We start from the raw sequence: 57671 nt of genomic DNA, 5'->3' as shown, positions 1-57671 counted from the left end.
GTCACGTAGTCGTAGCTCAGCGGCACGGGGCGTGGGGCATCGACGACCAAGTCGCAAGCAGCGCCGGTGTGCTCCTCGAGTGAGGCGGCGATGGCAGTGACATCGCCGAGCGTGGCGCTCATGAGCATAAACTGCGTGTGGGGCAAGGTGAGCAGCGGCACCTGCCAGGCCCAGCCGCGGTCGGGGTCGGCAAAGTAGTGGAACTCGTCCATGGCTACGCAGCCCACATCGGCGTCCTCGCCCTCGCGCAGCGCATCGTTGGCAAGGATTTCGGCCGTGCAGCAGATAACGGGCGCTTTGGTGTTGATATGCGTATCGCCGGTGATCATGCCGACGTTATCGCGGCCGAGCACCTGCACCAAATCAAAAAACTTCTCGCTGACCAGGGCCTTGATGGGAGCAGTGTAATAGCAACGCTTGCCTTGCGCCATGCCCATAAAGAGCATGCCCAGCGCGACAAGCGACTTACCCGAGCCGGTCGGCGTGCCCAAAATGACATGATCGCCGGCTGCTAGGTCCATGAGGGCCTCTTCTTGGTGGTCCCACAGCTCGATGCCGCGCTCGCCCGTCCATTCAAAGAAGCGCTCGAAGGCCTGGTCGGGCGTGAGCCACGGTTCGGGCTCGCTGCCGTCCTCGGGCTCCCACCAGGTGGGGGAGAGCGCACCGAGTGAGCCGAATTCGGCTTCGGTTCCCGTGCCGCCCGAGAATGAGCTGGCGGCTCCGGCACCGGAGACGGTGCTGGCGGCGATATCTGTCGTGGTCTGTGCCATGTGTTTGCTTTCTCTCGCGATTGTCCGCCAACTATTATGGCGTAGCGTCGCATCGATGCGTTCGCAGGCAAGAAAATGCAGGAAATGGGCGTTCTGCCCAGCCGTTTAGTGTAGTCGCTAGCCAAGTGAGTAGACTTTTTGCGATATTGCGAGCACATGACTTTTGCGCAAGGGTTCTACCTGCGGTTTTATGTTTCGCTATGCGGGCTGTGCCTGGCTATTGCAAAAAAGTCTACTCACTTAGGTTTGAGGGCCGTTCGCTGGCGCCAATTTGCGCTTGTTTGCCGACGCCGCGACCATCAGAAGCCCCTAGGACTCTTGCGGCAGGCGCTTCTTGCCTTTGCGGGCGCGGTTTCTAAAGTTCTCGACGGCTTCTTCCATGCCGAGGGGCACGTAGGTGAGCTCATCGAGATCGTCGGGCAGATAGCAGGCGAGGCTCTGCTCCTGCGCCCGGCCTGCCGCGAGCTGCTCTTCGGTGGGCTCCGCACCGGGTGTGGCGCAGATGCCATAGACGACAGCGCCCATCTCGCGCGTTCGGCACTCGTACTCGGTCTCGGGGTGCTCGGGATGGTCGCGGCGGACGTCGTCGCTTACCCAAAGTGTGTCGTAGCCTGCCGCGGCAAACTGCCCCAGGGCGTAGTCGCGCAATGGCTTGCTGTCGGTGCGCAGCGTGACGGTGGCGCCGGCTGCAAAGAGCGGGCGGTAGAGCATCAAGTGGTCGACATGGACGAGTCGTTTTTTGGCGTACTTGGCCTTGGGCTGCGGCGTGGGAAAGTTGATGGTGATGGCATCGAGCTCGCCTGTGGCAAACAGCTGCGGTAGCGATGCAGCGCCTCGGGGCAGGACGAGTGCGTTGGTCAGTTCCTGCTCGCAGATTTTCTGTGCGGCATAGGCGATGCAGATGGGCTCCTGGTCCATACCGATAAAGAGGGTGTTTGGCTCGTGGGCCGCGCGTTCTGCAAGGTACGTTCCCTTGCCGCAGCCAAGATCCAGGTGAAGGTGTTCGAATGGCTTGCTGCCTGCGGGTGCACAGGCTTCACGCCAATCTCCGGCATAGGCCTCGGGGTTCGTCTCAATCGCATCGGCGTAGCGCTCCAGGCGCTCCTCGAGCACAAAGTTCTTAGGCGTGCGAACGTGGACGGCTCCCATGAGGCTCCTTGGTCATAAGTATGGAACGCATGGCTGCGCGTTCCGGCGATGGGTTGAAAAGCTGGGCGCAGTTTGCCCTAAAGTTGCGGTGCGGCTCGGCGGTGAGTCGTCGATGACTACAGACGCTTGAGAATCACATAGCGGTTGAGCTCTCCGCTGCGACCGTCGGCATGGAAGCGCTCAAGCTCGCGCACGGGAACCTCGCCGCTCTTGTAGAACGTACGGACGCCGCGCACCAGGTCGGTGATCTGCTGATCGTCAAAGTGATGGCAATAGCGGTAAGCATGACGGTCGTTTTGCCAGCCAATGAGGTGGTCGCCGGCTTCAAACTGCGCGGAGTCGTAGCCCTCAAACGGCGGGGTGAGCTCGGCGCGGGCTTCGGCGCGAACGGCCTTGCGCGCCATGCGCTCGTCGTTCATAAACTCCCAAAAGCTGATGGCGATGATGCCGCCCGGGCGCGTCTGCCGCACCAGGGCGTCGAGCACGCGTACGCGGTACTCGCACGACGGTACGTGGTGCATAAAGCCAAAACAGACCGAGATGTCGGCGAGCGGGGCGTCGAAAAGCACGTCGGGTGTCTCGGCGGGGTTGAGCTTCATGAGGGCATCGAGCACGTCGAGCTCCTGGAAGTGCAGGTTGGGAATGCGCAGGGCGTGGCCATGTGCATCGATGGCCAGGTCTTGGCACGAGTCGACACCATAGAACTCAAACGGACAGCTGGCATCTGCCGAGGGGTTTGCTCCGTCGACGCCCTTGGCGGCAAGTGCGCCGCCGGCGGCAAAGTTCTCGAACCGCATATTGCCGCAGGCAAGATCGAAGACGCGGACGGGATGCTCGATCGTGGCGACGTCGAGCTGCCCGAGCGCGATATCCATGGTGCGCACCCAGCCGGGCCACGGGGCCTGGCGCGTATCGGAGAAGGAGGCGGAGTGCTCGCGATAGAACGTGTTGTTGAGCTGGATGAGCGATGAGGCGAAATCGCGGTTCACGGCGCGGAACTCCCTCCGTTGGCGGTGCGGAATAAACAGTACGACCATACTACCGTTAACGCCGCAACGGGGACAACCAAGCTACGGGTCATTGCTTTGTTTGGACACATTTCCGCAGCTCATATGCACCCGCAACCGCCGGTTGTCAAAAATCTCACTAGAATAGGTGGCATGCTTTTGGCGGTGGCGGATAGATTTTTAACTGTGCAAGGCGCCTTAAGAACAAAAACGGTCCGGCGGCACGGCTGGCATCACATAGGAGGAACCATGAATGTAGAAACTGCGCAGCGGCTCGCCGACCTTCGTCGCAGCAAGGGTTTTAGCCAAGAAGGGCTGGCGCGAAAGCTGGGGCTGTCGCGCCAGGCAGTCAGTAAATGGGAGCGCGCGGAGAGCTCGCCCGATACCGAGAATCTGATCTCGCTTGCCAAGCTCTATGGCGTGAGTCTGGACGAGCTGCTCAATCCGAGCGACGAGATTGAGGATGATATCGAGTTTGAGAACGAGGATCGCGCTCGCCAGCGCGAGGCCGAGGCGGCAGAGCGTGCCCGCACCCACGAGGCGGCAGCGCGAGCTACCGAGGCGGCAACCCAGGCAAGTGATGCCGCGGCCAAGGCGGCGCAGGCGGCAAGCTGGAGCGCTCAGGCTGCCAATGCCGCAACGGCTCAGGTAACGGCCGGCGGTGCGGCCAATCCGGCTCCGGTGAAGGGCCCGTTCCAGTCGTTCCCGTATTGGGCCGTGTGCTGGCTGCTGTTCTTTTTACTGATGTTTCTGGTTGGTGCCAGCCCCTTTCCTGCACTGATCTTCTTTACGATTCCCATCTATCACTGGGTGGCACGTGCGCTCGATGGCGATTGGGCGCGCGGGGATATCCAGGTTGGTCAGGCGCCGGCGGTCGCTAGGACTAAGGGGGAGGACGTTTTCACAGCGGTTGACGCTGACATGGCTGCCGCGACCACCGCTGAGTCGAGTGCCAAAGAAGGTGATGAATGATGAAGCTCTCGCATGAGTCTAAGAGGCGCTTGGGCATTGGCATCGGAGCGTTTGTGCTCATCATCGGGCTTGTCTTTGGCACTTCGCGGACTTTGATTCATTTTGATGGACCGTGGGATCTCAACGATGTTGTATCCGGCTTGTCTGGTATGGACGATGCGTTTGACGAGGACGATTCCTTGAATAGCGGTAACTATTCCGCTCGGCCTCAACAGCTTTCGAGCGAAACGTTTGATGCCGACGCGTTCACATCGCTTGACTTGGACGTGACGTCGGGCACGGTCGAGGTCAAACACGTCTCCGGCGGGCCAGTGCGCGTGATTGAAAGCGGTCGCGTGGCAACGGGGACCGTTGCCTTCGATGCGGCAACCCAGAACCTGGCCGAAATCAAGGGCTCTACGCTCAAGATTCGCCAGTTCGATTGCGATGACGAGCGCGCCATTGACCGCACGGTTACCGTCGAACTGCCGCGCAAAGTTGCCGATAACATGGTGGGCATTACAGCGAATGTAGGATCGGGTGATCTGACGGTCGCGGGCATTGCGTGTCATGACCTCAACCTGACTCTGGACTCGGGAGACGTTGAGTTTACGGGCACCGTGACCGATACCCTGAATGCCGAGGTCGGTTCGGGCGATGTGACGTTCGAGCTTTACCCGGCCCCCACGAAGTCGATGGACGTGAGTGTGGGCTCGGGCGATGTGGAGATGACGGTTCCGAACTCGACGGGCTTTAAGGCGAGCCTCACCTTGGGCAGCGGCGACTTCGAGAGCGATTTCCTTCCGCTTGGCTACGACGGCGAGACCATTTTGAATCTTGAATTCGATAACGGTGACAAGTCTGCCACGTATCGTTTTGAGGTCGGTTCGGGCGACATGTCGTTTGATTCGGAGTATTGAGGCAGACGAAAGCCTAGGCGAAGATATAGACGCGCTGTTTGATGAAGGCGCCGAAGCCGAGATCGGCTCCGGCGCCTTTGCCTTTACAATGGGGGCATGGAACAGATTATTTTGAACATACTCGAGGCTCTGCGTCGCGGTGAGACCGTGGACGACAAGGCGCTCGTCAAACTGATACATGCCGAGGCGCGCCGTGAGGGTGCCGACAAACGAGATCTGGCCAAGCGCCGTCTGCTGCCGTTCTACCAGCGGGTTAAACGTGAGAAGCCGGCTCGTTGGGCTGGATGGAATGTCGATGCCGAGCTGGAGCGTCAGCTGCTGCAGGTGCTGCGCATGAAGCCGCGCCGCACGGCTTCGGGCGTGGCGACCATTACCGTCATCACCAAGCCGTGGCCCTGTTCGGGCGATTGCCTGTTTTGCCCCAACGATCTGCGCATGCCCAAAAGCTATCTGCATGCCGAGCCGGCATGCGCCCGTGCGGAGCAAAACTGCTTTGACCCGTATTTGCAGGTGAGCGCTCGCCTGACCGCACTTTCGCAGATGGGGCATGCGACCGACAAGATCGAGCTTATCGTGCTCGGTGGCACCTGGAGCGACTATCCGCAAGGGTATCAGACGTGGTTTATGTCCGAGCTTTTCCGTGCGCTCAATGACGATGCCGTCGCCGGCGTGGCGGCAAACCCCATGTTGGCGCGTCCGGGCATCAGCCGTGCCGAGGCGGGGCGCCTGCTCGATGACGCTCCCGCCGATGCCCTGCCGCCGGTGGTAACAGAGCGCCGCGAGCGCTATCGGGCTGCCGGCATTGCGGCTGACGAGGCCAAGCTCGCTGCCGGCGTTGCCGACGAGCAGGGGCGTGTGGATGCTGCCGTGGGCGGCTATAACCGTGCGGTGCGTCGTCTGTACGGCCCCGGTACGCCGTGGGGCGAGGTCACCGAGTGGCAGACGGCAACGATGGAGGAACTCGAGCGTCAGCAGCGCATTAACGAGACGGCGAAGCATCGCGTGGTGGGACTCGTTATCGAGACGCGCCCCGATGCCGTAACGCCGCAGGCGCTCACGCTCATCCGCCGCCTGGGCTGCACCAAGATACAGATGGGCATCCAAAGCCTTGACCAGCATCTACTCGATATCAACGAGCGCCGCATTTCGGTGACACAGATCGAGCGGGCGTTTTCGCTCGCGCGCCTGTTTGGCTTTAAGATCCACGCTCATTTTATGCTCAACTTGTTGGGCGCCACACCCGAGGGGGACAAGCGCGACTACGAGCGCTTTATGACCGAGGGGGCCTTTATGCCCGACGAGGTCAAAGTCTACCCGTGTGCGCTCATCGAGGGCTCGCGCCTGGTGGGCTGCTGCGAGCGCGGCGAGTGGCGCCCCTATACCGAGGAAGAACTGCTCGATGTGCTGGCCGATGACATCGTGGTGACGCCGGCGTTCTGCCGCATCAGCCGCATGATTCGCGACTTTAGTTCCGATGACATCATGGTGGGCAACAAGAAGCCCAACCTGCGTCAGCTCGTCGAGAACCGCCTGGCTGCTCGGGGTGACGGTGCGACGGTGCGTGAGATTCGCTATCGCGAGATCAGCACGGCGGGTGCCGACTTGGATGAGCTATCTCTTGATGAGGAAGTAGCGTACGAGACGCCGGTGACTTACGAGCGCTTTTTGCAGTGGGTGACGCCGCGGGGCAAGATCGCGGGCTTTTTGCGGTTGTCGCTGCCCGACCATTCGTTTGTTGCCGCACATGCGGACGAGTTGCCGACGACGCCGGACGAGGCGATGATTCGCGAGGTGCACGTGTATGGCATGGCGGCGCGCGTGGGCGACCAGGGCCAGGCGGCGCAGCATCACGGGTTGGGGCGTTTGCTCGTAGAGCGTGCGTGCGAGATTGCCCGGGATGCGGGTTATGCGCGTATCAACGTGATTAGCGCGATTGGCACACGCGAGTACTATCGCCATCTTGGATTTTATGACCATGGCCTTTATCTGCAAAAGGAGCTCTAGATGAACAAGCCGAGTGTTTCTGCCGGCGTCGTTGCCGGCGTTGCTCTGGGAGCCGCGGCGCTTGGTGCGGCCGCTGTCGCTGTTCGTGCTGCCTGTCTGCAGGTTGCGCGAACCCGCAATGGGTTGGCGCGTGTGAAACGCGTGCACGACGAGGGCGGCGACGAAGTCCGCGTATTGGTGCAAGGCGGCGTCTACCAAAGCGCGAGTTACGTTGGCGAGCGCTGGGCGGAGCCCGTCTTTGCGTACTATCGCGCGTTTGACGACGTGTTTGAGGCCGAGGATGCGATGCGCGACGCTTATGGTCACGGTATCGACCGCATGCTTATGCTGGGCGGCGGCGGGTTTGCCTATCCTAAATTCGCCCTGATGTCGCACGAGGGCTTGCGCATGGACGTCATCGAGTATGACGGAGAGATAACGCGCTTGGCGCGCCGTTGGTTCTATCTGGATGAACTGGAGCACGCGGTGGGCGATCGCCTGCGGGTGATTACCGCTGAGGCTCGCTCGTATCTGGGTGTGACGAGCGTGGGCCATCGTCGCTACGACGTCGTTGTGAGCGATTGCTTTGGCGGTGCCGAGCCCGTACGCGAGTTGGCGACGGTTGAGGCGTTGCGTTTAGTGCGGGGCAGCCTAAATGTTGGTGGTGTCTACGTCGCCAATATCGTGAGCGCAAACGAGGGGAGCGACGTGACGTTCCTGCGCGACTGCGCTGCCACGGCACTCGAGGTATTCGCCCATGCCTGGGTGGTCCCGTGCGGCGATGCGAAGTTCGGCGGCGAGGAGAACTACCTGCTCATCGCCAGCGACGGCGACTATGCCTTTGCCGAAGCCGTGCCCTTCGACACCGACTTCCTCGGCACCGTCCTTCACGACAAATAAGTCTCCCCGTCCCAAAAAGACTGGTCTTAGGTGTGGTCGCGCCAGCCGAGAACGCGCTGCTTCATGCCTTCGATGTCGAGCACGCCTTCGGCAAAGCCTTTGCGCACGAGCTCTTCTGGAACGAATTCGTCGTACCGATCAAAGTAAGGCACCTCGCCGGGATAGACGAGGTCGATGGGGTCGAAGTCTTTCTCGGCTTCGGCGGCGAGCACTTCAAAGAACGTCTCCTCGTCGGCCTTCATCTTGAACTGCATAAAGTACGGACGTGACGGGTCGAGTCCGCGAAGGCCCAGCTCCGCGGCACACTTAATCTTGAGCACGCGCTCGAGTGCTAGGAAGGCGTAGCTGCCCAACCAGGGGAAGAGCACCCAGGTGTCGCCACCCAGGTTGATGAGCGGCTTAGTTCCCGCCCCCGAAATCTCGGCCGTATGACGAGCCTGCGCCAAGCGAGCCCGTGCGTTACCCATGAGGTACGGATATGTCGCGTGCTCGTTGAGCGCCTGGCGCATGCGCTCGAGTACGTGTGTGTTGATGTCACCGGGGCAGTCGCCAAAGTAGGCCGGCACACGACCCTTGACCTGCGTGGCAAAGACGGTGTGGCGCTTCCAGTCCACTTCCTCGACAATCCAGCAGTGTCCGGCGATGGCGATGCGCTCACCGGGCGGTGGCGGGTTGACGATCGTGCCCAATTCGGCCGACTCGCTACGAACGGTGAACTCCTCGTTTTCCTGGAATACGGCGTAGAACTTAAAGTTGTTGATGATGCGCTCGCCCGCGAGACCCACGATGAGTCCGCCGCCCTCGGTGACCTGGATATGGTCGATCTTAATGAGGTGACGCAGCAATACGCGATAGTCATCGGCCGAGATGCGATGGAAATAGCTGAGTGTGAGCACGCGCTGGGCAAGCTCTGCTGGCGTGAGCTCGCCGGTGCTGGCAAGCGTCGACATAGTCTGGTGGTAGAGTAGACTGTAGGGGAGTCGATCGAGCTCGGGCGGCTCGACCCACTTTTCCTCGCGATAGAGTTGTACGAGCGCAATGCCCTGCAGGAGCTTCCACGGAATGGTCTCGGGCATCATCGTGCGCGGCTCGGGCTCTTCCTCGCGCATGACAAACCACATTTCGGGTGGAAGGTCGCGGCGTCCCGTGCGGCCCATTCGCTGCAAAAAGGAGCTAACGGTAAACGGCGCGTCGATCTGGAAGGCACGCTCCAGACGGCCGATATCGATACCGAGCTCAAGCGTAGAGGTGGTGACGGTCGTCTGTGCCTGCTCCTCATCGCGCATGAGTTCCTCGGCCGTCTCGCGCAACGATGCCGAAAGATTGCCGTGATGAATGAGGAAACGGTCGGGCTCGTGCCGGTTCTCGCAGTAGCTACGCAGCATGGAGCACACGGCCTCTGCCTCCTCGCGCGAGTTGGCAAAGACCAGGCACTTGCGGCCGCGCGTATGCTCAAAGATATAGCCCATACCGGGGTCGGCGTTGTCGGGCGCCGTGTCGGTGGGGTTGAGAAGCGCCTGCTCGGTCGCTCGTGGGATGTCGACTTCGCCCTCGGGGGCCGAGGAAGTGCGACGGTCTTTGGGAGCGGCTTTGCCTCGTGCCCGCTCACGACGTTGACGGCGCTCCTCTTGTGTGAGCTGTCCGCTGTGACGCATGTCTTGGGCGCCGGCGGGCAGTGCCGCGGATGCCGCCTCGATGCGCTCGCACGCAAGCACTTCGGCCTCTTGAGGACCCGTGCTCTCGAATCCCCGCTGCTGTGCCTGGGGACCCGAGTTGTAGAAGTGCTCCATGGAGATGCGCCACACGCGACGCGGTTCCTCAAAACGGGGGATAACGCAGTCGCGTCCCGTTCCCTGCGAGAGAAAGGCACCCGTGCGCTCGGGGTCGCCGATGGTGGCCGAAAGGCCAATGCGGCGGGGCTGCACGCCTGCCATGCGCGAGAGGCGCTCGATAAGACAGAGCGTCTGCCCGCCGCGGTCGCCACGCATGAGCGAATGAACCTCGTCGATGACGACGTAGCGCAGGTCGCAAAACATGCGCGGGATCGCCATGTGCTTATGGATCAGGAGCGCCTCGAGCGATTCGGGCGTAATCTGAAGGATGCCGCCCGGCTTTTTGATGAGTTTGGCCTTGTGTGACTGCGAGACATCGCCATGCCAGTGCCAGACGGGGATATCGGCTTCTTCGCATAGGTCGTTGAGGCGGACGAATTGGTCGTTGATGAGCGCCTTGAGGGGGCCGATGTAGAGGGCGCCCACGCTTGCGGGCGGGTTCTCCCAAAACTCGGTCAGGATGGGAAAGAAGGCTGCCTCGGTTTTGCCGGAAGCCGTGGATGCCGTCAGGAGCACATTGTCCTGCGTATTAAAGATGGCATCAGCTGCTGCAACCTGGATAGAGCGTAGGCTCTCCCAATCGTGGGAGTAGATGAAGTCTTGGATAAACGGGGCGTAGCGGTCAAAGGCGTTCACGGGGCCTCCTTTCAACATCGAATCTCTCAACGCGGCTGGCAACGGCTTGCTGCATTACTGCTTCAACGTTTGCCCAGATAAAACCTGCCAAAATAAACCTGTCCCTTTTTGGTAGGTTAGATGGTGAACTCGGCGAAGTTGCGGTCGCCGCCTGCGGTGCCGGTGTCGCCTGTTGCGGCTGCCGGCGCCAGCGCGTCGCCGCCGACGCTTTGCAGCAGCTCGGCCACATTTGCATCGGGGTTCTGACACAGGATATCGAGCAGCTCGATAAAGTCACGGATAACCTCACGCGGCGTCAAGTGCGTATCGGCTCCCACGCGGCCGAACTCAATCTTGAGAAAGTCCACCAAGTCGTTTTCGGCAAGCGTGGGCGTCCAGCCAAAGTAGCCGGCATGGATCTGCATGAGTTTTTCGATGAGCACCAGTAGCTCCTCGTAGGTGAGTGGCTGCAGGCGGATGATGGGCGCGAGCATGTCCTTAAGGTCCTCGCGCGCAAAGCGACCCTGAGCGAGTCGGCTGCGCAGAGCCTCGTAGGAGAACACGCCGCGGCGGCGGTCTTCGATGGAGGTTGGCGTGCCGCCCATGATCATGCCCAGGTACTGTGCCTTGCCCTGAAGTGTGTCGTTGTACATGGTCAGGATCTTCTCGTAGTTGTACTGGCGCGTGATGGCATTGGGAATCTTATACAGATTCACGAGCTCGTCGATGAGCACCAGCATGCCCTTGTAGCCACTGCAAACCAAAAAACGCGCGATGAGTTTGACGTAGTCGTACCAGTCGTCATCGCTGATGATGGTCGAGGAGCCCAGCTCGGCGCGAGCCTCGCTCTTGGTGCGGTACTCGCCGCGAATCCATTTGGTCACACGGCTCATAGCTTCTTCGTCGCCCTCGGATACGGCCGCACGGTAGCGGCGGAGCATACGGGTGAAGTCGAAGCCGTGGACCATCTCCTCGAGCGGGGCCAGTTGGGCATTGACGACCGACTCGTCGACGTCGGCACACGAGGCGACCCAGCGATCCAGAATAAGGTTGAGCGCACCGCCCTCGGGGCGCGTCTTGGTCGATATATTGCGGATGAGCTCGCGGTAGGTGGCAAGGCCCTGTCCCTGACCGCCCTGCAGGCGGCGCTCGGGCGACAGGTCGGCATCAGCGACGACGAATCCCTCGCCCATGGCGTGCGTGCGGATAGTCTGGAGCAAAAAGCTCTTGCCGGCGCCGTAACGACCGACCAGAAAGCGGAAGCTCGCGCCACCGTCGGCGATGAGACTCAGATCGGTGAGCAGGGCGCGGATCTCGACCTCGCGTCCTACGGTGATGTAAGGAAGGCCGATGCGCGGGACCACGCCGCCCTTGAGCGAGTTGAGAATGACGGCAGCGACGCGCTTGGGCACGCGAGGTGCTGCGGATGCGGTATCACTCATGGTCTAGGTATCCTCTCACGTCTGCTTCATAGTCCTCGATAATCTGCGGCCCTGCCGCGCTAAATTCAATTACGGTGTCGCCCACCAGGTCAAAGAGCGCCTCGTTGATGGTATCGACGAGCATGTCCTCGCTCTGCTCCGATTGCACTACCGCCGATTCCGCCTGCGCCGCGTTTTGCTCGAGCAGCGCGCGAAGATAATCTTCTGCGGCGGGGGCGAGTGCGGACGTGATGTCGGCGGGCGCGGCCGTCGCGGGTGTTGGTGCTGGTGCGAGGAGCGGGGCTACGACGCCAAATTGCTCGGTGGAGATGGTCGGCTCGTCATCCTCGTCCTGTTCCATGGGCGCCGCGACCGGCTCGACAATCGCCTCGGTCATGGGCCTGGCTTCTGGCTTCCCAGGGCCTGCCGCCTCGGCATCCTCAAGCGCGTCGTCCTCGCGTTCCTCGTCGATCAAAAGCGCCTCGCGCGTCTGTGCAGCGGCGCTTCGGATGTGTCCCAGCTGGCTCAGGTCGATATCGATCTTGACGGGCTGGTGTGCGGCATCCCACGAAAGCCATGCCACGATCTCATCGTCGATGATCTTGGCCAGATATTTGGGGACCTTTTCTTCCTTAAGGGGATGGGCGGGATCTAGCGCCAAGCGCAAGCGCTGATCACAGGCACGCATCATCTCGCCGAGCTTGCTGCTCTTTTGCCTGCTGCCGTGAATGCGCATGCACTCCCAAAAGCCGTTTTGGCAACGATAGATATGGATGGGGTCCAAGCGATATTCGCAGTCCTCGTGGCGCTCGGGCGCAAAGAACACGGCCGAGGCAAACATGGTGTAGGGCATGGCCGTCTCCTCCCCAAACAAGCTCGCTACGATGCCGGTCTTTCGATGCGTGTCATAGTAGCGCGCCATGCGGACATATACGGCGCATGCCACGTGGCGAAGGTCGCGATGGTGGGAACGGTCGAGCCTTGAGTTATTGAGGTTATACGTGGAGAGTGCATTGATGGCGGCCATGAGTCGCTCCTCGCGCGCCTCGTTGGGCGGAAGGGGGATCGTGGGCTCGGAAGTTTTGCGACGCTTGGGGGCCTGGTCCGACGGCGCCGACGCGGGTACAAGGTCTCGCACTGCATGGCGCAGCTCGATGAGGGCGTTGTCGAATGCAACGGTTTTAGAGTCGTGTAGCAGCTTGGGGTCGAGCCCGTGGAATACAGCGTAATCCTGCAACCACACGCGTGCGAACCGGTCGATGCCGGGCTCAAAGGCGCGATAGGCATCCCAAAAGGCCTTGATCTTGTCAAAGCCGTCGAGCGGATCATCTACGCCAATGCCGCAGATCAATTCGTAGAGATACAGAAAAGCAAATGAGGTTGATGTCTCCTCGATATTGCCACGGCGCACTTGGGCGCGCCAGGTAAAGTAGCCGCGCAGCTGCCGGTCGCTCATGGCGTTGTAGGTAGGAAAGTACGACTTAAAGGTGCCGTTGTAGGGGCAATCGTCCTCGAAGTCGGCCATCAGCAGGCCCTGACGGTAAAAGAGCTCCGCCTCCGATAACCAACGCCCCGCGCCGCCCTTGGGATCATCCTGCCAGCGCGATATCTCGCGCATCTTGCGGTACTGGTCGGGGAGGAAGTTCTGCATCTGACGGCCGGTCTTGAGAATCGGCTCGTCAGCATAGATTTTGTTTGAGAAGCGGGCGGACTGATGGGTCCGGGCCTCGGCCATAATGCGCTCGATGAGCATCTTGACGTCTTGGTCGGCCACCGCCCTCTCCTCTCCCTATACGGTGTCGGTGACCTCATATCATAGCACAGCATCAAACAGATGTTCGAGATACTGCTATGTAGATAGACTTAGAACAGGAGGGCGTAGATGACGGCTATGACGACGGCGGGGAGCATGTTGGCCGTGTGGAAGGTCTGAGGTCGGATAAGGTTGACGCCGACGCAGAAGATGAGCATGGACCCCACGAGTGAGAGGCTGTCGAGGGCCGCAGCGGTCATGATGGGGGAGAGCGCACCGGCAAACAGCGTGATCGTTCCCTGGAACACGGCGACAGGCAGGGCCGAGAAGATGCAGCCGCGGCCGAGCGAGGCCGTCATGGTGCAGACGATGATGCAGTCCAGTGCACCCTTCAGGGCGAGCGTGGACCAATCGCCGAGCAGGCCGTCCTGAATCGATCCCACAATGGCCATGGCGCCGATGCACACGGTGAGCGATGCAGAGACAAAGGCGTTGGTGAACTCGTTGTCTCCCTCGCTGCCGGTTTTGCGCTTGAGCCATTCGCCAAGGTTTTCGATGGCGGCCTCCAGGTTGATGGCCTCGCCGATAAGCGAGCCGAGCGCAAATGAGACGATCAACATGGTGGTGCCGGTGGTCGACAGGGCGCCGCCGTCGATGACGAGCATCTTTTGCATGGTGCCGCCCAGGCCGATAAACAGGACGCACAGCCCCGATGCTTTCATGAGCGTGTCTTGGATGCGCGGTGTGATAAAGCGACCGCCCGCTAATCCCAAAAGACCGCCCGCAATCAAAAGCACAACGTTGATGATTGTTCCCAAGCCCGGCATGAGCCCTCCCGTATTGATGCCAACGTGGCAATCGTAGCAGAACGGAATGCGAGGCACATCGCGACTCATCTAATACGTTATATAAGTGGTATTAGAAACGACGCGCAGCATTTAAGCCTCAGGTAGTTGTCGGGACATAGGGATAGTAGTCAAAGCGCAGTGTCATAAGTCGCTGCGGGGATTCAATAGCCGCGGCGATGATATTGGCATCGCGGGCTCGATCAAACCCTTCGAGTTCGATCTGATACGAGACGTCTTGCATAATGTCCAGACGCCGCCAGGCCAGGAGCGTGTCGCCATCGAATTCCAGGGTCTTGCTTCCGTCTGGGGCAACGGCGTATAGACGCAGCTTGGCGGTAGTTGCAGGGTCGACAACCGTGATCTTTTTAATTTCGTTTCGAGTATTCTTAGCACCCAGCAAGGTGAGCAGTGTCGGGGCCACAACCTCGCCCGATGGCAAAAAGACGACCTCGACGGACTCGGGAAATGCGATGATGGCCGACTTGCGGACGGGCTGATTGGCGGCGGCAACTTCGATGTTCGCGGCATCGATAATCTCTGTGTGGTCGAGCGCGGCAAGCACGCAGCAGTTGCCCTCATCAATCTCTTGGGGATCGGCAAGCCCTAGGCTGTCCGCGAGCTCGGAATCGTTTGGATTGGCAACGGTTTCGTCCGGTGTTTCGAAAGAAGCCGGGACGCTGTTTGTCAGCGCCAGCGTGTCGCCTGCACCCGCTTCTTTGTCTGCGCCTTCTTCTTTTATGGCTGCGTTGCTGGGTCCTTCGTTTGAGGGAAGCGTCTTGGCTCCAAGCGCGGAGGGGACAATCCCGACGGCCCCAGATCCGTTCCACTCCATTTCAAGAAGCGCCGGGTCGGCGAGAATGCATTGCCTGCCTAGCGCGTGGGCATCAATCTCAATGGGGCCTGCTTTCGTCCCTCGCGTAAGGCTGAGTGCCCCGGCTGACTTCTCGAAATGAATGTCTGTGTCTTCGGTGCTGACGGCGTAGAACAGCAGGGACGCTTCTCCCGCCGCGATGGCATCGGTGCCGGCCTTGGTCAGCCGCAACGATGCCGTGAATGAGAGGGTGGGCTGCGCATCGTCTGCATTCGCGGCGGCGCAGCCCAGACATATGCCGCCTCCTTTCTCGAAAAACGTGCTGTCGAAGGCGACCTTCGCTCCGTTCGCCGAGTCATCGATCGAAGCGATGTCGATGCGCAGCTCCAAATCGCATGGATCGTCATCTGCATCAAGCACAACCGAATGCCATGTGCAGACGGCACAACCTGCCTGGGATTCGTTTTCCTTATTCGAGCGCTCGATATCCACGACTATCGAGGCGTCCGTATTCCGGCGAAGGCATCCCGAGGTCAGGATCGTGGCCTGCTTGAGCGAAAATCGCTTGCACATGATGGTGCTCGACGGGTCTGGTGCGGGGCTTAGGGCTACCGGCAAGGAGTCCGCCATGACGGGGGTCGCCCAAGCGGCGACAGGCATTCCGGTTGCGAGCGCGCCGCAGAGTGCGACGACGGGCAAAAGGTTTTTCGATGCCATGGGGTCTCCTTACCTAATTATGTGTGACCTGTCTGTGTCTGGTTACTGGCTGCGTTTAATGTGCAGGCCGAGTCCGGCGGCCCCCGCGCCTGCCACAGCGACGCTTGCTGCCAAGAGCTGCTTTTCGTCGCCCGTTTGCGCCAATGGTTCCTGGTGGTCACCGCGGTCGAGCCCCGAGAGGTCGACCGTCACTTGCGTGGCGGCCTGCGCCTGCTCTTGTTGGGCAAAGGCTGCTGCCGGCGCGAGCGCCAAGATGCCGACGATGGCGACAAATGCGATCGCCTTATGCCGTGTGCGCACCGGGCTCGACCGTCCAGGTGATCGTTGCAACCTGATCGCCTTCGCCGGTTGCGTGGAAGATATCGCGTGTGACACGGGCGACGTTTCCGCTCGTCTTGAGCTTGATCTTGTCCGAACCGCCGGCAATACCCTGGTAGCCCATGTCAAAGGTTGCGTTCTTGGAAAGATCGATTCCAGTTCCCTGCATTGCGGCGCTGGCGTCTTGGAGCGCGCCATCGGGACCGACCTTAAAGTCAATGGAGTTCTGAGCGGTCCCGGCCTTGGCATCGGCGGCAATGGTCCAGGTGTTCATGGCGTCGATCTTCATGTTGGTGACATGGATGCCGTAGGCCGAAAGGTTGTCGATGGTGGTCGCGTCTTCTGAGGGGCCCTGAAGCGTGCCGTCGGCCTTGGCGACGAACGGAATAACCGTCGGAACTTTGAAATTAACGTTGTCGATCTCGGTTCTGACCATTACCTTCGTGGTTCCAACGCGCCCGGCTGCCATGGCTGGCGTCGGGGAGGCGCCCATTGCAAGCGCGAGCGCCAGTCCTGCGCCCACGACGAGTGCTCTGGCTCCGTTCATGTTCCTGGTGATGTCCATGGTCGTTCCTTTCTATTCGCCGCGGGCCGTCCCCGCGATGATTGGACGAGTGTTGGTGGCCGCGCGCAATGACGCAGCGGGCGTTAGGGGTTAGTTCTCAGCCTGTTCCACCCGGACCTTGACGCGCGTCGGATTGCCGTGGTTGTCATGGGTCTTGGTGTCGAGTGCCTGGATTTCGATATACGCTTCACCTTCCTCGATGTCGCCGGCGGGACACGTCTCGACCGTCTTGCCGGTTTCGACGATGCCGGACTCATAAATGGTCTCGTCGTTTTGAATGACGCGGAATCGCTGGGGGAACTTGTTGTCCTGGACGTTTTGCACGTTGACGCGCAACTTGCCGCCTTCCTGCAGCTGGGCGACCGGCGCGACCGAGATCGTCATCATGTTGTCGCGGACAATGGCGTCGAGCTCATCTTGAATTTCTTGGCGCGATTTGCCCTCGGCCGTCGTGACCGAGGCGCCCGCTTCGGGTACGGGCTGCGACTGCCAGGCGTACAAGCCTACGGCGACGAGGGCGCAGACGATAGCCAAACAGATAGCGATGAGTTTCTTGCGATGTCCCTGACTCGCGAGTTGGGGCAACTTCTTCGTGCTCATGCGGCGTCCTTGGCGGTGTAGACGCGTGCGAACGTGGACGGGTCCGCTCCAAAGAGCATGTGAAGCATCAGGCGGCGCGAGTAGACAAGCTCATCGAAGTCGGGAGGGAGCTCGATGTCGTGGATGCGTGCGATGTGGTGGGCGAGTGCCGAGAACGACTCGGGGTCGCAGATCACATCGGTAGTGACGTGGTAGACCGTCGTGTCGGGGAATGCCTCTTCTTCGAAAGGCAGGAGATGGGGATCGTCGTCGACTTCGATGGCGACGCCGTACTGGGGCCAGTAATATGCCATGGGAACCTCCCTGCTTCTGGGGCCAAAACTTCCATTGGTTTTGGCTGTCGATGCCGACCGTATCAGCCGCTACTTGACCAAAAGCTGACCAAATGCTTGACGGATTTGCATCGCCGCAGGTAGCAGGTGGTAAAAAATACTTCAACATTTTTCGAGTGCCAATTTCGCGATCGTTGGTGGCGAAGCGATATGTGTCAAAAACATCGCCTGCCGAGATCTAGCAGCCGCTCGCCGAATTGCACGGACGTAAAAATCCTCAATTATGGAGACGGTCTCGAACACGTCAACGAAACGATGCGGTAACATCTCCCTGCAAACACTGTAGTTAGCTAAAGGGGAGTTCTGCATGTCTGCAACCATCAAACCCTTCACCGATGAGTTCGAGGAATACGGCCGCGACGAGTCTCGCTCGTCGGGCGAGGCCTCGAGCATCTCGTTTCCAACATCGGAAGACGAGACGCGCGCCATCCTGCGGCAGCTCCATGTCGACGGTGTCCCGGTGACTGTCCAGGGCGCTCGAACGGGTCTCGCTGCCGGCGCCGTGCCCCATGGCGGCCACATCCTCAACACCTCCCGCATGAATCGCTACCTGGGCCTTCGCCGCGATGAGCAGGGACGCTTTCTGCTTCGCGTGGAGCCGGGCGTCGTGCTGTCTGAGCTGCGCAAGCAGCTGGGCAAGAAGGTACTTCCGACCGCAGGTTGGGACCAGGCTTCGCTTAAGGCTTACGAGGAATTCCAGGAAGCCCCCGAGCAGTTCTTTCCTACCGATCCCACCGAGGCATCTGCCTGCCTGGGCGGCATGGCGGCATGCAACGCTTCCGGCGCCCGTAGCTACGCTTATGGCCCCATGCGTCCGCACGTTACGGGCCTTCACGTCGCGCTGACCGACGGTGACCTGCTCGAACTTCGGCGTGGCGAAGTTTTTGCCCAGGGCCGCCACCTGTCATTCGTGACGGCGGAAGGTCGTGCGCTCGAGCTTGATCTTCCCACCTACACCATGCCCAAGACCAAAAATGCCTCAGGCTATTTCGTCGCGGACGATATGGATGCCATCGACCTCTTTATCGGTGCCTGCGGAACGCTCGGCGTCATCACCGAGCTCGAGATTACCCTGCAGCCGGCACCGGCGGTCGTATGGGGTGTGAGCTGCTTTTTCGATAGCGAAGACAAGGCCGTGTCCTTCACCGATTCCGTGCGCCCCGTCCTGTCCCACGCGGCAGCCATCGAGTATTTCGATGCTGGGGCTTTGGATATCCTGCGCCGCCAGCGCGAGCAGTCGACGGCGTTTTCTTCGCTGCCGGCGCTCGACAAAGACGCCAAGGTCTGCGTCTACGTGGAGCTCGACTGCGATGACGAGAAGCAGGCGACTGAGGAACTGTATCACCTGGGATGGGTGCTGGAGCTTGCGGGCGGCCGTGACGATGCGACATGGGTCGCGCGCACCGAGGTCGATCGCGAATGCCAGCGATTCTTCCGTCATGCAGTGCCCGAGAGCGTCAATATGCTCATCGACGAGCGCCGCCGCACCGACCCCACCATTACCAAGCTGGGCTCGGACATGTCGGTGCCCAACGCACGCCTGGCCGACGTTGTCGCGCTCTATCGCCGCACGTTGGCCGAAAGCGGGCTCGAGTCTGCCGCTTGGGGGCATATCGGCAACAACCACTTGCATGTAAACATCCTGCCGCGCGATGCGCAGGATTACCGCCGCGGCGGCGAGTTGTTTGCCCAGTGGGCCTCCGAGGTCACGGCTATGGGCGGCGCCGTCTCCGCCGAGCATGGCGTCGGCAAGATCAAGGCGGGTTTTTTGGAAACGATGTACGGCCACGAGGCCATGGTTGAATCGGCGCGGCTCAAGCTGCAACTTGATCCTGCCGGGCAACTGGGCCGTGGCAACCTGTTTTCGGAGAAGCTCTTGGATGAACTCGTCCAGAAAGGGGGCGCGTAACCATGGGCGATTTCCGTATGGTGGTGTGCGTCAAGGCGGTGCCGGGTAGCACCGAGGTCAAGATGGACCCCAAGACCAATACCATCGTTCGCGATGGCAAGCAGGCAGTCATCAATCCCTTTGACGCGAGCGCTCTGGAGTGCGCGCTGGCACTTAAAGACGACTTTATCGGCTTTGGCATGGATGCTCGCGTGACGGTGGTGTCGATGGGTATTCCCGCGACCGAATCGCTGCTGCGCGACTGCATCGCACGTGGCGCCGACGACGCGCTGCTGCTAACCGATCGCGCCTTTGCAGGTGCCGATACCCTGGCCACCACCTATGCCCTCAAATGCGGCATCGAGGCGCTTGACGAGGACTTCGATCTGCTTATCTGCGGCAAGATGGCGGTGGACGGCGATACGGCACAGATCGGCCCCGAGCTTGCCGGCGCCTTCGAGATTCCCTGCGTGACCGACGTGAGCTGCGTGCAGAGCGCGGGCTTTACGACGCGTGGCTCACTGGCGCTCGTCCACGGATGCGATGCCGGTGAAGAGACGGTCTATCTTGAGATGCCGTGTGCGATGACGACCGCCAAAGAGATCGGTCAGCTGCGCATGCCGAGCATCGCCGGTATTCGTGCGGCCGAGGAGGCGGACGTGCGCGTGGTCAGTGCTGCCGACGTGAATGCCGATCCCTCGCGTTGTGGCCTTGCCGGATCGCCGACGCAGGTCGTCCGCTCGTTTGTGCCCGACCGCGACCAAACGTGTGAGGCTGTTGAGGGAACGGCGTCCGAGCAGGCGGCAAAACTTGCAAAGATTATCGAGGGGATGGCATAGATGAGCGGACTGATTATCGATAGCGAAGCCTGTATCGGCTGCGGTCGCTGCGTTCGCGCCTGCGCCTCGAGCGGCATTGTGGTGGAGGGCGAGCGCCCCAACCGCTGTGCCCGCGTGACCGACGGCTGCGTTCTGTGCGGCGGGTGCGTCGATGCCTGTCCTGTCAACGCTATCTCGATCGAGCGTGACGAGGCCGCCGGCGCGGCGGACCTTGATGCATTTCGAGACATTTGGGTATTCGTGCAGACCGACGAGCACGATACGGTGGCTCCCGTGGCCTATGAACTCATGGGCAAGGGCCGCGAGCTTGCCGATGCCCGCGGCTGCCGTCTGGTGGCGCTGGTCGGCATGGGCCCCGAGAGCTCACTTGGGGAACTGGAGCATCTGGTCTGCGCCGGCGCGGATGAAGTTATGGTCTGTCGCGACGAGCGCCTGCGTCAAAACGACGCGGAAGTCTACGCTCGTCTGATCTGCGATTTGGTGGCCGAGCGCAAGCCCGAGGCCATTCTGTACGGCGCGACCGCTTTTGGCCGCGAACTGGCACCCGGCGTTGCCGTGCGTTTGCAGACGGGCCTTACGGCCGACTGCACCGTGCTTTCGATGGATACGGAGACGGGGCTGCTGCAACAGACGCGTCCGGCGTTTGGCGGCAACCTGATGGCCACCATCGTCTGTCCCAATCACCGTCCCCAGATGGCGACGGTGCGTCCCGGCATCTTTAAGGCGCCCGATTTTGACTATGGCCGTTCCGGCACGATCACCCAGGTGACGCTTGCAGAAGACGCCAAGGCCCGTGTCGAGATCTCAATCCCTGCCGAGGAGTGGGGACAGCAGGCCTCGATCGCCGATGCCGAGCGCCTGGTTGTGGTGGGCCGCGGCATCGGCTCCAAGAAAAACCTGCCGCTGATGAGAAAGCTTGCCGAAGCTCTGGGCGCCGAGCTTGGCTGCACGCGCCCTGTCGTGGAGGCCGGCTGGTTGGAGTACCGCCATCAGATTGGCCAGACGGGCGTATCCGTTTCGCCCAAGCTTCTCGTGAGTATCGGTGTCTCGGGCGCCATCCAGCATCTTGCCGGCATCGGTGGGGCGGAGCGCATTATCGCCATCAACGAGGACCCGGATGCCCCCATCTTTGGCGCCGCCCAGTACAAGGTTGTCGGCGACGCCGTCGAGGTCGTCGAGGAGCTGCTGGCCCAGCTTGAGCGCTAGGCACGCGCCAGCCAGTCGCGCATCTCGCCCTTTAGGCGCTCCCAGGTCGCTTGCGTGGCGGGATCGGTGAAGGGCCGCGTAATGCCAAAGGGCGCGTCGAGCAGGCGGTAGATATCGCCCTGCTCGCGCGCCAGAGCACGGCTTGCCGAATAGACGAGCTCAAACATAAAGCAGATGAGCCCTACCAGGAAGTCTGCGGGCTCGTTGCGCTCATCGCGTGCAACGCAGCGATGCTCGTCAAAGACGGCGAGTGTCGGCGCCGAGAAGTGACTGGCAAGAAACGTATCCTCATCAACTTTGAGGATGGTTTCGACGGTGCTGTCGGCGATGGTGCGCATAATGTCGATTTTATCGCCGTCGCGCACGATATCGCAGAAGCGCCGTGTGCGCTCATTGAGCTGCGCCGGCAGGCGAAAATCGCTGTGATAGGCGATGGTTGCGCGAATGAGCTCGTCTTCCACCGGACCGTCAATAAAGTCGCGGATGCTCGTTGCGGCGGGTGCATCGGCGGGATTCTCGCCAAAGAGGACCTCGACGCCCAGCGCCGCATGGCTCATGCTCTCGGCATCTTTAAAGGTGTCCCAGCGTCGCAGCTGCTCAAAGCGGCCCATATCGTGCAGCAGGCCGCAAAGCCAGGCCAGGTCAATATCCTCTGTCGACCAGTTCTGCTCGCGCGCCACGGCATCGCACGTTTCCGCCACGTGATAGGTGTGCTCGATTTTGAGTGCGATGCGCGGATTGGTGGCATCGTAGGCATCGGTATAGGTCTTGAAGGCCCCGGCTGCCCGCGTTCGATCGATAGCTGTCATAATGACTTCCTAAAAAGTTGTGTCTTTCGATCCGGTGGCAATTGTAGGTGAACTCGGTTGCCGTCGGACGATAATTCTGCCGCATCGTTACATGCGGCTCGGATGCCTTGTCGGGATAAGGAACGTTATGGTGCTCGAAATCGTTAAAACTGTCTGGCCGGTGATGCTTACCTATGTTGCGATAGGCGCGCCGTGCGGAATGATTATGGCGCAGACGGGGATGGAGCCCTGGATGGTCTTTGCCCTGAGTAGCACGTTCGTGACAGGCAGCGGGCAGTTCATGATCTGCAACCTGTGGCTGGCGGGCGTGCCGGCGGCATCGATTGTCGCAAGCGTCGCCGCCATCTCATCGCGCTTTGCGCTCTACTCGGCATCGATCGCACCGCATCTGACGGGTGCCTCGAAGCGTCAAACGCTGGCGGTTGCCGCGACGCTCACCGAGGAGGCATACGGCATCTCGTTGGCTAAGCTGGTTGAGGGGGACGACTGGGGCCCGTGTGAGTCCTTTGCGCTCAACGCGGCCCTCATCGCAACGTGGGGCGTCTCGTGCACGATGGGTGCCGTTGTCGGTGCCGTTATCGATGTCCCCACCGCTATTGCGGGTTTTGTCTGCACTTCGCTCTTTATCTGCTTGCTCTTTTCGCAGCGACTGTCGCGCGGCAATATCGTAGCCGCCGTTTTGGCTGCGGTATCCGTCGCCATATGCAAGTTTTTGGGGTGGACGAATGTCGCCGTGCCGGTGAGCGTGCTCGTCGGTGTTGCCGTGGCGCTCGCGTGCGATGCCCTTACGGATGGAAGGGGTGCCCGCGATGCCCGTTAATGAGTTTTTGGTCCTGTGGCTGTCGTCGTGGGCGGCCATCGCATTCTTTCGCATCGCGCCGGCGTTTGCCTTGCGCGGGCGGACCCTGTCGCCCCGCGTCACCGAGGCCCTGGGCTATATTCCTCCCGCTGCCTTTGCCGCGCTGGTCGCCAACGACTTGGTAAGCCCCGGGGCCTTCGATGCAGGGCTGTGGCCGGCCTTGGTTCCCTGGATTGCGGCTGCCGGCGTCGTGGCGGTGGCAATCAAGACAAAGTCGATGTTGTGGTGCTGCGTTTCGGGCATCGTGCTCTATATCGCCTTGAGTTTCGTGTAAGAGCAAGGCGCGCTTGCCGCCTTGGCCTAACGAATCGAATTTCTCATCGAGCTGGTCTGCCTCTTCTGGTACCATGGTCAGACTTTACTGTAGCAAAGCATGACGTGGGCTTTTGTTCCCCGTCAGCGGAAATGGGGGTTTCATGGCACAGGAAGTAACCGCCAACGAGCAAAAGAAATTCAAAGTCCCGCGTATCCCGGGCGACATCATGATCTATCCCATGATCGTCGGCCTTTTGCTCAACACCTTCTGCCCGCAGGTCTTTGAGATCGGCGGTTTCTTTACGGCTGCTTGCCGTGGCGGCTCCAACACCATCGTTGCCGCGATTCTGCTCTTCGTGGGCGCCGGCATCAGCTTTAAGTCCACGCCGGGCGCTATCAAGACCGGCATCGTCGTGCTGATCCCCAAGCTTGTCGTCGCGGCGGCTCTCGGCTTGGGCGTGGCGTATTTCTTTAACGACAACTTCCTGGGCCTGAGTTCCGTGTCTATCATCGGCGGCATCACGTTTTGCAACATGGCGCTCTATACGGGCATCATGGGCGAGTTCGGCGATGAGTCCGAGCAGGGCGCCGTGGGCATTCTGTTCTTTACAGCCGGTCCCGCCGTCACGATGATCATCCTCGGCGTCTCGGGTCTCGCTAACATCCCGCTGGGCACCATCGTTGGCTCTATCCTGCCGCTCGTTATCGGCATGGTTTTGGGCAACCTGTTCCCGTTCATCAAGAACCTGTTGGTTCCCGGCACCAATCCCGCAATTGCCGTCATCGGTTTTCAGCTCGGTGCGTCCATGAGCCTGTCGAGCTTCATCACCGGCGGCATCTCGGGCATCCTGCTGGGCCTCATCACGCTCTTTATCGTCGGCCCCATCACCTTTGCCTTTGAGCGCCTGTGCGGCGGCAACGGCAAGGCTGCCGTGGCTTGTTCCACCATCGCCGGTACGGCTATGACCACGCCGGTCGCGCTTGCCGAGGTTGCGCCGCGCTATACCGAGCTTGCGCCCACCGCGTACGCCCAGATCGCCACCGCCGTTATCATCACGGCGATCATGGCCCCAATCCTGACCGGCTGGGTCGACAAGAAGTTCTGCCAGGGCAAGGAAGACCTGTCGGTTGCCGGTGTCGAGGCTATCGAGGAGGCTGTCGCGACCGATATCGACGGCGAGTAGTCGTCTCTGCGAATCAATGAAACGGCGCGTGCAATTCGCGCCATCAGAGCGTCCGAACGGCATCTGTTATCCAGAGCCATTCGGACGCTCTGCTATTATTCCCTTTACCCCTACGGAGTAAGGGGTGTTTGGTGCCCGGGCATGACTCGGGCGATTCTGGCCACTTGGATATAGAGGGGATGGAACCTAGTGGTTAAGGCGCTCAAGATCGAGATATTTATGCTGTGCATGATTATTCTTATCGGACTTGCCGCACGAAGCCGTCGCTCCTTGTTCTCGAGCACTCAGCAGCTTTTGTTCAGCATGCTGGGCTACACGTCTGCCGCGTACATTTTCTTCGATATGATCTGGGTGCTCTCGGATGGAGTGGGCGGCACCGCAGGCCTCGCGGCCAACTGGATTTCCAATGCGGTCTCGTTTTCGCTGTTCGCCATCGCGTGCCTCATTTGGTTTTTCTATTCCGAGACGATGCAGGGCTCGCGATTCCTGACCACGCGCTACAGGATGGCACTCGTGGCATTGCCTACGGCGGTAGTGGTCGCCCTGGCATTCACCAGCTACTGGACACACGCTCTTTTCTATATCGATGCGCAGGGTGTATATTGTCGCGGTGCTGCTTATATGATTCAGCCTATCGTTAGCTACTGCTACGTCATATATACGTCCTTGCATGCCTTTGTTCAGGCTCGAAAAGTCGAAAGCCTGCAACAGAAGGCCATTTATCGCACGCTCGCCTTCTTTGCGGTTCCCGCTCTGGTGGGCGGTACCTTTCAGGTGGCGTTTTCGATACCGGGCCTTTGTGTCGGTATACTGCTGAGCATTCTGCTGCTCTACATCGTCTATCAGGAGCAGTTGATCTCGACCGACCCGTTGACCGGGCTCAATAATCGCAACCGTTTTGAGACCTATATGCTGTCGCTGTTCTCGGGTGCGGACCAGGCCAGAGATGTTTATTTGCTTATGATGGATGCCGATGGCTTTAAGCAGATCAACGACCACTATGGACATGTCGAGGGCGACCATGCCCTTCAGGTTGTTGCGACGGCGCTCAAGGACGTCTGCTCGGTGTCTAGTGGCTTTATCGCGCGCTACGGCGGCGATGAGTTCGTGGTGCTCCAAAAGGCGGCGACGGAGCAGGAGATCATCAGCCTGTGTACGTCGATCAACGACGAGCTTGCGCGCGCCGAGGTGCCGTATTCGTTGCGGATGTCCATCGGATACGCGCGGGTCGGCGATGGGGTCGATACCTGGCAAGATCTGCTTCGCGCCGCCGACGCGGAGCTCTACCGCGTGAAGTACGAAAAGAAGAAAGCCGGCGTTAAGATTCGCTAGAAAAGGGGGCGCACGACCGTGGCGATCGTGCGCTCCCTTCTGCGTTTGCAGGGCCTAGTAGCGGCTGTCGAAGATACGCCTCGTCTTTTTCTCGGAACGCGGCAGCTCGCTAGGCCATTTTAGGTTTGTTGACGATGATGATGCCGCCGCAGACCAACAGCAGGGCAACGATGACGGTAACGGGGCTCGTGCCAGCGCCCTCGCCGAGCAGCAGCGCGCTCAGCAGCACACCAAAGACGGGGTTCATAAACCCAAAGACCGAGACGCGGCTGACGGGGTTGACGGCAAGCAGGCGCGACCACAGCGAGTAGGCGACCGCGGAGATAAGCGCCATGTAGATGATGAGCGCGATGGCGGGGGCAATCGCCGTGGGGGAGAGCGCGCCATCCATCAAAAAGCCGATGGCGGTGAGGACCAGGCCGCCGACCAAGAACTGCCACCCGGCAAGCAAAACGCCGTCGTGCTCGCGCGAGAAGATACCGATCAGGCAGGTCGAAAGGGCGCCCGCGACGGTAGAGGCCAGGATAAAGCCCTCGCCGTCGAGCGTAAAGCCAAAGGTGCCGTCCGCGCCCGAAAGGTTGACGAGCGCGACACCGGCAAAGCCCAGTACGCAGCCGAGCACCTTGGCCGTATTGAGCTTTTCGGTGCGAAACGCCAGGGCGGCAAAGAGGATAGCCAAGAAGTTGGCGCTGGCCTCGATGATGGAGCTCGACATAGCACTGGCACGCGAGAGTCCCAGGTAGAAAAAGAAGTACTGGCCGATGGTCTGGAAGAGCGACAAGATGCAGATGGGCTTGATATCACGCGCTTGCGGAACGAGCGGCCGGCGCTGGACCACGCTCATGCCAACAATGACCAACATGCCGGCAAGGGTGAAGCGCAGACCCGCGAAGAGCAGCTGCGAGGCGCTGTCGTGCGCGGGAATGCCAAAGAGGCCGTAGCCGATCTTGATGCAGGGGAAGGCGGAGCCCCAGAGCGCGCAGCAAACGAGGCAGCCCAGGATGAGTCCGGGCAGGGTGGCGAGATACGGCTTGCGGCTTTCCATGATGTCCTTCCTACATGCGCGAAGCAAAAAAGAACCCGCCACCGGATGTGTCGGTGGCGGGTGATGTTACCCGAAGGGATTGTACCCGATGGGAAAGGTTTAGGCGAAGTAGGCTACGCCGCTCTCAAAGATCGGCATGAACTTGTCGCCAGGCACATGCTCGGGCACGTTGCGGTACAGGTTGTCGCCGCGACGCTCGGCATGGCCCATCTTGCCCAGGACGCGGCCGTCGGGGCTCGTGATGCCCTCGATGGCGAGTGCGGAGCCGTTGGGGTTGACGGCAAGATCCATGCTGGGCTTGCCGTCCTCGCCCACGTACTGCGTGGCGACCTGGCCGTTGGCGATCAGCTGGGCGAGCACCTCGTCGTTGGCGACAAAGCGGCCCTCGCCGTGGCTGATGGCGACGGTGTAGGGGTCGTCCAGGCTGCACTGCGACAGCCACGGGGACAGGTTGGACGAGATGCGAGTGCGCACCAGGCGGCTCTGATGGCGACCGATGGTGTTGAACGTCAGCGTGGACGCATCGGGCGTGGCGTCGACGATGTCACCGTAGGGCACCAGGCCGAGCTTGACCAGGGCCTGGAAGCCGTTGCAGATGCCCAGCATCAGGCCATCGCGGGCCTTGAGCAGGTCGCGGACTGCCTCGGTCACCTCCGGAGCGCGGAAGAACGCCGTGATGAACTTGGCAGAGCCGTCGGGCTCGTCGCCGCCCGAGAAGCCGCCGGGGATCATGACGATCTGGCTTGCACGGATGCGGCGGGCAAGCTCGTGGGTGCTCTCAGCGACGGCCTCGGGCGTGAGGTTGTTGATCACGAAGGTGTCGGCCTCGGCACCGGCGGCACGGAATGCGCGGGCGCTGTCGTACTCGCAGTTGTTGCCGGGGAACACGGGGATGATCACACGCGGGCGGGCGATCTTGGCGCCGCCGTACACGTGGATATCCTTGGCGCGGAAGTCGATGGTCTCGACCTCGGGGGTCTCGCCGGCGCTGCGGTAGGCGAAGACGCCCTCGATGCCGCTTTCCCAGGCTTCCTGGAGCTCGGCGAGCTCGATGACCTCGGAGCCGGTGTCGATGACATAGCCCTCGACGGTGGTACCCAGGGGCTCGACGACAACGCCGTCGGCGACCTTGGGCAGTTCGGCGTCCTCGGCGAGCTCGACGATAAAGCTGCCGTAGAGCGGGGTGAAGAGGCTCTCCACGTCTACGTCCTCGGCAAGCTCGATACCGATCTGGTTACCGACGCACATCTTAAAGAGGCTCTCGGCGCCGCAGCCGTAGCCGGGCGTGGAGACGGCCAGGGCGTCGCCGGTAGCAGTGAGCGCCTCGACGGCGTCAAACGCGGCGAGCAGCTGCTGGGCGTCGGGGCGGTAGTCCTCGCCGTAGGTAGCGGGGGCGATGCGGACGACGCGGTGCGTCAGGCCCTTGAACTCAGGGGAGACGGCGCGCGCCGCGCGGCCCACGGCCACAGCGAAGCTGATCAGAGTCGGCGGAACGTTGAGCTCGCCGGCTTCGTCCTCAAACGAGCCGCTCATGGAATCCTTGCCACCGATGGCGCCGGCACCCAGGTCGACTTGGGCCATGAGGGCGCCCAGGACGGCCGCCGTGGGCTTGCCCCAGCGTTCGGCCTCGGTGCGCAGACGCTCGAAGTACTCCTGGAAGGAGAGATAGGCGCGTTTGTGCTCAAAGCCGGCAGCCACGAGCTTGGCGATGGACTCGACCACGGACAGGTAGGCGCCAGCAAACTGGTCGGCTTCCATCAGGTAGGGGTTGAAGCCCCATGCCATGGCGCTTGCCGTGGTGGTCTCGCCGTCCACGGGGAACTTGGCGACCATGGCCGAGCTCGGGGTGAGCTGCGTCTTGCCGCCAAAGGGCATAAGCACGGTTGCGGCACCGATGGTGGAGTCGAAGCGCTCGGAAAGGCCCTTGTTGGAGGCAACGTTGAGGTCGGTGACAAGCGAGGTCATGCGCTCGGCAAGCGTGGTGCCGGCCCAGCTGGGCTGCCACACGCTGCGGGCGCACACGTGGGCGACCTGGTGCTTGGGCGCGCCGTTGGAGTTGAGGAACTCGCGGGATAGGTCGACGATGGCGACACCGTTCCAGGCCATGCGCATGCGCGGCTCGGCGGTAACCTCGGCGATAACGGTCGCCTCGAGGTTCTCCTCGGCGGCGTAGCCCATGAACTCCTCGACGTCACCGTCGGCGACGGCGCAGGCCATACGCTCCTGGGACTCGGAGATGGCGAGCTCGGTGCCGTCCAGGCCGTCGTACTTTTTGGTCACTGTGTCAAGATCGACATACAGGCCGTCGGCAAGCTCGCCCACGGCGACCGAGACGCCGCCGGCGCCAAAGTCGTTGCAGCGCTTGATCAGACGGCAGGCGTCGCCGCGGCGGAACAGACGCTGGAGCTTGCGCTCGACCGGGGCGTTGCCCTTCTGGACCTCGGCGCCCGAGGTCTCGATGGACTCGGTGTTCTGGGTCTTGGAGGAGCCGGTGGCACCGCCGATGCCGTCACGGCCGGTGCGGCCGCCCAGCAGGATGATCTTGTCGGTGGGGGCGGGGCACTCGCGGCGCACGTGGTTTGCCGGGGTGGCGCCCACGACGGCGCCGACCTCCATGCGCTTGGCCACGTAGCCGGGGTGATAGAGCTCGTTGACCTGGCCGGTGGCAAGGCCGATCTGGTTGCCGTAGCTGGAGTAGCCGGCGGCAGCGGTGGTCACGAGCTTGCGCTGCGGCAGCTTGCCCTCGAGCGTCTCGGACACGGGGACGGTGGGGTCGCCGGCACCGGTGACGCGCATGGCCTGGTACACGTAGCTGCGGCCCGAGAGCGGGTCGCGGATGGCGCCGCCCACGCAGGTGGCGGCACCGCCGAAGGGCTCGATCTCGGTCGGGTGGTTGTGGGTCTCGTTCTTAAACAGGAACAGCCAGTCCTGCTCCTCGCCGTCGACATCGACCTTCACCTTGACGGTGCAGGCGTTGATCTCCTCGGACTCGTCGACATCGGTCATGACGCCGGTCTTCTTAAGGTACTTGGCGCCGATGGTGCCCATGTCCATGAGGCAGACGGGCTTGGCGTCGCGACCGAGCTCGTGGCGCATCTCCATGTAGCGGTCGAAGGCCTGCTGCACCACGGCGTCATCGATCGTCACGTCGTCCAGGACGGTGCCGAAGGTGGTGTGGCGGCAGTGGTCGGACCAGTAGGTGTCGATCACGCGGATCTCGGTGATGGTGGGGTCGCGATCCTCATCGCGGAAGTACTGCTGGCAGAAGGCGATGTCCGCCTCGTCCATGGCAAGGCCGCGCTCGGCGATGAAGGCGGCAAGGCCGGCCTCATCGAGCTCGCGGAAGCCGTCGAGCACCTCGACGGGCTGGGGCTCGGGGGTCTCCATGTGCAGCGTCTCGGGCAGATCGAGCGAAGCAATACGGGCCTCGACGGGGTTCACCACGTAGTGCTTGATGGCCTCGACGGCGGCCTCGTCCAAGTCGCCCGAGATCATATAGACCTTGGCGGAGCGCACGGCGGGGCGCTCGCCCTGGCTGATGAGCTGCACGCACTCGCTGGCGGAGTCGGCGCGCTGGTCAAACTGGCCAGGCAGGAATTCGACGGCAAAGACGGCGCCATCGCTTGCGGGGAGCTCGTCATAGGTCATGTCGACCTGGGGCTCGCTAAAGACGGTCGGCACGCAGGAGCGGAAGAGCTCCTCGTCGATGCCCTCGACGTCGTAGCGGTTGATGATCCTCAGGGCCTCGATGCCCTTAATGCCGAGAATCTCGGTCAGCTCGCCCTTGAGCTGCTGAGCCTCGACGTCGAACCCGGGTTTCTTCTCCACGTAGATACGAGAGACCATTGGTTCCTGCCTTCCTGATCGGTTGGGCGTACGGTACGGTATGCGGCAGCGGTCGGTTTGCGGGGCAAGCCTCGCGGTCGCCTTGAGCCACATGTTTGTAAACCTCACTATGATACGACAGCTCGCGGCGCGTTGAGGACGGCGAGGGTGCTACAGTGAAGCGCAAACAAGAGAAAGGCATCACATGGCATTCGTTTCGCTCGCCATCATCGCGCTCGTGGCCTTTGCGAGCCCCTTTATCGCCTCGGCGATTCCCGGAAAGCCCGTTCCCGAGACGGTCTTTTTGCTCGTGTTCGGCGCGGTACTGGGCCCTCATATGCTCGGTATCATTCATGTGGACGCCGAGGTCTCGCTCGTGTCCGAGCTCGGCTTGGCCTTTTTGTTCCTGCTCGCCGGCTTTGAGATCGACCCCAGGAACATCACGGGCGTCGAAGGACGCTACGGCATGGCGACGTGGGTCGTCACGTTTGGCATCGCCTGGCTTGCCGTGCGCTTCACGCCGTGGTTCTCGGTCAGTCACTTCGACGGTATCGCCGTGACGCTCGCGCTTACCTCGACGGCACTCGGCACGCTCGTGCCCATCATGCGCGAGCGCTCGCTCACCGGCACGCGCGTGGGCGATTCGATCCTCGCGTACGGCACCTGGGGCGAGCTTGGCCCCGTGCTTGCCATGTCGGTGCTGCTCTCTGCGCGCACCGGCATTCAGACACTCGTGATCTTGGGTTTGTTTGCGGTGGTCTGCGTGTTGCTGGCTGTGGTTCCGAGCCGCTCCAAGCGCGTCGGCAGCCGTTTCTTTGCGTTTGTCGAGGAGCGCGCCGACACCACATCGCAGACCTTCGTGCGCCTGACGGTGCTCATCCTGGTCACGCTCGTGGCGTTCTCGGCCATCTTCGATCTCGACATCGTGCTGGGTTCCTTTGCCGCCGGCTTTGTCCTGCGCTATATCATCCCCGAGGGCAATCACACGCTCGAGACCAAGCTCGATGGCCTGGCCTACGGCTTTTTGATTCCCGTGTTCTTTACCGTGTCGGGCGCAAAGATCGACCTGACGGCTGTGGCATCGCGCCCCGGGCTGCTCGTGGGCTTTATCGTGGCGCTGCTCATCATCCGCGCCGTGCCCATTCTTGTTTCTATGAGCATCTGTCCCGAGACGCGCGATGTCTCGGCGTATGGCCGCATTACCGTGGCCCTGTACTGCACCACGGCGCTGCCGATCATCGTTGCCGTGACGAGCGTTGCCGTCAACGCCGGCGCGCTGTCGCAAGATGTCGCCTCGGTCATGGTTGCCGCCGGTGCTATCACGGTGTTCTTGATGCCGCTGCTCGCGCAGCTCTTCTACCGTGTGGTCGATGCCGCGCCGGTTGCCGCCGTGGCGGAAGTTGCCGAGCATCCTTCCGACGCACTCGATATTCTGCGTGCTCATCACGATCTGGCGAGCTTGCTCGCGCGTGAGCATGAGCTGTTGACCTCGCATGGTCACGGCCGCGCGCTCGACGGTGTTCCTACGATCGATACCATTGCCGATCGCCTTTCGGCCGAGGCGGCAAGCGAGCGCATCGATGCTCGCATCGTGGATGCCGCCCATTTGCTGGCCGAGAAGACCTATGGCGATGAGATCGACCCCAGCAAGCTCACCCCGCGCGAACGCCGCCGCCTGGAGCGCGCCAAGCTCGCCGTGCACGAATATCGCCGCCGTATGCTGGAACTCTACGCACGAGAAGAAGCCGAGGACGACGACGGCAAGTAGCAAGGAATACTGGGATACGGTTTCCGTCCAAATAAAAGAAGGCGCGCCGCCTGCATCAATCGCAGGCAGCGCGCCTTTTGCGTAAGGCTCTGTTGAAGGACGAGGCCGAAGCCTGTAATCCTTAGGAGCGGGCGGCTCCGTCGACGGGGAGTACGGCGCCCGTGACATAGGAGGACATGTCGCTCGCCAGGAAGACGAAGGCGTTGGCGACGTCCTCGGGCTCGCCCATGCGGCCGAGTGGGATGGTGGCGACGAGCGGCTTGATGACCTCGTCGGGCAGGGCGGCAACCATGTCGGTCCTGGTCACACCGGGCGCGACGGCGTTGACGCGAATGCCCTTGGGGGCGAGCTCGCGCGAGAGCGACTGGACCATGCCGTTGACGGCGAACTTGGACGTGGGGTAGCCGACGCCGGAGGGCTGACCGTACTTGGCGACCATCGAGGTCGTGGTGGTGATGGTACCGCCGTGACCGGCCTCGGTCATGATCTTGGCGGCGGCGTGGTGGCCGTTAAAGACGGCGGTCACGTTGAGGTCCATAACCTTGGCGAACTCCTCGGCGGTGTAGTTGAGCAGCGGGGTGCTCTGGGAGATGCCGGCGTTGTTGACAACCGTGTCCAGGCCGCCCATGTCGGTGGCTGCCTGGGTAAAGGCCTCGGTTACGGCCTCGAGCGAGGTGAGGTCGCAGGAGCGGCCCCAAACCTTGGCCTCGGGATAGGCTGCGGTCAGTTTTTCAACGGCGGCGTCGGCGGTCTCCTGGCGAGAGCCAAAGACGGTGACGGCAGCGCCTTCCTCAATAAAACGGCAGGCGATGGCGTAACCGATACCGCGCGTGCCTCCAGTGATGATTGCTTTCTTACCCTCGAGCAACATGGTGCCTCCATTCTTCGGGGGTGTGGACATACGCAGCACAGCATAGTGGCGGCCCAAAACGAGCACATTCGCTTATCGGTGAACGGTACCCCCGGTTGTCAACGAACGGTCAAGTTGTTCAAACGTGGACTGCGCCAATGCGCCCGAGCCCGCAAACAAAAGGGCTCCCGTCCAGACCAGACGGGAGCCTCTCAACATATATGTCGTATAGCGAAGACCGAACTAGTTGGCCATAACGCCTTCGGTCCAGGCCTCGACGTCCTCGATACGCAGGACGTTGGCGACCTCGGCCACGCAGTCGACGCCTGCGAGCTCGGCAGCGGCAGCCTGAATGTCCTTCTCGAGCGCGCGGTGCGTCAGGAAGATGACCGAGCAGGTGCCGGTGACGCCCGACTTGCCATCCTCGACCTGATTGATGAGCGAGATCGAGATGTTGTGCTTGGCAAAGATGTCGACCGTCTCGGACAGGGCGCCCACGCGGTCAGCGACCTTCAGGCGCACATAGTACTTGGTCTGGAGCTCGTCCATGGGCTTAAAGGCGAGGTTGTGGCCATAGGGCTCGATCTCGGGCAACGGGGCCACACCGCGGCTGATCTGCTCGGACAGCGACAGGATGTCGCCCACGACGGCGCTCGCGGTGGGGAAGGAGCCTGCGCCGGCACCGTAGAACATGGTCTCGCCCACGGCGTCGCCCACCACGTAGACGGCGTTCATGGCGCCGTTGACCTTGGCGAGCATATGGTCGGCGGGGATCAGCGTGGGGTGCACGCGGACGTCGACGCCGGCATCGGTGTTGCGGGCGATGCCCAGCAGCTTAATGGTGTAGCCGAGCTCGCGGGCCTGGGCGATGTCCTCGGCGCCGATGGTACGGATGCCCTGCTGGTAAACGTCGTCGGTGGTCACGCGGGTGCCAAAGCCGATGGAGGCGAGGATGGCCGTCTTGCTGGCGGCGTCGAAGCCGTCGACGTCGGCGGACGGATCGGCCTCGGCGTAGCCCTTGGCCTGGGCGTCGGCGAGCACATCGGCGTAATCGGCGCCCTCGGCGTCCATGCGCGACAGGATGTAGTTGGTGGTGCCGTTGAGGATGCCGGCGATGGTCAGGATCTTGTTGCCCACCAGGTCGTGCTCGAGCGTGCTGACGATGGGGATACCGCCGCCGCAGCTGGCCTCGCACTTAATCTGCACGCCGCACTCACGCGCCTTCTCGGCAAGCGTCTCGACATGACGGCCGAGCAGGGCCTTGTTGGCGGAGACGACGTGCTTGCCGTTCTCAAAGGCGGTGGTGAAAATCTCGGTCGCGGGGTGCTCGCCGCCGATCAGCTCGACGACGATGTCGACGGCGGGGTCGGTAACGACGTCATGCCAGTCGCTCGTAAAGGCCTCGCGCTCAATACCGGCGGCTTCGGCCTGCTCCCAGGCAAGCGCACAGGCGCGGGTCAGCTTAAGGTCGATGCCGTAGGCGGCCAGGTACTCATCGTGGTGGCTCTTGATCAGACGGGCCACGCCGCCGCCGACGGTTCCCAGACCGATCAGGCCGACGTTCACGGTGCGCAGGGGTTCGCTCATAGATAGCTCCTTCGTGCATCTGTATGGATGATTGACCAGTTAAGGTTGAGTGCATTCTAGCGTGAACCGAGGGCGCGTGCTTGCCAGGCAACGGGAGCCGCACAAAACGCTACCCCCGAAACGCTGCGGAAACATTGGAAACACGCTCGCTACAAACGAAGTTCCGTAACAAACTGTCAACGTTTGAACCATAAGGTTTGCCCTGTACCGCAAGACGGCCGCACCGCGGCCAGCGAAAAGGGGGACACCATGTTTAGCATCAACAACGTACTTAACCGCAGGAGTTTCTTGGCTGGCGCCGCGGCGCTCGGTAGCACCGCGGCACTCGCTGGTTGCTCGTCGGGTGGCTCGGACGGCGGCTCCGCCGATGACGGCAAGACCTTCAAGATCGGTGTCATCGGCCCTCTGACCGGCGCCGCGGCAACCTATGGCGTTTCGGCCGAGAAGGGTGCCAAGCTCGCCGCCAAGGATTTTTCGACCAAGGACCTCAAACTCTCGCTTAAGTCTGAGGATGACGTCGCTGACGGCGAGAAGGCCATCAACGCCTTCAATACCTTGTGCGACTGGGGCATGCAGGCGCTCGTCGGCCCCGTCACCACCGGTGCCGCCGTCGCTGTCTCGGGCGAGATCGCCGACGATATGCTCATGGTCACGCCTTCGGCCTCGTCGCTCGACGTTACCAAGGATAAGACCACGGTTTTCCAGGTTTGCTTCACCGATCCCACCATGGGCGCCAGCGCCGCGAAGTTCTTGGCCGAGAAGTACGCGGATGCCAAGATCGCCCTGTTCTACAACTCCGGCGATACGTATAGCTCGGGCGTTGCCGACGCTTTTGCCGAGCAGGCCAAGGCGTCCAAGCTCGACATCGTCGATACCGAGACCTTTAAGGACGACTCTTCCACGAGCTTTACCAACCAGCTCACCAAGGCCAAGGAGGCCGGCGCCACGCTCATCTTTGCGCCGATCTACTACACGCCGGCATCCGTTTTGCTCAAGAACGCCAAGGACATGGGCTACGACATGACCCTCATGGGTACCGACGGCATGGACGGCCTGCTCTCTGTGGAAGGCTTCGATACCTCTCTTGCCGAGGGCGTACTGCTCATGACCCCGTTTTCGGCTGACGATGAGAAGAATGCCGACTTCGTCAAGGCCTATAAGGATGCCTACGACGAGACGCCCAACCAGTTTGCCGCCGACGCTTACGATTGCGTCCACGCCATCGCCGAGGCTATCGATAGGGCGGGGATTGACATTTCGGCCGACGGTGCCGACATTGCCGGCGACCTTGCCAAGGCCATGCGCAAGATCAAGATCGAGGGCCTGACAGGCGAGCTGACGTGGAATGACGAGGGCCAGGTCGAAAAGCCCGCCACAGCCTATGTGATTCAGGACGGCAAGTACATCGCCGCCTAAGTGCGCATAAAGCGCGACCGGTGAGGCCGTTTTATTCAGGGCAGGGACGCCTGTAACAGAACGGAAACATTACTTTCACACAATAAAGTGGCATAACTGCATAAAGCGATAGAAATACGCAGAATTATGGATATAAGGACAAACCGAAAGAAAAGTTGAAATAATCGCCACTTTTCCCAACTAAAGCGTCTACTATTTTGCGAACGCCGAACACGGCGAAGGATGGCCTGTCGGGTAACCGAAACCCGACGAGAAATGAGAGGAGAGCCGCATGTCGAGCCTCACCGGTAAGTCATTGAACCCTGTTATGAATCGCAGGAGCGTTATCGCGAGCGCAGCAGGTCTGGGGGCGATGTCCATTCTAGCTGGCTGCTCCTCCAACGGCGGCGATAGCGGTTCCGCTTCGAGCGACGCTTCGTTTAAGATCGGTACCATCGGCCCGCTGACCGGTGCAAATGCCTCCTATGGCAAGTCCGTTACTCAGGCCGTCGAGCTTGGCTGCAAGGATTTCTCCACCAAGGAACTTCCGCTTGCCAGCAAGGCCGAGGACGATCAGGCCGACGGCGAGAAGGCCGTCAACGCCTTTAATAATCTTCTGGACTGGGGTATGCAGGCCCTCGTCGGCCCGACCACCACGGGCGCATCGGTTGCCGTTGCCGCCGAGTGCGGTAAGGACCCCGAGACGTTCATGATCACCCCGTCCGCGTCTTCCGAGGACGTCACCAAGGGCAAGGATTGCGTCTTCCAGGTTTGCTTTACCGACCCCAACCAGGGCGTCAACGCTGCCAAGTTCCTGGCCGAGAAGTATGCGGACGAGAAGTTCGTGCTCTTCTATAACTCCGGCGACGCATATTCTTCGGGTATTGCCGATGCCTTTAAGGCCCAGGCCGCTGAGTCCAAGCTCGAGATCGTTGACGAGGAAACCTTTAAGGACGACTCTTCCACGAGCTTCACCAACCAGCTGACCAAGGCCAAGCAGGCCGGCGCCACCATGATCTTCGCACCGATCTACTACACGCCGGCGTCCGTCCTGCTCAAGAATGCCAAGGACATGGGCTACGACGTCAAGATGATGGGCTGCGACGGCATGGACGGCATCCTGGGCGTGGAGGGCTTCGACACCTCGCTTGCCGAGGGCTTGCTGCTCATGACCCCGTTCTCCGCCGACGACGAGAAGAACGCCGACTTCGTCAACGCTTACAAGGATAAGTACGGCGATACCCCCGACCAGTTTGCCGCCGACGCCTACGACGGCGTGCATGCTGTGGTCGAGGCTCTCAAGGAGGCCGGCCTGGGCGTCGACGCCGACCCCACCGAGGTCGCCGAGAAGCTGCCCGAGGCTATGCTCAAGATCACCGTTGACGGCCTGACCGGCAAGCTTTCCTGGAACGACAAGGGCCAGGTCCAGAAGGACCCGACTGCGTACGTCATCACCGACGGCAAGTACGTACAGGCCTAATAGGCCGCCTTACATAGAGCGGTTTTGATCCCAAGCAGGGGAGGTTTTGGCCTTCCCTGCTTGCTTGGTATCTAGGGACGATGTAACGTCCCTGTTTCGTACATCAACTGGAAACCTATTCGAAAGGGGGATGTGGAACATGACGGTCTTTATCCAATACCTGGTCAACGGCCTGTCCATGGGCAGCGTCTACGCCATCATCGCGTTGGGCTACACCATGGTCTACGGTATCGCCAAGATGCTGAACTTCGCTCACGGCGACGTCATCATGGTCGGTGCCTATGTCTCGTTCTGCGCCACGTCGTATCTCGGCCTCCCGGGCTGGGCTTCTGTAATTCTCTCTTGTGCGGTCTGCACGGTTCTGGGCGTTCTCATCGAGGGCCTTGCCTATAAGCCGCTGCGCCAGGCGGGCCCGCTGGCCGTTCTGATCACGGCTATCGGCGTGTCCTACTTCCTGCAGAACGCCGCCCAGCTCCTGTGGGGCGCCACGCCCAAGAACTTTACTTCGCTCGTCACCTTCCCGGTGCCGGAGTTCTTGGCCAAGTACAACGTGAGCGCCGTCTCGCTCGTCACCATCGTCGCCTGCCTGGTTATCATGGCCGGTCTGGTGTTCTTTACGGGCAAGACCAAGATGGGCAAGGCCATGCGCGCCGTGTCCGAGGACAAGGCCGCCGCTCAGCTCATGGGCATCAATGTTAACCGCACCATCTCGATGACGTTCGCCATCGGTTCTGCCCTTGCCGCCATCGCCGGCGTGCTGCTGTGCTCCTATTCGCCGGTGCTGCAGCCCACGACGGGCGCCATGCCTGGCATCAAGGCCTTCGACGCCGCCGTCTTCGGTGGCATCGGCTCCATCCCCGGCGCCTTTGTCGGTGGCATTCTCATTGGCATCATCGAGGCGATGGCACAGGCCTACATTTCCACGAGCCTTGCCAACTCCATCGTTTTTGGTGTTCTGATCATCGTCCTGCTCGTCAAGCCTGCTGGCCTCTTGGGCAAGTACGTTCCCGAGAAGGTGTAGGTGAGCGTTATGAAGTTCCTTAAAGACAAGCAGACGCGTCACGACTTTGTCACGTACGCCATGTGCATCGTGGCCTTCGCCATCGTGTTCTTTATGCAGTCCAACCACATGATCCCGCGCATGATCGCCGGTCAGCTGGTTCCCATTACGGCCTACATCGTCATGGCCATCTCGCTTAACCTCGTCGTCGGCATCGCGGGCGACCTGTCGCTGGGCCACGCGGGCTTTATGAGCGTCGGTGCCTATACGGGCATTGTCACCGCGGTCGCCCTCGAGAGTGCCGTTCCCTCCGATCCCGTGCGCCTCATTATCAGTATCGTGGTTGGTGCTATCGCCGCCGCCATCCTGGGCTTCTTGATCGGCATTCCAGTCCTTCGCCTGAGCGGCGACTACCTGGCCATCGTGACGCTGGCCTTTGGCGAGATCATCAAAGAGATCGTCACCTGCCTTATTGTGGGCGTCGACTCGCGTGGCCTGCACGTGATCTTCAATATCACGGGCAACTCCACGATCGACGACCTGCACCTGCTCGAGGACGGAACCGCCATCATCAAGGGCGCCCAGGGCGCCTCGGGCGTGTCGACGTACTCGACCTTCCTTGCCGGCGCCATCTTGGTCATGGTCGCGCTCGTGATCGTGCTCAACCTGGTCCGCAGCCGTACCGGTCGTGCCATCATGGCCGTGCGCGATAACAAGATCGCTGCCGAGTCTGTGGGCATCTCCGTCACCCAGTACCGTATGATCGCCTTCGTGGTTTCCGCTGCCCTCGCCGGTGCCGCCGGAGCCCTCTTTGGCGGTAACTTCTCGCAGCTCTCCGCCACCAAGTTCGACTTCAACACGTCGATTCTCATCCTGGTGTTCGTGGTTCTGGGCGGTCTGGGCAACATGCGTGGCTCCGTCATCGCGGCGGCGCTGCTCACGGTGCTTCCCGAGCTGCTCCGTCAGTTCTCGGACTACCGTATGCTCATCTACGCCATCGTGCTGATTCTGGTCATGATCTTTACCAACAACCCGCAGCTCAAGGCGTTCTTTGGTCGCGTTAAGGACCGCTTTGCTCCCAAGAAGGAGGTGGCAGCCGATGCCCAGTAAGTTTGAGTTCAACAAGGGCAAGATGGTCCCATATCCTTCTGGCGCCATCGTTCCCGACCGCGACCTGGGCGAGCGCCCGGCACTCGAGTGCATCCACTTGGGTATTGAGTTCGGCGGCCTTAAGGCTGTTGACGACTTTAGCCTGACCATCGGCAAGACCGAGATCGCCGGCCTCATCGGCCCCAACGGCGCCGGTAAGACCACGGTCTTCAACCTGCTCACCAAGGTGTATCAGCCCACGCACGGCACCATCCTGCTCGATGGCGAGGACACCTCGGGTAAGTCGGTCTATCAGGTCAACCGTATGGGCATCGCCCGTACCTTCCAAAACATTCGTCTGTTCAACACCATGACGGTGGAGGACAACGTCAAGGTCGGCCTGCACAACCAGGAGCGCTACTCCGGTTTTGAGGGCGTGCTGCGCCTGCCGACGTATTGGAAGCACGAGAAGGCCGCCCACGAGCGCGCCATGGAGCTACTGTCCATCTTTGATATGGAGCACCTGGCAAACGAGCAGGCCGGCTCGCTGCCTTATGGCGCCCAGCGTCGCCTGGAGATCGTCCGCGCGCTTGCGACCAACCCCAAGCTGCTGCTGCTTGACGAGCCTGCCGCCGGTATGAACCCGTCCGAGACCGCGGAGCTCATGGAGAACATCGTCAAGATCCGCGACACCTTCGGCATCGCCATCATGCTCATCGAGCACGACATGTCACTCGTTATGAACATCTGCGAGGGCATCTGCGTGCTTAACTTTGGTAAGGTCATCGCCAAGGGCACGGCCGAGGAGATCCAGAACAACGACGCTGTTATCGAGGCGTATCTGGGCAAGCAGGATAAGGGGGAGAACTAAATGGCAGAGCCGATGCTTTCCGTCTACAACATCAATGTCTGGTACGGCGCCATCCACGCCATCAAGGACATCTCCTTTAACGTCAACGAGGGCGAGATCGTGGCCCTGATCGGCGCCAACGGTGCCGGTAAGTCCACGACGCTTAAGACCGTTTCGGGCCTGCTGCGCTCCAAGACCGGCTCCATCAAGTTTATGGGCGAGGACATTACCCATACGCCCGCCGACAAGCTGGTGGGCAAGGGTCTGGCTCAGGTCCCCGAGGGCCGTCGCGCCTTTTTGCAGATGACGGTCGAGGAGAACCTGGAGATGGGCGCCTACACGCAGCCCAAGTCCACGGTAGCCCCGGGTCTTGAGCGCGTCTACGAGCAGTTCCCACGCCTTAAGGAGCGCCGTCGTCAGGTTGCCGGCACCCTTTCGGGCGGCGAGCAGCAGATGCTCGTTATGGGCCGTGCCCTCATGAGCAACCCCAAGCTGCTCATGCTCGACGAGCCCTCCATGGGCCTGGCGCCGATTCTGATCGAGCAGATCTTCCAGATTGTCGAGGACCTGCACAAGGCCGGCACCACGGTGCTCCTGGTCGAGCAGAACGCGCAGATGGCGCTTTCCATCGCCACGCGCGGCTACGTGCTCGAGACCGGTAAGATCACCATGACCGGCACCGGCCAAGAGCTCCTGCACGACGACAACGTTCGCAAAGCATATCTTGGTGGTTAGATAGTTACGGCGTTTTACCAAACGCCGTAACTACTTGACGCTACAAGCCCGCCAGGGCGGCAATCTGCCTTTCAACTTCGGCGGCATGACCAGAAGGTCAATGCCGCCTCGTTTCAAGGCACCTTGCTCGCCCTGGCGGGCTTTCGCTCATATGACCCAATCCGCTGTCAAGAGCCACAATGGCCCCGCCGACCGCTTGCAATCGGTCGGCGGGGCCTGCCGTTAACCCGTCCCGGTCCGCCCCCGGCATGTCATCGACGCCTTCGGCTCAGTCTCATATCCGCGGATACCGTTCTGTCGGCCCGCACTCCATTCCTTCGGCGGGGTTCCCCAAGTCTGTCGAGGCGCATGCGGAGGGCTCCGCGCGCACAGCGAAATAGGGGGTATCCCCGAAGGCCGCCCGGCTCGCCGGGACGGGGGCTATGTCTATTCCGCGCCCTCCCGGCACATCATGCCGAGGGCCCAGAGCCACCTCACGAGCTCGGCCGCGGTGGCCGCGTTGGCCTTCGCCTGGGGCATGCCGCGGGCGAGCATCTCCTCGCGCCGCCGCAGGAGCCGCTCGGACCCCTTCCTCCCGTGCATCCTTATCTCGAGGGGCACGCCCGTGTCCCTCGGCATGAGCTTCGGCTGGTGCCGTGCCGCGGCGTAGCACCATGAGCCCCCAACGGCCAGCTTCCTCACGAGCGCGTTGCCCGCACCGCTGATGCCTCCGAGCCGCACGGAGTCGCCACTCGACCTCTGACTCGGCGCGAGGCCGAAATAGGCCGTGACCTGCCTTCCGGAACGGAACCTCGCGAAGTCGCCGACCTCGGCCGAGAAGGCTGCGGCCAGCGCGAAGGCGCAGCCCTTGATCGACTGGAGGGCGGCCACCTCCGCGGCGATCGGGCTGGCATCCACGGCGGCCCTGTACTCGGAGAGCAGGTCCGCCCGGGCCTCCGCCGCGGCCTCGACCTCGTTCCTCAGGGCGGCGAGCGCCCGAACCCCGCCATCGTCCTCCGGCCTGACCTTGTCGAGCCACCTCAGGAAGTCGTAGGTCCAGTACTTCCTCGGGTTGCCGGCGGGCGTGGTGCCGCCGTAGACGAACCCCCGCTTTGCGAGGAAGGCGAGCAGCCGCTGCTTGGCGGTCGCCAGGCGCGCGGTCGCCCCGTCGTAGGCGCCGGCGAGGTCCCTGATGCCTTCGACCTCGGGGGAGGGGACCCATACGGGGGAGATGTCGTGGGCGAGTATCGCCTTGGCCATCCTGGCGGCGTCGTTCCTGTCGTTCTTGGAGGCCGAGTCGGCGGCCGACCTGGGGATCTTCGAGACCGCGGCGACGACGCACTCGACGCCGAGCCCGGCGAGCTCCCTTTGCGGGGCGAAGCCGAGGTAGCCGCTCTCGTAGGCCGCGAGCGACGGCCCGGGGAACCCATCCATCCACCCGGCGATCTCGCCCCAGGGGTTGCCGGGGAACCTCCTCGTCACGGCCTCGCCGGTGTCCGCGTCGAGGGCGCAGACGGTGGTCGACCTCAGGTGGACGTCCATCCCGAACGCGGTAGAATACTTTGGCATGGGAGCCTCCCGACCTCGTTGCGGCGCGGCTGCGCCTATGGCACTTCAACATCATTGTCGCAGCCCCGACCCGCGGTCACGAGCGGGGGCTCCTGTCTTTTTAGTGCCCTCGGATTGGGTCATAGTGTCTGTCGTTGCCAAAACATCGACGTTGTGGCAGATGCCAACGACTATCCCCTTTAAGTTGCGGTGGAATAGGGACTAAATGGGAGTCTCAGAGGCCAAAAGAGTCCCTATTCCACCGCAACTTCATGGGGGTGTGTGACAATGCCCGTCGGAAAACATCTGCTGTCTTTGGGGGTCTATCTATGCTGTACGAGTTTTGTGCCGAGAACTTTGAGCGTGTGCCGGCGGCTATCGATGCCGGTGCAAGGCGTATCGAGCTGTGCGACAACCTTGCCGTCGGTGGTACCACGCCCTCGGCCGGCGTTATCAGCACTACGGTCAGCTATGCTCACGAGCATGACGCGCGAGTGATGTGCATGATTCGCCCGCGTGGCGGTGACTTTCACTACAACCAGGACGAGCTGCGCATGATGGAGATGGACTTGGGTCTTGCCGTGAGCGCCGGCGTTGACGGCCTGGTCTTTGGCTGCTGCAAGCCCTGTGCCGGCGGCTGGGCGCTCGACGAGCTCACCCTCGGCGCCCTCGTGATGGCTACGGGCTGCGCGACCGAGGAGTGCAAGCGCGGGGCCATCGATATCACCTTCCACATGGCCTTTGACCAGCTCTCGCTCGAGGCTCAGCTCGATGCCATTGACGCACTCGCCGACTGCGGCATCACGCGCATCCTGACGCATGGTGGTGCTGCCGGAACGCCGATCGAGGACAACCTGGAGCACCTGTCGCGTCTTGTCGAGTATGCGGGCGACCGCCTGACCATTCTTCCCGGTGGCGGCATTTCCACGGCCAATCGCGATACCGTGGCGGCGGCACTGGGCGTCTCCGAACTCCATGGCACCAAGATCGTGCCGCTGGAGGTATAACCCGTGGCGCTGGTATTTGACGTTCAGCAGGCGAACGGTAAGCCCGACGACAACCGTCGTCCCGGCACCGCGTGCCCCTTTTGCGATACCGAGGAACTCGCCAATATCATCCGGCGCGACGGTGGCTGCATCTGGCTCGAGAATAAGTTTAAGACCTTGCGGGCCACTCGCCAGACCGTATTGATTGAGTCGTCCGACCACGACGCCGACCTGGTGACCTATGCGCCGGACGAGCTGCATCATGTTATGCGGTTTGCCCTGGATTGCTGGCAGCGGATGATTGACTCCCGACAGTATCGCAGCGTTCTCATGTACAAGAACAAGGGCCCACTTTCGGGCGGCAGTCTGGTCCATCCGCACATGCAGATTGTGGGTTTGGAGCAGGAAGACGGCTATGCTTCGCTGGCTTCCGCCAATTTCGAAGGCATCAATGTCTGGCGGCAGGGGAGAATCTCGGTCAACGTCTCAACCGAGCCGATCATGGGATTCTTTGAGGTCAACGTCTCGGCTCCACAGGGAATCGCCGCCAGCGACGACGCCCGCGACCAAGCCGAAGCGGACCTGTTTGCCGATGCGATTCAGGTGGCCCTGCGCTATATCCTGCACGAACACCACGGCGGTCGCGCGGAGTCGTACAACTTGTTCTTCTACCACATGGACGGCCGGACCATTGCCAAGGCGTTGCCACGTTGGGTGGTTTCGCCCTACTTTGTCGGCTATCGTTTGGCCCAAGTCAATGCCGAGACGACGCTCGATATCGATGCTGAGCGTCTGCGTGCGCATCTGGAAACGCTCGTATAGCAAGACTAACACCCACGTAATGCGGACAGCCTAGCGCGCCATGGCATCGCGGCCGGCCTTGACCCGCTTGCGCTGGGCGGCGCGCTCCTCGCCGGTCAGGCGCTCAAAGAGATGCCCGATAATCGAGGCCAGCACCTGCTGAAACAGCGTGCCGCACATGACGGGGAACACGACCTCGCCCGGAAAGTACTGCGTGGCGATGACGGCACCCGAAGAGATGTTGCGCATGCCGCAGGTAAAGCACATGGTAGTCGTCTCGCTATATGGCAGATGCAGCGCACGTGCGACCAGAAAACCGACGACAAAGCCGCTGATGGCGAAGACCAAAATAAAGAGGGCGACTTCCAGGCGCACCGCGTTTATGTGTAGCACGTACTCGCTCATAGCGGTGGAGTTGGACGCGATGACGCCCATCATCATGAACTTGCAGGCGGGCGAGAGCACGGGAGAGAGTTTCTCGTGGCCCCAGCCGCGCGTGAGTTCATTGATGGCAATACCGAGCACAGCGGGGATGGCGATCATAAAGGCCATGTTCTGCATCATGCTCGGCACGTCGATCGAGACGGTGGCGCCCAGCAGGAGCTTGAGCGTAAGCGGAATCGTCACAGGTGAGATGACCGAGGACGTCAGGATGATGGTGAGCGCGAGCGGGCCGTTGCCGCCGAACATGCTGATCCACATAAAAGCGGTGACGGCCACGGGCACGCTGTATTCGAGCACAATGCCGCAGACAAGGTTGGGGTTGGAGCCAAAGAAGAGTGACCCCATGGCATACGCCGCGATGGGAATAAGCACCGCCGAGACGAGCAGCGCCAAGACTAGGTGCAACGGACGGCGGAACACCTCGGTTACCTGGTGAAAGGTGTTGCTGAGCGCACCCTGAAACGTCATAAAGGCAAACAAGGTGGGAACGATGGGCTTGAGTACGCCAATCTGTTGGGGAAAGAGCACGCCGAGTGCCACGCAAATCGGAACGATGACCTGCATGTGCCCCGCAAGAAACTTGCCCAGTCCAACCCATTGCTTCATATGCTCTTGTGACTCCCTTTGCTCGTGAATCCGTTTTGAATGGATATGCTAGACGCTCGCATGCGTCCGTGCGTCAGAAACGCTCGATTATTTCGAGGGTATTACCGCCCTCGTTTATCGAAACCGCGGCGTGCTGGACGTTGTGCGTCCGCGCTGCACGGTATAATAAATCCGTTCAACAGATCTGCCTGCCGAAGCGGGTATACACAGAGGACTCATCGCTATGAACCGTGAGAGGTATCGCGGCGACCTGCCCCTATCGGGGGTGGGCGCCTATGTCATCGCTTAAGACGACGCATCGCTGGGCAGTCGCTCGGCAAAACCCCGAGCTCGAAAAGGAGCTTTCGGCTGGCCTGGGCATACCCGGGCTGGTGGCGCGCATTATGGTTGCGCACGGCATAACATCCATCGAGGAAGGCCAGCTGTTTTTGACGCCTTCGCTCGATCGCGACTGGGCCGACCCACTCATTATTCCGGGCATGGCGGTCGTTGCCGACCGCGTCGAGCGCGCTATTCGCAACCACGAGCACATCGCGGTCTTTGGCGATTTTGACGTCGACGGCATTACGTCGACTTGTCTGTTGACCGAGGCGCTACGTTCGTTTGGCGCCGATGTCACGCCGTTTATTCCGCATCGCTTTGACGAGGGCTACGGCCTGTCGCGTGCGGCGCTCGACCGCGTCAACGAGCTCGCCCAACCCAACCTGATCGTGACCGTCGATAACGGCATTGCCGCCAAGGAGGAGGTCTCCTATCTGGAGAGCCTGGGGATCGATTTGGTGGTCACGGACCATCACGAGCCGTCCGACCAGGTGCCGCAGGGCGTGCCCCTGACCGACCCCAAGCTCGAGGACGAGGGTCCCTCGCGCGAGCTTGCCGGTGCCGGTGTGGCGCTCAAGCTGGTGCAGGTCCTGGGCGAGCGTTTGGGCAAGCCGTCGTATTGGCGTTCGCTGATCGAGGTCGCGGCGCTGGGCACCGTGTCCGACATGATGCCGCTCACGCCCGAGAATCGCGCACTGGTCGCCGAGGGCATCCAACAGATGCGCGTGACGGCCCGTCCCGGCTATATCGCGCTTGCCGCACTTGCCAAGGCCGACCTTTCTACCATTACGGCCGACGGCCTGTCGTTTTCGCTCATCCCTCGTCTGAATGCTGCCGGCCGCATGGCTGATCCCAAGCTGGCGCTCGACCTGCTGCTTGCCCGCGATCCTATCGAGGCAAGTGCACTGGCAGCCGAGCTCGAGGAAATCAACCGTCAGCGCCGCGAGATCGAGGCGGAGCTCACACGCGACGCCATGGCAAAGGTCGAGGAGACCTATGACGGCGGTCGCGCAATCGTCGTGGGTGGCGAGGGCTGGCACGAGGGCGTCAAGGGTATCGTAGCGAGCCGCCTGACCAACCGTTATCACGTGCCGGCGCTGCTCTTCTCGATTGAGGACGGCGTTGCGCGCGGATCGGGTCGCTCGGTGGGCAAGGTCAACCTGTTCGACGCCGTCGAGCGTTGTTCCGACCTGCTGATTCGTCGCGGCGGACATGCCGGTGCGGTGGGTGTGACCATCGAGGCATCCAAGCTCGATGAGTTCCGCCGCCGCCTTTCCGCCGTGCTATCGGAGCTTCCCGCCGAGGACTTTGAGGACACTGACGAGGTTGCCGCCACCGTCGACCTCTCCGAGTTAAATATCGAGACCATCGAGCAGATTTCCCGTCTTGAGCCGTTTGGCCAGGGCAATAAGGTGCCGTTGCTGGCCGCCGAGGGCGTGACGATGTGTGATCGCGCCGTGGTGGGCAAAACCGGCGAACACATGCGCTTCGTGGCGACCGATGGCGCCGCGAGTGTGCCGGCCATCATGTTCCGCGTGCCGCAGATCGATAGGCTCATCAATTGCGACAGCGCCGTCGACTTGGTGTTCGAGGCCGTGGCCGAGCATTGGCAGGGACGCGTGAAGCCCAAGCTCATGATCAAGGATGTTCTGGTCCGCGATACCACGCTGCCCAGCGTCGACGATCCGGCATGCGAGCTTCGTCGTGGCGTGCAGCCGGCGGATTCCGGCCTGCGCCTGGAGTCGCGTAAGCGCGAGACGCTCGCCCAGCTTTCCTATACCGAGCTCACGCGCTCGCTTATCCATAGCTTTATCGGATCGAACCAGCCGCACCGCGCGCAGGTTGAGGCGCTCGATGCCTTGGCCGACCACCAGAGCGTCTTGGCCGTTATGGGAACGGGCCGCGGCAAGTCTCTCATCTTCCATGTACATGCTGCGCGCGAGGCTGTCCTTCGCGGACGTGCGAGCATCTTTGTCTATCCGCTGCGTGCGCTTGTTGCCGACCAGGCCTATCACCTCTCGTCGACGATGGCAGCGCTTGGCATTGGCGTTGGCGTGCTGACCGGCGAGACCGTGGAGGCCGCACGCGATGATGTGTTCGCCGGCCTAGCTTCGGGCCGCACCGGTATCGTGCTCACGACGCCCGAGTTCCTATCTATCCACCGTGACCGCTTCGCGCGTTCGGGCCGCATCGGCTTTGTCGTTATCGATGAGGCGCACCACGCCGGCCTTGCCAAGGGCGGCGACCGCAGCGCCTATCTCGACATGCCCGATATCCTCAAAGCCCTGGGCGACCCGGTTGTTATGGCTGCGACGGCCACCGCAACGGCTCCGGTCGTGGCCGAGCTTGCCCGCATGCTGCCGATCACTCGCACGGTGGTCGACGAGACGGTGCGCGAGAACCTGCAGCTCGAGGACGACCGCGACCTTGCGAGCCGCGAGAACCGTTTGGTGTCGATCGTGGCGACGGGGGAGAAGACCGTCATCTACGTCAATTCGCGCGACCAGTCCGTGGCGCTCGCCAAGACGTTGCGCAAGCGTGTGCCCGATTGCGCAACCCATATCGCGTTCTATAACGCGGGTCTTGCGCGCCCCGATCGCCGCCGCGTGGAGGAAGCATTCCGAGACGGCAGCCTCAGTTGCATCGTCTCGACTTCGGCCTTTGGCGAGGGCGTCAACCTTCCCGATATTCGCCATGTCGTGCTCTATCACATGCCGTTTGGCGCGATTGAGTTTAACCAGATGAGTGGCCGCGCCGGTCGCGATGGACAGCCCGCCGTGATTCACCTGCTCTATTCGTCGCGCGACGCCCGCATTAACGAGCGCCTACTCGACTGCTATGCGCCCGAGCGCGACGAGCTCGTCACGCTCTATCGCGCGCTGCAAACCATGTGGCGCTCCAACCGCGGCAAGACCGGGGACGATTCCTTTAGCGCGAGCGATATCGACATCGCGCAGATGTGCCTTGCCATCGATGCTCGCACGCCGGTCGACGAGCGCTCGGTGGAAAGTGGCCTGGGAATCTTCGAAGAGCTTGGCTTCTGTCGCGTTTCGGGGTTTGACGACACCCGTCGCATCGCGATGGCCGAAAACCCCGGCCGTGTGCAATTGAGCAGGTCAATTCGCTATTTGGAGGGCTTGCGCTCGCGCATGGAGTTCTCGGCTTTCCGGAGTTGGGCGCTCGATTCGTGCGCTTCTGATATGCTAGCCAAAGTTAACCGCCCGATCGTACCGCGGGCCTAGGGGAAGGGGACCTCGATGGATGCCGCAGCCCGTACCGCCCATGATTCCGCCCTCCAGCCGTTCTCGGAGATGGAGCACTATAAGCATGCCGATGAGCTGCCGCCCGAGATTATGGCGGACAGCTACGACAAGCTGGAGCGCCTGTGCCTCAAATATATGAATGAGGACGACTTTTCTAAGGTGGAGCAGGCCTATTGTTTTGCTGCCGAGAAGCACTGCAACCAAAAGCGCCGCTCGGGTGAGATGTACATCAACCATCCCGTCGAGGTAGCCATCATTTTGGCCGATCTCAAGATGGACTGCGATGTGGTGTGCGCCGCGCTGCTGCACGATACCGTCGAGGATACCGAGACCTCGCTTGCCGATGTTTCCGGCCTGTTTGGCGATACGGTGGCCGAGCTCGTCGATGGCGTGACCAAGCTCACCAACATCGAAGTCGACAGCATGGACGAGAAGCAGGCGCTCACGCTGCGAAAGATGTTCCTCGCCATGTCCAAGGACATCCGCGTCATCATCGTTAAGCTTGCCGACCGTCTGCACAACATGCGCACCCTTGCGGCCCTGCGTGAGGACCGTCGCTTGTTTAAGGCCCGCGAGACCATGGACGTGTATGCGCCCCTGGCCGACCGTCTGGGCATGAGCTCCATTAAATGGGAACTCGAGGATCTGTCCTTCTTCTACCTTGAACCCGACGCCTACCAGCGCATCGCACGCATGGTGGCGGAGTCGCGCGAGGTCCGTGAGCGCTATCTGGCCGAGACCATCAAGACACTCACCGACGAGCTCAACCGCATTGGCCTGGAGGACTTTCAGATCAACGGCCGTTCCAAGCACTATTGGTCCATCTACCAAAAGATGAAGCGCAAGGGCAAGGAATTTTCCGAGATCTACGACCTGGTGGCACTGCGCGTCATCACGCATTCGGTGCGCGATTGCTATTCCACGCTCGGTGCGGTGCATACGCTGTGGCACCCCATGCCCGGGCGCTTTAAAGACTATATCGCCATGCCCAAGGTCAATAACTACCAGTCGCTCCACACGACGGTTATCGGCCCCACGGCTCGTCCGCTCGAGATTCAGATTCGTACCTACGAGATGCACGAGCAGGCCGAGTACGGTATTGCCGCCCACTGGCTCTATAAGAAGTCGGGCGGATCGTCCGCGTCTAAGACCAATGATGCCCAGCGCTTGGACGACCAGATTAACTGGCTCAAACATTCGCTCGATTGGGCTGCGTCTGATGAGATCACCGACGCCAAGGAATACCTGCATTCGCTGAAGGTCGACCTCTTCGATCAGGAGATTTTCGTCTTTACGCCCAAGGGCGAGGTCATGGCGCTTCGTGCCGGCTCCACGCCGCTCGACTTTGCCTACGCCGTTCACACCGAGGTGGGAAACCACTGCGTCGGCGCTAAGATCAACGGTGCGGTGGCCCCGCTCACGCACGAGATCAAGACGGGCGACCGTGTCGAGATTCTGACCAACAAGAGTTCCAAGCCGTCGCGTGATTGGCTCAAGATCGTTAAGACACCTTCCGCCAAGTCAAAGATCCGCCGTTACTTCGCCGCCGCGACCAAGGACGACGACGCTGCCGCCGGCCGCGATATACTGGCTAAGGACCTGCGCAAGCGCGGATATGGCATCTCTACGCCACGATCCACGCGTGCGCTCAACGCCGTGGCGGAGCAGTTTAACTATAAACAGCTCGAGGACCTGTTTGCCGCCGTTGGTGCGGGCAAAGTCGCCCCACGTGCCGTTGGCAATAAGGTCGAGCAAATCTTGGACCCCAAACCCGAGGAACAGCTCACCAAGGCCGAGGCTATCGCCGAGGTCGTCAAGCAGCCTGCCCGCGGCTCCAACCGCAAGCCGCAAAAGCGCGGCAAGAGCGCCAGCAACGGCATTATCGTCAAGGGCGAGAGCAACAGCGGCCTGCTGGTCCGTCTGGCCCATTGCTGCAACCCCGTGACGGGCGACGACATCGTCGGCTTCATCACGCGCGGTCGTGGCGTTTCGGTGCATCGCGCCAACTGCCCCAACGTCAAGGGTCTTATGGAGCATCCCGAGCGCATGATCGATGTGGAATGGGACGGCGCTGCCGACACCCTCTTCCAGGTCGAGATCGTGGTCGAGTGCCTGGACCGCATGGGCCTGCTCAAGGATGTCACCATTGCCATTGGCGATGCGGGTGGCAATATCCTTTCTGCCGCCACGTCGACCAACCGCGAGGGTATTGCAACCCTGCGCTTTATGGTCGAGATCTCGGACGCGAGTGGTCTGGATCCGCTGCTGGCCTCTATCAGCAGCGTTGACTCGGTCTACGACGCGCGTCGCTTGATGCCCGGCGAGGGTGGAGCCCAGCTTAAGCGCCGCGTTTAGTCGCGACGAACGTGCCACATTATCGATATTCGCTACACTCGAGGCATCGTTTGATGCCTCGAGTTCTATAGAGAGGAGAGGGACATGAGTGCTGTGTCCTTGGATTTAACTCCCAAGGGATCGGTCGAGATCGAGACGCTCGTAAACGGTCCCATTCAGACCAATAGCTATGCTGTCATTTCGGACAATGAGTGCGTGATTATCGACCCCGCATGGGAAGGCGAGCGCTTGGTGGAGCATATTCGAGCCGAGCATCCCGGCGTACGCGTGTTTGGCGCCGTATGCACTCATGGCCATGCCGATCATGTTGGTGGTGTTGCAGGCGTGCGAACCACCGTTGGCGAGGGCTGCCAGTATGAGCTGTGTGCTAAGGATGTGGCGGTGCCGCATGCGAACATCGAGGAACAGCGAGCTATGTGGGGCATTGAGACGCCTGACCCCGGGGAGCCGACGCACCTGCTCGCCGAGGGAGATGCTATCAAGGTGGGCGATATCTACCTGCAGCTGATCGAGACGCCAGGGCATACGCCGGGCGGGATCGTCTTGTTTGCTGCCACCGAGCAGGGGAACATTGCCTTTGTGGGCGACACCCTGTTTCCGGGTGGGCACGGCCGCACCGATCTTTCTGGAGGAGACGAGGCGGCGATTCTGCGCTCGCTCTCCAAGCTCGCCCGGCTTCTCCCGCCCGATACCGTTTGCCTAACCGGTCATGGCGATTCGACCACCATGGCACGCGAGCTCATGCAGAACCCTTTCATGCAGATTTAGCTTAATAGTCGGCTTTTGAAGCACGAGAAGCGTCCAAACGTCAAGCTATTTTTCCCCAACGGGTCGATTTCGTAGGGCAAACGGTCAAAAAAGTCTGTTTGGACGATATTCGTGAACAAACGAACGTTTATGCTCGGGTGCGCCGTGGTAAAATCTCAGGCGTTATCGGAGCAACCTTACAGGAGGTTTCTTTTATGCTCGTCAACGCAGCAGACATGCTCAAGAAGGCCGAGGCCGGCAAGTACGGTCTTGGTGCCTTCAACACCAACAACCTCGAGTGGACCCTGGCTATTCTCCAGGCCGCCGAGGAGGCCAAGTCTCCGCTGATCCTTCAGTGCACCGCTGGTGCCGCTAAGTGGATGGGCGGTTTCAAGGTCTGCGCCGACATGGTCAAGGCTGCCGTCGAGGCCACGGGCGTTACCGTTCCCGTCGCCCTTCACCTCGATCACGGTTCTTACGAGGACTGCTTTAAGTGCATCGAGGCCGGCTTCACGTCCATCATGTATGACGGCTCTCACGAGGAGACCTTCCAGCTTAACCTCGACCGCACCAAGGAGCTCGTTGAGCTTGCCCACTCCAAGGGCATGTCCATCGAGGCCGAGGTCGGCGGCATCGGCGGCACCGAGGACGGCGTGACCTCCAGCGGCGAGCTCGCTGATCCTGCTGAGTGCAAGCAGATCGCTGACCTGGGCGTCGACTTCCTCGCCTGCGGCATCGGCAACATCCACGGCGTGTACCCCGCCGACTGGGCTGGCCTTTCCTTCGAGCGCCTGGGCGAGATCAAGGCCCAGACCGGCGACCTGCCCCTCGTCCTGCACGGTGGCACCGGCATCCCCGAGGATCAGATCAAGAAGGCCATCTCCCTGGGCATCTCCAAGATCAACGTCAACACCGACCTGCAGCTCGTCTTCGCCAAGGGCGTTCGCGAGTACATCGAGGCTGGCAAGGATCAGCAGGGCAAGGGCTTTGACCCCCGCAAGCTCCTCAAGCCTGGTCGCGACAACATCGTTGCCCGCACCAAGGAGCTCATGGAGGAGTTTGGCTCCGTCAACAAGGCGTAAGCGTCGCTAAACTTCCCGCCGGAAGCCCCGTCCCCCTACACTGTTTCCTTTGCGCTCACCTGGCTTTGCCAGAAGTCGCGCCAAGGAAATAGTTCCGGGGGACGGGGCTTCCTTCGTTTAACGCCGCAGGGTTACGAGGCTGAATTATTTATTTGACTACCGTTCAGCGGTGTTGATGGCTCCCTTGTTGGGGCTTTCTTTTTATCTCGCTACAATGGGCTTCAAGCGTTCTAGTGACTTGGAGTTTTGGTATGGCTGTTATTAATGTACTGCCTTCGGATGGGAAGGTTATTGACGAGGGTCCTGTTGGTTGCTCTGTTGATGTTTGCTGTGATGACTTTCGTCATCTCGATGCTGGACTGCCGCCCGAGATTCTTCGTCTTAAGGATGCCGGGTATTTGACGCAGGCTGTTGCTGCCTGCGATCGCCTTTTGGAGCAGAACCCCGAGCCTTCGCTGGCTGCTTGTGTTCGTGCCGAGCGGTATCGCATGCTCGAGACGCCGCTTCATTTTTCGGTGTCGCGCGATCGAGCTATTGCGATGATTCGCGAGGAGTGGCCAGAGTTTACCGAAGAGCAGTTTGATGACCTGATTAATCGTAAGCGTATTGACTGGCGCTTTATCGATGGCGAACTGTTCGTTCTCGACAACTTCCTCGATTCGCTTCGCGTATATCCCAAAGAGGTTCCCGGCATGCGGCCCGATTCTACGGACGGAATAGCACTGCGCAACGAGATGCTCAAGGAGATGGAGTCACAAAACGGATTGGCTCGCGTCATTACGCTTAAAGCGTCCGTGTCTGTCCCCGGTGCTCTAGATGGAGAGACTGTTCGCGCGTGGCTACCCGTTGCCGCTGCCTGTCGTCAACAGTCTCATATCGAGGTTCTCGATATGACGCCGGAGGGTGCTGTTGCCCCCGCGAATGCTTCGGCGCGTACCGCCTCGTGGTCTTCTTCGAGTGAGCACTTTTTTTCGGTGACCTATCGTTATCACATCGATGCTGCTTATTGTGATGTCTACGGTGGCACACTTCCGGTTCACCCGCGTATGGACGCGCCTCTGCCCGAGGATATTTCCGAGGACCGTCAGCACATTGCATTCACGCCGTATCTACAGCAGCTGACAGCCCGTGTCATTGACGGGCTCGAGGATCCGCTCGATCGCGCCCGTGCTATCTATGATTACCTGACGCAGCATATCGACTATCGCTATCAGCCGCCGTACTTGCTTTTGGGATCTATTGCCGATGACTGCGCGCATTCGCTCCGCGGCGATTGCGGCGTTATGGCGCTCACGTTTATCACCATGTGCCGTATCGCGGGCGTGCCTGCCCGTTGGCAGAGCGGCCTGTATGTTACGCCCGATTCGGTGGGGTCGCACGACTGGGCAGAGTTCTATACGCCGCAGACCGGTTGGCTCAACGCCGACGTGTCATTTGGATCTTCTGCTCGCAGGATGGGGGAGGAGTGGCGCCGCCGTCACTACTTTGGCAATCTCGACCCGTGGCGTATGGTGGCCAACAATCGATTCCAGGCAGAGTTTGAGCCCTCTTTCGACGGCATGCGCGAGGACCCTTACGATAACCAGATGGGTGAGGCTTCGGTCGACGGTCGCGGATGCCGTCGGCGCGAGATGCTCCGCACGGTCGAACTCATCGAAATGCTCGAAGTTCCATTTTCGGACTAATCGGTAGAAAGCTGTGATAAACTAACTCACGCATTGCGTGCCCGAGTGGCGGAATTGGCAGACGCAGTGGACTCAAAATCCACCGTTGGCAACAACGTGCGAGTTCGAGTCTCGCCTCGGGCACCATACATGCAAGCGAGCGTTCAAGGGGGTTGCGGCCCCCTTTTTCGTGCCGAACTCGCGTGAGCGCGCGAAGCGTTAAGCAAACAGGCTTGTGGCCTGTTTGTAGCGGAGCGTGGCGAGGGCGCCGTGCGCCCGAAGCCTGGAGCTTCGCGAAGCGAAGGCCCTTCGAGTCTCGCCTCGGGCACCATGCATGCAAGTGGACGTTCAAGGGGGTCAAGGCTCCCTTTTTCGTGTACGTAATGTGATAACGCGCGGTACGTGTTATTATCGCCAAGGCGTTGTTCCCGCAATGCCCTAAAGAGGAACCCGAGGGTTCCCACCTTTTGGCGCCAATGAGCAGCTGACTGGTCATACAACTTAGATTCCCTTCCTCAAATCGAGGAAGTCTATGTGTACGACCTGGTTGCTGAGAAGCGCCGGGTTATTTTTTTATGAATGGAGGTAGGGAAAATAGCTAAGTCTGATGACACCCGCATCAACGACGAGATCACTGCATCTTCGTGTCGTTTGATTGGCGTCGATGGCTCTCAGCTCGGCCTGTTCGCCATCCGCGATGCCCAGCGCGTCGCCGACGATCAGGGTCTCGACCTGGTCGAGATCGCTCCCAACGCGGAGCCGCCGGTCTGCAAGGTCATGGACTACGGTAAGTTCAAGTACCAGCAGGCCATGAAGGCCAAGGCTGCTCGTAAGAACCAGTCCAAGGTCGAGGTCAAGGAAATGAAGTTCCGACCCAAGATCGACGTTGGCGACTACGAGACCAAGAAGGGTCACGTTCTGCGTTTCCTCAAGAAGGGCGCACGCGTTAAGATCACCATCATGTTCCGCGGCCGTGAGATGGCTCACCCGGAGCAGGGCCTTAACGTTCTCGAGCGTCTCGCCGAGGATCTCAAGCCTTACGCTACGGTCGAGTCCAAGCCTAAGATGGAAGGCCGTAACATGCTTATGCTGCTCGCCCCGATTAAGGGCGCCTTCGATGAGGATAAAGCGGCAAGCGATAGCAAGTAACTAGTGTTCTGTAACCGATTAAGGAGTATTTCATGCCTAAGATGAAGTCCCACAGCGGCACCAAGAAGCGTTTCCGCAAGACTGGTACCGGCAAGCTTATGCGCGCCAAGGCTTTCAAGAGCCACATCCTGAGCAAGAAGTCCACCAAGCGTAAGCGTGGCTTCCGTCAGGAGACCGAGATCGCCGCTGCCGACCGCAAGGTCATCAAGTCGCGTCTCGCCTAAGTTCGCGTTCCCGTTTTCGTTTTACCATCTAGGAGTTGATAGAACATGGCACGTATTAAGCGCGCTGTTGCCGCCAAGAAGAAGCGCCGTACCGTTATGCACCGTGCGAAGGGTTACTACGGTGCCGCTTCGCGTACTTACAAGCATGCTAAAGAGCAGGTCCAGCACTCCCTGCAGTATCAGTATCGTGATCGCCGCAACAAGAAGCGCGAGATTCGTTCTCTCTGGATTACTCGTATCAACGCTGCTGCTCGCCTGAACGATATTTCTTACTCTCAGTTCATGCACGGCCTGAAGGTTGCCGGCATCGAGCTCGACCGCAAGGTCCTGGCTCAGATGGCTTACGAGGACATCGAGTCCTTCAACGAGCTGGCTACCATCGCCAAGAAGGCTCTCGAGGCCTAATAGATTCTCTTGAATCGCTAGGGGAGTGTCGCGTTGTACGCGGCGCTCCCTCTTTTTATCTAAAGCGCGGTTTACATTGCTAAAAGCGCGGGTAGATAGACATTTACAGGTGACCGATCTCTATATATTTCTGAACCAAAGGGTCATCATCTGATACGTGCGGAAGATCCGCACCAGTCTTTCTATTAGCTATAGAAAGCGATATGTTGTGTAGGACTTGTGAAGAGTGGAATTGACGTCCCACAGAGCTTCGCGGTCTGGCAATATATCTCCTTGCCGCGCGGCCCGGTCGAACCGGATGGACCGCACAGCGTGCACCTTGAGAACCGGATACTGCGAGGATGGACACACCAGTTGTGTCTCATCCGGGCAGACATCGAACCATTTGAAATGGTCTAACTTGGATTTGTTTTTCGCAAGGCCGCCGAGAGGCGGCCCCGAGAAATTCCTTTTCCTATACTAGAACCATATGAATCGAACGGAACCGATCAGCTAATAGTTGTGAGGACCGGACGGGCTCGAAGCCCAGATATTTTGGACGGAGAGTTCGATCCTGGCTCAGGATGAACGCTGGCGGCGCGCCTAACACATGCAAGTCGAACGGCACCC

The 57671-nt window shown here is 61.1% G+C and carries 47 protein-coding genes, 1 tRNA gene and 1 rRNA gene (1 of these 49 running past the window's edge); 30 read left to right on the top strand and 19 right to left on the bottom strand.

The window, feature by feature from the left end:
* From AB5Z14_RS01780 to AB5Z14_RS01770, 3 genes are all read right to left on the bottom strand, one after another.
* Positions 1–770, bottom strand: partial view of a DEAD/DEAH box helicase gene (locus AB5Z14_RS01780; RefSeq protein ID WP_368130022.1) — the 5' end (the start) only. It extends 1912 nt beyond the left edge of the window; the window shows 770 of its 2682 coding nt (coding positions 1–770); it begins with the start codon at positions 768–770; its stop codon lies off the left edge, out of view.
* 309 nt (positions 771–1079) lie between these two features.
* Complete coding sequence (gene trmB / locus AB5Z14_RS01775; RefSeq protein WP_368130021.1) at positions 1080–1919, bottom strand: tRNA (guanine(46)-N(7))-methyltransferase TrmB; 840 nt, start codon at positions 1917–1919, stop codon at positions 1080–1082.
* Positions 1920–2035: 116 nt separating this feature from the next.
* Complete coding sequence (locus tag AB5Z14_RS01770) at positions 2036–2908, bottom strand: class I SAM-dependent methyltransferase (protein WP_055250686.1); 873 nt, start codon at positions 2906–2908, stop codon at positions 2036–2038.
* A 267-nt stretch (positions 2909–3175) separates the two neighbouring features.
* Between AB5Z14_RS01770 and AB5Z14_RS01765 the strand changes: the two genes are divergently transcribed.
* The 4 genes from AB5Z14_RS01765 to AB5Z14_RS01750 all read left to right on the top strand — a co-directional run bounded on the left by AB5Z14_RS01765 (position 3176) and on the right by AB5Z14_RS01750 (position 7680).
* Positions 3176–3898 carry a helix-turn-helix domain-containing protein gene (locus AB5Z14_RS01765; protein ID WP_368130020.1) on the top strand — a complete coding sequence of 241 codons (723 nt, stop codon included), beginning with the start codon at positions 3176–3178 and terminating at the stop codon, positions 3896–3898.
* The gene (locus AB5Z14_RS01760) at positions 3898–4797 is read left to right on the top strand and encodes a DUF4097 family beta strand repeat-containing protein (protein ID WP_217752365.1); all 900 of its coding nucleotides are present in this window, start codon (positions 3898–3900) and stop codon (positions 4795–4797) included. Before AB5Z14_RS01765 ends, AB5Z14_RS01760 begins: the two co-directional genes overlap by 1 nt.
* A gap of 96 nt (positions 4798–4893) precedes the next feature.
* Positions 4894–6801 (top strand): elongator complex protein 3, encoded by a 1908-nt coding sequence (locus AB5Z14_RS01755; RefSeq protein WP_368130019.1) that lies wholly within the window; start codon positions 4894–4896, stop codon positions 6799–6801.
* Complete coding sequence (locus AB5Z14_RS01750) at positions 6802–7680, top strand: spermidine synthase (RefSeq protein ID WP_368130018.1); 879 nt, start codon at positions 6802–6804, stop codon at positions 7678–7680.
* 26 nt (positions 7681–7706) lie between these two features.
* Here the strand turns inward: AB5Z14_RS01750 and AB5Z14_RS01745 are convergent, their stop codons facing one another.
* From AB5Z14_RS01745 to AB5Z14_RS01705, 9 genes are all read right to left on the bottom strand, one after another.
* Entirely contained in the window at positions 7707–10148 is a 2442-nt protein-coding gene (locus AB5Z14_RS01745) for a DEAD/DEAH box helicase (protein WP_368130017.1), read from the bottom strand.
* A 116-nt stretch (positions 10149–10264) separates the two neighbouring features.
* A complete protein-coding gene (locus AB5Z14_RS01740) occupies positions 10265–11569 on the bottom strand; it encodes an ATP-binding protein (RefSeq protein WP_368130016.1) in 1305 nt (434 codons plus the stop codon).
* The gene (locus AB5Z14_RS01735) at positions 11562–13322 is read right to left on the bottom strand and encodes a TerB N-terminal domain-containing protein (RefSeq protein WP_368130015.1); all 1761 of its coding nucleotides are present in this window, start codon (positions 13320–13322) and stop codon (positions 11562–11564) included. Before AB5Z14_RS01735 ends, AB5Z14_RS01740 begins: the two co-directional genes overlap by 8 nt.
* 89 nt (positions 13323–13411) lie before the next feature.
* A complete protein-coding gene (locus AB5Z14_RS01730) occupies positions 13412–14197 on the bottom strand; it encodes a DUF554 domain-containing protein (RefSeq protein WP_368130014.1) in 786 nt (261 codons plus the stop codon).
* Between the two features lie 49 nt (positions 14198–14246).
* On the bottom strand, positions 14247–15677 hold the full coding sequence (locus AB5Z14_RS01725; RefSeq protein WP_368130013.1) for a hypothetical protein: 1431 nt from the start codon (positions 15675–15677) through the stop codon (positions 14247–14249).
* Positions 15678–15719: 42 nt separating this feature from the next.
* The gene (locus AB5Z14_RS01720; RefSeq protein WP_368130012.1) at positions 15720–15977 is read right to left on the bottom strand and encodes a hypothetical protein; all 258 of its coding nucleotides are present in this window, start codon (positions 15975–15977) and stop codon (positions 15720–15722) included.
* The gene (locus tag AB5Z14_RS01715; RefSeq protein ID WP_368130011.1) at positions 15961–16560 is read right to left on the bottom strand and encodes a hypothetical protein; all 600 of its coding nucleotides are present in this window, start codon (positions 16558–16560) and stop codon (positions 15961–15963) included. The genes AB5Z14_RS01720 and AB5Z14_RS01715 overlap by 17 nt, the downstream gene beginning before the upstream one ends.
* 90 nt (positions 16561–16650) lie before the next feature.
* Positions 16651–17160, bottom strand: coding sequence for a hypothetical protein (locus AB5Z14_RS01710; RefSeq protein WP_368130010.1), 510 nt, complete (start codon positions 17158–17160; stop codon positions 16651–16653).
* Positions 17157–17453 carry a hypothetical protein gene (locus tag AB5Z14_RS01705; protein WP_368130009.1) on the bottom strand — a complete coding sequence of 99 codons (297 nt, stop codon included), beginning with the start codon at positions 17451–17453 and terminating at the stop codon, positions 17157–17159. The genes AB5Z14_RS01710 and AB5Z14_RS01705 overlap by 4 nt, the downstream gene beginning before the upstream one ends.
* A gap of 346 nt (positions 17454–17799) precedes the next feature.
* Here AB5Z14_RS01705 and AB5Z14_RS01700 point away from each other — a divergent pair, with 346 nt between their 5' ends.
* The 3 genes from AB5Z14_RS01700 to AB5Z14_RS01690 are packed head-to-tail and all read left to right on the top strand — an operon-like array spanning position 17800 to position 21425.
* The gene (locus AB5Z14_RS01700) at positions 17800–19401 is read left to right on the top strand and encodes an FAD-binding oxidoreductase (protein ID WP_368130008.1); all 1602 of its coding nucleotides are present in this window, start codon (positions 17800–17802) and stop codon (positions 19399–19401) included.
* Between the two features lie 2 nt (positions 19402–19403).
* Positions 19404–20219, top strand: a complete 816-nt coding sequence (locus AB5Z14_RS01695) for an electron transfer flavoprotein subunit beta/FixA family protein (protein WP_368130007.1) — start codon at positions 19404–19406, stop codon at positions 20217–20219.
* Positions 20220–21425 (top strand): FAD-binding protein, encoded by a 1206-nt coding sequence (locus tag AB5Z14_RS01690; RefSeq protein WP_368130006.1) that lies wholly within the window; start codon positions 20220–20222, stop codon positions 21423–21425.
* Here AB5Z14_RS01690 and AB5Z14_RS01685 read toward each other — a convergent pair.
* Positions 21422–22234, bottom strand: a complete 813-nt coding sequence (locus AB5Z14_RS01685; RefSeq protein ID WP_368130005.1) for an HD domain-containing protein — start codon at positions 22232–22234, stop codon at positions 21422–21424. The two genes, AB5Z14_RS01690 and AB5Z14_RS01685, sit on opposite strands and share 4 nt — an antisense overlap.
* Positions 22235–22361: 127 nt before the next feature.
* On the opposite strand from AB5Z14_RS01685, the gene AB5Z14_RS01680 reads away from it, so the two are divergent.
* The 4 genes from AB5Z14_RS01680 (at position 22362) to AB5Z14_RS01665 (ending at position 25864) form a co-directional block, all read left to right on the top strand.
* A complete protein-coding gene (locus tag AB5Z14_RS01680; RefSeq protein ID WP_368130004.1) occupies positions 22362–23054 on the top strand; it encodes an AzlC family ABC transporter permease in 693 nt (230 codons plus the stop codon).
* Positions 23044–23367 carry an AzlD domain-containing protein gene (locus AB5Z14_RS01675; RefSeq protein ID WP_368130003.1) on the top strand — a complete coding sequence of 108 codons (324 nt, stop codon included), beginning with the start codon at positions 23044–23046 and terminating at the stop codon, positions 23365–23367. The genes AB5Z14_RS01680 and AB5Z14_RS01675 overlap by 11 nt, the downstream gene beginning before the upstream one ends.
* Before the next feature lie 142 nt (positions 23368–23509).
* Positions 23510–24532, top strand: a complete 1023-nt coding sequence (locus tag AB5Z14_RS01670) for a 2-keto-3-deoxygluconate permease (RefSeq protein WP_368130002.1) — start codon at positions 23510–23512, stop codon at positions 24530–24532.
* A gap of 189 nt (positions 24533–24721) precedes the next feature.
* Positions 24722–25864, top strand: a complete 1143-nt coding sequence (locus tag AB5Z14_RS01665) for a GGDEF domain-containing protein (protein WP_368130001.1) — start codon at positions 24722–24724, stop codon at positions 25862–25864.
* A gap of 109 nt (positions 25865–25973) precedes the next feature.
* Here AB5Z14_RS01665 and AB5Z14_RS01660 read toward each other — a convergent pair whose 3' ends face one another.
* Both AB5Z14_RS01660 and AB5Z14_RS01655 read right to left on the bottom strand, forming a co-directional pair.
* Positions 25974–26909: a DMT family transporter gene (locus tag AB5Z14_RS01660; RefSeq protein ID WP_368130000.1), complete on the bottom strand. Its 936-nt coding sequence runs from the start codon at positions 26907–26909 to the stop codon at positions 25974–25976.
* 99 nt (positions 26910–27008) lie between these two features.
* The gene (locus AB5Z14_RS01655) at positions 27009–30755 is read right to left on the bottom strand and encodes a phosphoribosylformylglycinamidine synthase (RefSeq protein WP_368129999.1); all 3747 of its coding nucleotides are present in this window, start codon (positions 30753–30755) and stop codon (positions 27009–27011) included.
* Between the two features lie 184 nt (positions 30756–30939).
* Here AB5Z14_RS01655 and AB5Z14_RS01650 point away from each other — a divergent pair, with 184 nt between their 5' ends.
* On the top strand, positions 30940–32502 hold the full coding sequence (locus tag AB5Z14_RS01650) for a cation:proton antiporter (protein ID WP_368129998.1): 1563 nt from the start codon (positions 30940–30942) through the stop codon (positions 32500–32502).
* A 121-nt stretch (positions 32503–32623) separates the two neighbouring features.
* On the opposite strand, the gene AB5Z14_RS01645 is transcribed toward AB5Z14_RS01650, so the two are convergent.
* Complete coding sequence (locus AB5Z14_RS01645) at positions 32624–33373, bottom strand: SDR family NAD(P)-dependent oxidoreductase (protein ID WP_368129997.1); 750 nt, start codon at positions 33371–33373, stop codon at positions 32624–32626.
* Positions 33374–33595: 222 nt separating this feature from the next.
* The gene (locus AB5Z14_RS01640; protein WP_368129996.1) at positions 33596–34939 is read right to left on the bottom strand and encodes a homoserine dehydrogenase; all 1344 of its coding nucleotides are present in this window, start codon (positions 34937–34939) and stop codon (positions 33596–33598) included.
* A gap of 249 nt (positions 34940–35188) precedes the next feature.
* Between AB5Z14_RS01640 and AB5Z14_RS01635 the strand changes: the two genes are divergently transcribed.
* From AB5Z14_RS01635 to AB5Z14_RS01610, 6 genes are all read left to right on the top strand, one after another.
* Positions 35189–36355 (top strand): ABC transporter substrate-binding protein, encoded by a 1167-nt coding sequence (locus AB5Z14_RS01635; protein ID WP_195234619.1) that lies wholly within the window; start codon positions 35189–35191, stop codon positions 36353–36355.
* A 271-nt stretch (positions 36356–36626) separates the two neighbouring features.
* On the top strand, positions 36627–37814 hold the full coding sequence (locus AB5Z14_RS01630; RefSeq protein WP_368129995.1) for an ABC transporter substrate-binding protein: 1188 nt from the start codon (positions 36627–36629) through the stop codon (positions 37812–37814).
* Between the two features lie 139 nt (positions 37815–37953).
* Positions 37954–38835, top strand: a complete 882-nt coding sequence (locus AB5Z14_RS01625) for a branched-chain amino acid ABC transporter permease (protein ID WP_117736810.1) — start codon at positions 37954–37956, stop codon at positions 38833–38835.
* Positions 38836–38844: 9 nt separating this feature from the next.
* Entirely contained in the window at positions 38845–39924 is a 1080-nt protein-coding gene (locus AB5Z14_RS01620) for a branched-chain amino acid ABC transporter permease (RefSeq protein WP_161161827.1), read from the top strand.
* Positions 39914–40774 carry an ABC transporter ATP-binding protein gene (locus AB5Z14_RS01615; protein ID WP_055287178.1) on the top strand — a complete coding sequence of 287 codons (861 nt, stop codon included), beginning with the start codon at positions 39914–39916 and terminating at the stop codon, positions 40772–40774. Before AB5Z14_RS01620 ends, AB5Z14_RS01615 begins: the two co-directional genes overlap by 11 nt.
* Positions 40775–41488 carry an ABC transporter ATP-binding protein gene (locus AB5Z14_RS01610; RefSeq protein WP_006234438.1) on the top strand — a complete coding sequence of 238 codons (714 nt, stop codon included), beginning with the start codon at positions 40775–40777 and terminating at the stop codon, positions 41486–41488.
* A gap of 426 nt (positions 41489–41914) precedes the next feature.
* Here the strand turns inward: AB5Z14_RS01610 and AB5Z14_RS01605 are convergent, their stop codons facing one another.
* Positions 41915–43036, bottom strand: coding sequence for an IS110 family RNA-guided transposase (locus AB5Z14_RS01605; RefSeq protein WP_368129994.1), 1122 nt, complete (start codon positions 43034–43036; stop codon positions 41915–41917).
* Positions 43037–43344: 308 nt separating this feature from the next.
* Between AB5Z14_RS01605 and AB5Z14_RS01600 the strand changes: the two genes are divergently transcribed.
* Complete coding sequence (locus tag AB5Z14_RS01600; RefSeq protein ID WP_368129993.1) at positions 43345–44022, top strand: copper homeostasis protein CutC; 678 nt, start codon at positions 43345–43347, stop codon at positions 44020–44022.
* 3 nt (positions 44023–44025) lie between these two features.
* Positions 44026–44823 carry a DUF4931 domain-containing protein gene (locus tag AB5Z14_RS01595; protein WP_117806619.1) on the top strand — a complete coding sequence of 266 codons (798 nt, stop codon included), beginning with the start codon at positions 44026–44028 and terminating at the stop codon, positions 44821–44823.
* Between the two features lie 30 nt (positions 44824–44853).
* Here AB5Z14_RS01595 and AB5Z14_RS01590 read toward each other — a convergent pair whose 3' ends face one another.
* Entirely contained in the window at positions 44854–45852 is a 999-nt protein-coding gene (locus AB5Z14_RS01590; RefSeq protein ID WP_117806618.1) for a bile acid:sodium symporter family protein, read from the bottom strand.
* A gap of 275 nt (positions 45853–46127) precedes the next feature.
* Between AB5Z14_RS01590 and recJ the strand changes: the two genes are divergently transcribed.
* The 10 genes from recJ to AB5Z14_RS01540 all read left to right on the top strand — a co-directional run.
* Positions 46128–49415: a single-stranded-DNA-specific exonuclease RecJ gene (gene recJ, locus AB5Z14_RS01585; protein ID WP_368129992.1), complete on the top strand. Its 3288-nt coding sequence runs from the start codon at positions 46128–46130 to the stop codon at positions 49413–49415.
* A 15-nt stretch (positions 49416–49430) separates the two neighbouring features.
* Positions 49431–51791, top strand: coding sequence for a RelA/SpoT family protein (locus tag AB5Z14_RS01580; RefSeq protein WP_117774295.1), 2361 nt, complete (start codon positions 49431–49433; stop codon positions 51789–51791).
* An 84-nt stretch (positions 51792–51875) separates the two neighbouring features.
* A complete protein-coding gene (locus AB5Z14_RS01575) occupies positions 51876–52559 on the top strand; it encodes an MBL fold metallo-hydrolase (RefSeq protein ID WP_368129991.1) in 684 nt (227 codons plus the stop codon).
* 194 nt (positions 52560–52753) lie between these two features.
* The gene (gene fba, locus AB5Z14_RS01570) at positions 52754–53620 is read left to right on the top strand and encodes a class II fructose-1,6-bisphosphate aldolase (RefSeq protein ID WP_035137086.1); all 867 of its coding nucleotides are present in this window, start codon (positions 52754–52756) and stop codon (positions 53618–53620) included.
* 251 nt (positions 53621–53871) lie between these two features.
* Positions 53872–55305: a transglutaminase-like domain-containing protein gene (locus tag AB5Z14_RS01565; RefSeq protein WP_368129990.1), complete on the top strand. Its 1434-nt coding sequence runs from the start codon at positions 53872–53874 to the stop codon at positions 55303–55305.
* A gap of 39 nt (positions 55306–55344) precedes the next feature.
* Positions 55345–55431, top strand: a tRNA-Leu gene (locus AB5Z14_RS01560).
* Between the two features lie 432 nt (positions 55432–55863).
* Positions 55864–56433 carry a translation initiation factor IF-3 gene (gene infC, locus AB5Z14_RS01555; protein ID WP_089573296.1) on the top strand — a complete coding sequence of 190 codons (570 nt, stop codon included), beginning with the start codon at positions 55864–55866 and terminating at the stop codon, positions 56431–56433.
* A 32-nt stretch (positions 56434–56465) separates the two neighbouring features.
* On the top strand, positions 56466–56657 hold the full coding sequence (gene rpmI / locus AB5Z14_RS01550; protein ID WP_006234422.1) for a 50S ribosomal protein L35: 192 nt from the start codon (positions 56466–56468) through the stop codon (positions 56655–56657).
* Between the two features lie 45 nt (positions 56658–56702).
* Positions 56703–57062 carry a 50S ribosomal protein L20 gene (gene rplT / locus AB5Z14_RS01545; protein ID WP_006234421.1) on the top strand — a complete coding sequence of 120 codons (360 nt, stop codon included), beginning with the start codon at positions 56703–56705 and terminating at the stop codon, positions 57060–57062.
* A gap of 535 nt (positions 57063–57597) precedes the next feature.
* Positions 57598–57671 (top strand): 16S ribosomal RNA (locus tag AB5Z14_RS01540); the annotation flags it as partial.

This window comes from Collinsella aerofaciens (assembly GCF_040910265.1).
Taxonomy (GTDB): Bacteria; Actinomycetota; Coriobacteriia; order Coriobacteriales; family Coriobacteriaceae; genus Collinsella; species Collinsella aerofaciens_BK.
The sequence above is the reverse complement of the archived record's forward strand: the minus strand, read 5'-3'. Positions and strand labels throughout refer to the sequence as shown.

What these genes read in the sequence shown, in the direction of transcription:
- trmB (WP_368130021.1), bottom strand. Translation starts at nt 1,919, where the DNA reads ATGGGAGCCGTCCACGTTCGCACGCCTAAGAACTTTGTGCTCGAGGAG.
- AB5Z14_RS01765 (WP_368130020.1), top strand. Translation starts at nt 3,176, where the DNA reads ATGAATGTAGAAACTGCGCAGCGGCTCGCCGACCTTCGTCGCAGCAAG.
- AB5Z14_RS01760 (WP_217752365.1), top strand. Translation starts at nt 3,898, where the DNA reads ATGAAGCTCTCGCATGAGTCTAAGAGGCGCTTGGGCATTGGCATCGGA.
- AB5Z14_RS01755 (WP_368130019.1), top strand. Translation starts at nt 4,894, where the DNA reads ATGGAACAGATTATTTTGAACATACTCGAGGCTCTGCGTCGCGGTGAG.
- AB5Z14_RS01750 (WP_368130018.1), top strand. Translation starts at nt 6,802, where the DNA reads ATGAACAAGCCGAGTGTTTCTGCCGGCGTCGTTGCCGGCGTTGCTCTG.
- AB5Z14_RS01740 (WP_368130016.1), bottom strand. Translation starts at nt 11,569, where the DNA reads ATGAGTGATACCGCATCCGCAGCACCTCGCGTGCCCAAGCGCGTCGCT.
- AB5Z14_RS01730 (WP_368130014.1), bottom strand. Translation starts at nt 14,197, where the DNA reads ATGAGTCGCGATGTGCCTCGCATTCCGTTCTGCTACGATTGCCACGTT.
- AB5Z14_RS01725 (WP_368130013.1), bottom strand. Translation starts at nt 15,677, where the DNA reads ATGGCATCGAAAAACCTTTTGCCCGTCGTCGCACTCTGCGGCGCGCTC.
- AB5Z14_RS01715 (WP_368130011.1), bottom strand. Translation starts at nt 16,560, where the DNA reads ATGGACATCACCAGGAACATGAACGGAGCCAGAGCACTCGTCGTGGGC.
- AB5Z14_RS01710 (WP_368130010.1), bottom strand. Translation starts at nt 17,160, where the DNA reads ATGAGCACGAAGAAGTTGCCCCAACTCGCGAGTCAGGGACATCGCAAG.
- AB5Z14_RS01705 (WP_368130009.1), bottom strand. Translation starts at nt 17,453, where the DNA reads ATGGCATATTACTGGCCCCAGTACGGCGTCGCCATCGAAGTCGACGAC.
- AB5Z14_RS01700 (WP_368130008.1), top strand. Translation starts at nt 17,800, where the DNA reads ATGTCTGCAACCATCAAACCCTTCACCGATGAGTTCGAGGAATACGGC.
- AB5Z14_RS01695 (WP_368130007.1), top strand. Translation starts at nt 19,404, where the DNA reads ATGGGCGATTTCCGTATGGTGGTGTGCGTCAAGGCGGTGCCGGGTAGC.
- AB5Z14_RS01690 (WP_368130006.1), top strand. Translation starts at nt 20,220, where the DNA reads ATGAGCGGACTGATTATCGATAGCGAAGCCTGTATCGGCTGCGGTCGC.
- AB5Z14_RS01685 (WP_368130005.1), bottom strand. Translation starts at nt 22,234, where the DNA reads ATGACAGCTATCGATCGAACGCGGGCAGCCGGGGCCTTCAAGACCTAT.
- AB5Z14_RS01680 (WP_368130004.1), top strand. Translation starts at nt 22,362, where the DNA reads ATGGTGCTCGAAATCGTTAAAACTGTCTGGCCGGTGATGCTTACCTAT.
- AB5Z14_RS01675 (WP_368130003.1), top strand. Translation starts at nt 23,044, where the DNA reads ATGCCCGTTAATGAGTTTTTGGTCCTGTGGCTGTCGTCGTGGGCGGCC.
- AB5Z14_RS01670 (WP_368130002.1), top strand. Translation starts at nt 23,510, where the DNA reads ATGGCACAGGAAGTAACCGCCAACGAGCAAAAGAAATTCAAAGTCCCG.
- AB5Z14_RS01660 (WP_368130000.1), bottom strand. Translation starts at nt 26,909, where the DNA reads ATGGAAAGCCGCAAGCCGTATCTCGCCACCCTGCCCGGACTCATCCTG.
- AB5Z14_RS01655 (WP_368129999.1), bottom strand. Translation starts at nt 30,755, where the DNA reads ATGGTCTCTCGTATCTACGTGGAGAAGAAACCCGGGTTCGACGTCGAG.
- AB5Z14_RS01650 (WP_368129998.1), top strand. Translation starts at nt 30,940, where the DNA reads ATGGCATTCGTTTCGCTCGCCATCATCGCGCTCGTGGCCTTTGCGAGC.
- AB5Z14_RS01645 (WP_368129997.1), bottom strand. Translation starts at nt 33,373, where the DNA reads ATGTTGCTCGAGGGTAAGAAAGCAATCATCACTGGAGGCACGCGCGGT.
- AB5Z14_RS01640 (WP_368129996.1), bottom strand. Translation starts at nt 34,939, where the DNA reads ATGAGCGAACCCCTGCGCACCGTGAACGTCGGCCTGATCGGTCTGGGA.
- AB5Z14_RS01635 (WP_195234619.1), top strand. Translation starts at nt 35,189, where the DNA reads ATGTTTAGCATCAACAACGTACTTAACCGCAGGAGTTTCTTGGCTGGC.
- AB5Z14_RS01630 (WP_368129995.1), top strand. Translation starts at nt 36,627, where the DNA reads ATGTCGAGCCTCACCGGTAAGTCATTGAACCCTGTTATGAATCGCAGG.
- AB5Z14_RS01625 (WP_117736810.1), top strand. Translation starts at nt 37,954, where the DNA reads ATGACGGTCTTTATCCAATACCTGGTCAACGGCCTGTCCATGGGCAGC.
- AB5Z14_RS01620 (WP_161161827.1), top strand. Translation starts at nt 38,845, where the DNA reads ATGAAGTTCCTTAAAGACAAGCAGACGCGTCACGACTTTGTCACGTAC.
- AB5Z14_RS01615 (WP_055287178.1), top strand. Translation starts at nt 39,914, where the DNA reads ATGCCCAGTAAGTTTGAGTTCAACAAGGGCAAGATGGTCCCATATCCT.
- AB5Z14_RS01610 (WP_006234438.1), top strand. Translation starts at nt 40,775, where the DNA reads ATGGCAGAGCCGATGCTTTCCGTCTACAACATCAATGTCTGGTACGGC.
- AB5Z14_RS01605 (WP_368129994.1), bottom strand. Translation starts at nt 43,036, where the DNA reads ATGCCAAAGTATTCTACCGCGTTCGGGATGGACGTCCACCTGAGGTCG.
- AB5Z14_RS01600 (WP_368129993.1), top strand. Translation starts at nt 43,345, where the DNA reads ATGCTGTACGAGTTTTGTGCCGAGAACTTTGAGCGTGTGCCGGCGGCT.
- AB5Z14_RS01590 (WP_117806618.1), bottom strand. Translation starts at nt 45,852, where the DNA reads ATGAAGCAATGGGTTGGACTGGGCAAGTTTCTTGCGGGGCACATGCAG.
- recJ (WP_368129992.1), top strand. Translation starts at nt 46,128, where the DNA reads ATGTCATCGCTTAAGACGACGCATCGCTGGGCAGTCGCTCGGCAAAAC.
- AB5Z14_RS01580 (WP_117774295.1), top strand. Translation starts at nt 49,431, where the DNA reads ATGGATGCCGCAGCCCGTACCGCCCATGATTCCGCCCTCCAGCCGTTC.
- AB5Z14_RS01575 (WP_368129991.1), top strand. Translation starts at nt 51,876, where the DNA reads ATGAGTGCTGTGTCCTTGGATTTAACTCCCAAGGGATCGGTCGAGATC.
- fba (WP_035137086.1), top strand. Translation starts at nt 52,754, where the DNA reads ATGCTCGTCAACGCAGCAGACATGCTCAAGAAGGCCGAGGCCGGCAAG.
- AB5Z14_RS01565 (WP_368129990.1), top strand. Translation starts at nt 53,872, where the DNA reads ATGGCTGTTATTAATGTACTGCCTTCGGATGGGAAGGTTATTGACGAG.
- infC (WP_089573296.1), top strand. Translation starts at nt 55,864, where the DNA reads ATGGAGGTAGGGAAAATAGCTAAGTCTGATGACACCCGCATCAACGAC.
- rpmI (WP_006234422.1), top strand. Translation starts at nt 56,466, where the DNA reads ATGCCTAAGATGAAGTCCCACAGCGGCACCAAGAAGCGTTTCCGCAAG.
- rplT (WP_006234421.1), top strand. Translation starts at nt 56,703, where the DNA reads ATGGCACGTATTAAGCGCGCTGTTGCCGCCAAGAAGAAGCGCCGTACC.